Here is a 43,017-nt window from a genome sequence, read left to right as displayed (position 1 = left end):
AAATATAAAAAAGGAGCTTCAATTGGGGCAGTTTTTTTTAAAAATGTATCTACTAAAAAAACAATAGAACCTGAAATTAGAACTATATAAGCAATTAAAAGAACTAATCTATTAACTTTAAATTCATAATCTTTTAGAATAACTCTTTTTCCCATTAAAATTACCTTTAATAAATAAGATTTTAAATTTTATAACTAAATTTAATAATTCTTTTTACATTTTGTATAATATATCAAACCAATAAAAAAACAATAAAAAAATTTAATTATATAAATCTCTAAAATATCTATAATAATATTTTTAAAATAATTGAAAAAATTATTAAATTCAGTAAACTTATAATTCTATTTTTATTTAATTTTTCTTTTTTATCGACTTTTTTATTATAATAACTTTATTTTTTTTTATAATCATATTAAATTAATTCAACATTCCATAATAAAACATTCCATAATAATATTTAAAAGGAGTTTTAATATGAGCAAAGAAATTATTTACTCAAAAAATGCCCCTGAAGCAATTGGTCCATATTCTCAAGCTGTTGTTGTTGGTAAACTAATATTTATTTCAGGCCAATTACCAATAAACCCGCAAACAAAAGAATTAATAAAAAATAATATAAAAGAAGCTACTGAACAGATTTTAATTAATATTTCAAATATTTTAAAGGAGAAAAATCTAACTCTGAACAATATTATAAAAACAACTATTTTTTTAAAAGACCTTTCAACTTTTCAAGCGGTAAACGAAGTATATTCAAAATACTTCAAAAATGATTTCCCTGCAAGAAGCACTATAGAAGTATCTAAGCTACCAAAAGAAGCAGACATAGAAATAGAAGCTATTGCCTTTATTGATTAATTTAAAAAAATTAGCAACTATTTTTTATTTATTGAAATTATATTAATTAATCAATTTAAAATTCATTACAAAATTATAATTAAAATTAATTAAAAGAGGATAAAAATGAAATTATCAATTATAAAAGAAAAATTAAATCTAATCCATGTTAACCCTGATGTAGATATTAAAAATTTTGATGTATCATGGGGTTACTGCTCTGATTTACTATCTGATGTTATTGCAAATATAGAATCAAACTATCTATGGATAACAATCCAGAAGCATCCAAATATAATTGCTGTAGCTACTTTAAAAGATATTGCAGGAATTATACTATCAAATAATACTGATCCAGATCCTGAAACTATAATAAAAGCTTCAGAAAATGATATACCAATTTTTAAGACTACAAAATCCTCATTTGAAATATCTGGAGAGATTTATAAATTAATAACTGAAAACAAAAATTAAAAATTTTATAATTTATTTATTATTTTTATGCTTATACAATTTGAGGAAAGATTAAAAAAATTTATTTTATTCATACTTATTCTATTTGTTATTATTTTTATTAGATATTTTTATATTTTTTCAAAATATAAATTTCTAAAAAATGAAAATTTATATATCACATCAATTACAAAAAGAGGACTTATATTTGATAGAGATGGAGTCTTAATTGCAGGCAATTATAAGTATAAATCTGTTTTTATTGATCCTTCAAATGTTAATCTAGAAAAAGATAAACAAATAATTAGTGATCTAGAAGATATATTATCAATTAATAAAAATAATTTAATAGAAGAAATAAAAACAAAAAGTAAAAATAGATTTTTATGGATAAAAAGATTTCTTACTGAAGATGAATATAATAATTTAAAAGAAAAAAAATTAAAGAAAGTTTACTTTAAAGATGAATATAAAAGAGTTTATCCTCAAGGAGAATTATTTTCAAATGTAATAGGTTTTTGCAATATTTATCTTCAGGGTATGGAAGGTATTGAGTATTTTGCTAATAACATATTATACAATTCTGAAAATAAAATTTATAGTACAATAGATTCAAATATACAATTCTTTTTATACTCAATACTAAAAAAAAGATTTGAAGAAGAACAACCTCAATGGTGTGGAGTTATAGTTCAAGATGCTTTAAATGGAGAGATATTAGGAGCAGTTAAATTTCCAACTTATGATCCTGAACTTTACTATCTATTTAATATGGAGCAAATTAAAAACAATTTATTCATTGATTCATATGAACCTGGTTCTGCCTTTAAAGTTTTTACCTTTTCATGTCTTTTTGAATATGGGTTAATTAACTTAAATTTTAAAGATTATTGTACTGGTTATTATAAATTAACTGAAAATATTAAAATACAAGATTTAACAGAGCATGGCAATATAGATCTTATAAAAACTTTTAAATACTCATGCAATTATGGAACTATTAAATTAGCTGAAAACTTAAATAAAGAAACCTTTTTTAAATTTTTACAAACTCTAAATTTTGGTTCAATTACTGGTATAGAGTTTCCTGGTGAAACAAAAGGAATTTTAAAAACTCCCAAAAACTGGACCAAAATGACTAAAGCAATAATAAATATTGGTCAGGAAATAGGTGTTTCTGCAATTCAAATGATATCAGCTTTTTCCTCTATAATAAATGGAGGAAACTATTTTTCTCCTAAATTAATAAAAAAAATAGAATACTCTGGTGGAGGAATTAAAGAAGAAAAACCTATAGTTCTACATAAAACTGTTTCTGAAAATACTTCTGAATTTATTAAAAAGTTACTAATTGAAGGAATCTCTAAAGACTCGACAGGAAGAGAAGCTTTTATAAATCTTGAAGGGGTCCAAATAGGTGGAAAAACTGGAACAGCTCAAATACCTGATCCTAAAGGAGGATATTTTAAAGATAAAAACTTAGCTTCATTTTTAGGTTTTTTCAACTATAAAAATAGATTGTATTCTATTTATATTATATTCTACGATCCCAAAAAAAATATCTATGGAGGATCTGTTGCTGCACCAGTATTTAAAGAGATAGTTATTAAGCTAAAAAATTATATTGATATTAAAGAAAATAGAGTAGAAATAAAAAAAGATATTCAAAGCATTATAGAAGAATTTTCAAATTACAAAAAGGTTGAAGATATTTATTTAAACTCAAATGGCAAGCTTCCTTCATTTGTTAATCTTACATTAAAAGAAGCCATTTATCTTGCAAATCTATTAAAAATTAAAGTTAAAGTTTTTGGTTCAGGCTTTGTATATTATCAAAGCATTGAACCAGGGGAAGATCTTAAAAATATTAAATACCTTATTTTAAAATTAAAAGAGGAAAATTATTAGAATAAATGAATTATCTTTCAAATAAAAAAATTAACTTAAATATTATTTTTCTTACACTTATAAATAAAAAATATAAAAAAGAAAACTTTGATGATTTACAACTAAACATTAATAAAATATATTTTAATAGGGAAATTGAAATAAAAACTAAGCAATCATTCATAGAAATAATTAATTCAAATTCATATTTAAATATAGTTTTAATTGGCAAATTTGAAACTATTCTAAAACTTAGTTATTTTTTTAATAATTTAAGTAATAAAAACAAAAAATATATTTTTATTATATTAGAAAAATATCACGAAAAGGGACTTATTAAAGAAAAATTAGAAAAAAATAATAGCAATTTTAATTTATTAGAATTATCTATAAATAATAGAGATGATTATAATAAATTAAACACTTTTAACTTTGAAGATATAATTTTATTGTTTTCATCAGATTTGGAAGAAATTTTAAATTTTATAGAATCCATAAAATTTCCATCTTGCAATATTTTCATTACTCCAGAACTTTTTCAAATTCTTGATAAAATTAAACCTTTTTATGATGAAATTATTTCTTTAATAAACAAAAAAAAGATAAATATTGAAACTGCTAAAAAATTTGGTAAAAGATGGATAATTAATATATTAAAAAATCATAAATATTATTTAACCTACCCAAATGTAGCTATATTAAAAAATATTGGGGATAAAATTCCATGCTTAATTATTGGTGCTGGAAATTCCTTATATAAAAATATCGAATTAATAAAAAAATTAAAAGACAAATTTATCATAATATCTGTAGATACTGCATTTAGAGTATTAGTAAAATACAAAATTTATCCAGATTTCGTTGTATCTTTCGATGCTCAAAGCATAAATAATTCTTACATTTTATCTATTCAAAATAAAATATCCAAAGATAAATTGCCAATTTGTATTGTTCCACCAACTATTAATCCAATTTTTTTAAAAAAATACAAAGGTGTAATAATTTTTACCTCTATTTTTTTTCATCCAATACCTATATTTGATAAATTTAAAAATAAAAAATGTATAGAACTTTCTTCTGGTGGTACAGTAACTTCAGCAGCCTATGACCTTGCAAAACTGTTTAACTCACCAATTAAATATTTAATAGGACTTGATTTAGCATATACAGATAATTTGTTACATTCAAAAAATTGTCTTTATGAAGATATTTTTTATTATTTTGATAATTATAAAAAAACTTATATCGATATAATATCAAAAATTATGTTAAAAAATTCACCTTTTAAATTTAAAAATTTGAAAGGGGAAATAGTAAGAACAGATGTAAAATTTGAAATGTTTTCATATTGGTTTTCAAATTATATTGATAATAAAACATATTTTCTTACAAATGATGTTTTGTTTAATGAAAAATTTATCTATAAAAATCCAGAAAATATTATTAAATATAAATTTGATAGATTTTCCCTCCAAAGAAAAAGACATATTAAAAATTTAATAAAAAAAATAAAAATAGAATATGAAAATATTAAAAAAGATAAGAGTACAAAAGTTCAACTTTTTGATAAAGAAGCATATAGTAATTATATAAAAAAATTAAAGGAAGAACTAAATCAACTAAAAACTTTAATTGAAAATATAATATATCTTTATCAAAAAATATTTGAATATAAAAAAAATGATTTAAGTATTGATTCTATTTTATTACAACTAAATTTTTTAGAAGATAAAATCTCAAATTATCAAGAAGGATTTAAAATTATAAATTTAACTATTCAAAAAGAAATACTTGATATTGAATTTTGTAAATTTTTTGATAGTGAAAAATTTTTATATAATTCACTAAATTTTTATAAAAATATTTATAAAAGTCTTGATAAAATTCTTTACATTTTAGAAAATTAATTTAAATAGATTTCAAGCAATTTTATAGATTAATTTTTATTAATTTTTAAATAAAATTAAAAACAATTTTTCATTAAAAATATAATAATATAATAAATTAAAGGAATAGAAATGAATTATTTAGAAATACTTGACAAAGATAAAAACCAAAGAGTAACAAGAAAAATTCTTATCGCAAATGAATTATTAAAAAAACATTCTACCCCATTTTTAATTATTCAGCAAAAAGAAATTTTAAAGTCTATAAATTTATTTAAAGATTATCTTCCTAAAATAAAACCATTTTATGCAGTTAAATCAAACGCTGACAAGTACATTATAGAACTATTAAAAAAATATAATTTTAATTTTGATGTTGCATCTGCTGGAGAAATAGAACTTCTTGATAGATTGAAAATTCCAGGTAACAGAATGATCCTTGCAAATCCAATTAAAAATAAAAAAAGCCTTTATTCTGCATGCAAAAATAAAGTTTGGGCTTTTACATTTGATAATATTCATGAACTAGTTAAATTAAAAAATTACTTAACTGAATTCAAACTAAAACATATACCAAATGCTATAGTTAGAATATTTACTAAATCTGAAGGTGTCCAAACAGATCTTTCTCAAAAATTTGGTGCCCCAGTTGAAGATGCTATTGAATTAATTTATTTTGCTAGAGAGCTCGGTTTTAATCCTATTGGTGTAGCTTTTCATGTTGGAACACAAAGCTTCTCTTCAAAAAATTATGAAAAATCGATTCAAGATTGTTTATATATTTTTGAAAACGTATACAAAAGATATAATATTGAATTAGAAGTAATAGATATTGGAGGAGGATTTCCTATTGATACTATAGGTGGGTCTGGCACTGATAATCTCGCAACTTTTTTTGAAGAACTTTCAGAAATTTATGAAAAATATGAGCTGTACAAATATAAGGTCATAGCAGAACCTGGAAGAATTATTTCAGGTCCATGTGGGACACTTGTAACAAAAATTATTGGCAAGTCAAAAAGATTTGGAAAAAATTTTCTTTTTCTGGATGATGGCGTATATGGTTGTTACTCTGGAGTAATTTATGATCATGCTAAATTTAATTTTATACCTTTGGACAAAAAATTTTTAGATATATCATACAAAGATAGACTCATACCTTATACATTAGCTGGTCCTACATGTGATTCAATTGACATTATTGATGAAAATATATTTTTGCCTGATAATCTTGAAATTGGAGATTATATTTTATCTACAGATATTGGAGCATATAGTATTATGTCTGCTACAGCTTTCAATGGATTTAAACCAGCTAAAGTTCTTTATTTAAATAATAACGATAAACTCGAAAATGAACATATTGATATTGATTTTGATATATATTCATTAAATATTGTTTCAGAAAATTATAATGAATCTGAAGAAAATAATTGATAAAAATAATTTTATAATTTAAAAACTCTATTATTTTAGTTGTTATTAATTTTTTAAATAAAAAAATTTTACCATTGATTTGAGATATTTTTTTAATATAATATAATATTTATTGAAATTGGTAAACTTATAAAAATTATAGTAAATAAAAACTTTATCTAATATCATTTTTTATTATTTTATTCCTAATTTTTAAAACAAATATTAATAAAAAATTACAAATATTTTTTTATTTCAGAAACAATATCAATATTTAATATTTTTGCTCTCTTAATAACCATAGGCAATAGTACATCAAAAAATTCCCTTCTTTTTATATTTAAAACCTTTTCATAAGCACCTTCTTTAACAAAAATACCAATTCCTCTTTTATTTTCTAATATTTCCATATCTATTAACTTGCTTACACTTTTCATTACTGTATTTGGGTTTACTTCTGCCAAAAGTGCAAGATCTCGAATAGAAGGGATTTTATCATTCTCTTTCCATTGCCCAGATAATATATTTTCAAGTATATTTTCATAAATTTTGCTATATATAGGAATCTTATCCATCAAGTTCATCTATTCATTACCTCCCAGTAATTTGCTTTTTTTTATAAGAATAATAAGACAAGATATAAAAAACAAAGGGGATTAAATAAAATATTATTCTTATTAAGAAGGTCCATAATTTATATTTTTTTTCACTATATAAAATATCTATCAAATCGTTTAAGTTTAGCTGAAAATTAAAAACATCAATTATATTCAATTTAATTAATATGTCTACTAATAAAAAAATAGAAATATTTAAAAAAAGTAAACATAAAAATAAAACAAGAACAGTATTAAAAAAAGAATTTTTTTCCCAAATTGTAGAAAAGAAAAAGAAAATAGAACTAATCCAAAAATATCCAAAAAAAGAGTTTGTGAAAATTTTAACAAAATAATTTAAGTTATATAACTTCATTTTTAATGAAAAAATAATAGTGAACCCATATAAAATAAAATATGAAAAAATAAAAAATAGATAATTAATTATAAAATAAATGATAACTGAAAAAATGAATTTTGAAAAAACTTTCTGAAAAACTGAACCTGGTAAGGTTAAATAAAAAATAGTCCACTTTTTCTCATATATTCTGGTAAATGAATTTGAAACTATAACGATAAGTCCAACAAATAAAGCTATATAATAGAAAGGTTCTATGTTTATAATATTTTTATAATTAAATTTTTTAAATATTAAATTTAATATCAAATTAATCATTATAATACCATAAATAATAAATAAAATTAAAAAAATATCTTTCAAATTCAAATAAAATTCCATTCTAACAAATTTAATTATTCTTGTTAAATTATCTTTAAATGAATTTAATCTATTATCTTTAATTTTATAAATTTTTTCCATATAATGCTCCTTTCCTTTATAATTAATTAAAAGAATTAATATTTATATCACCTGATATACTATTTATTATCACTTTCTTATCTTTGATATTTTCATTTAGTATAATTTCTCCTTTTTTCTGACTATAATTTTTATCATTTATATTAATTTCACCCGAAAGAGTATTAGCTTTTAAATAGAAATCATTAAAAGAAGAACCTTTAATATTTAATTTAATATCTCCTGAAACAGTTTCAAGATATATTTGATCAAAATTATTATTAACATCTAATTCAATATTGCCTGAAATAGTTTTAATCTGAAATTTTTGTATATTTGAAACTAGAAGATCAGCATAAAAATTTCCAGAAACACTATTTACAAATAAATAATTCATATTTGAATTTTCTATTTCAAAATCTCCTGAAACTAGATTTACATTTAATTTATCAAATTCAGATTTTTCTATTGAAATATTTCCAGAAATCCCTTTAATTTCACATTTTGTCATAATATTTACTTCTTTAAAATCAATATCTCCAGAAACTATATCAATAATAAATTTCTCTAACTTTAAATTTAAAGGAACAAATACTGTAATATCTCCAGTTATTATAATATTTATATTTTTAAATATATCAGGTCCATAAAATTTATTCTTAGGGCTAAAATTGATAACAAAGCTATCCTTTTCTATTTTTATATCTTTGTTATATTCATCTATATATTTTTTCAGATCTTCTTCAGATTTAGAATGATAAGTAAGCCTTGTTTCAACTCTTATAGTTGAAGTATCACTTTTTTTAAATTTTAAGTTAATATTTATTAATTCTATATCTATATTTTTTAACTCTTCTAAATTATTAAACTCCGAAAATTTCTCTTCAAAATATTTATATTTTAATTTTTTTTCTATAAGTTCTTCTGTTATATTATTTATATAATTATTAAATTTAAAATTTGCACTTTTAAAATCTTTATCTACATTTTTTCTTTTTATTGTCAATAAATATGAACATAAAATTAAAATAAAAATAAATATTAAGCCAATAATTAATAAATACTTAATTTCTTTTTTCATTTTATCTCCTTCTTCTCTTATATATTGAATATTTATTAAAAACTTAATTTATCTTTGCAAGTCAATACAAAATTAAAAAGTATCTCTAAATCAATATCCTGAATATTTACATTTTCAGGTAATCCAATCATTTTTCTTTTATCCACTATACAAATTTTTCCTGAAATTACCTCTTCTTCATATAATATATAGTCTCTATTTGGATAATCCTTAGGAAGAAATAGTACCCCATAATTTTCATTAATGTATTCCATTTCTTTTTTAAAAATTATTTTTCCATTATCTATTATTATAACTTCATCAAGAAGTCTATTAAAATCTTTAACCTGATGAGAAGATATTATAAATATTCTATCTTCTTGTAAGGAATCAAGTATAATTTTTCTAAACTGACTTTTTGAAGGAATATCAAGACCTATTGTAGGTTCATCTAAAAGATAAATCTTATTTTCAGTTGAAAGAGCAAAAATTAAATAAAATTTTTTCAACATTCCATAAGATAACTTTGATATTTGATAATCTTCAGGTATCTCCATAAATTTTAATAAATTATAAAGTTTATCTTTATTAAACCTTTCATAAAATGCAGAAAAAACATTAATAAATTCATTAATCTTCATTTCAGGGATAAATATTTCCTCTGGATAAAAAAATATTTCATTATAAATTTTAAATGATCTAGAAATAGTATTAAATCCATCTATTTCAATATTTCCTGATTCAGGTAAAAGAACTCCAGATATTAATTTAAACAATGTTGTTTTACCAGAACCATTTTTCCCAAGCAATCCATATATTTTCCCACTTTCTAAATTCATTTCTAAGGAATCGAAAACTTTATGTTTAGGATAAGAAAATGACAAATTTTTTATTGTTATCATGAATCCTCCTTATAAGCATACTAATTAAAAATATTTAAAATTTGTTCTTTTAATCAAAAATCAAATTAATATTAAAATAAATATATACATATATATGTATATATATACATATATAAGTAATACACTCTTTATTTTTGTCAACTAAAAAATTGATCTTTATTAAATGGAATTATATCAAATTTAAAAAAATTTTTAAATTAATAAAAGTTGTATTTTTCTAATTTTAATTCTATATATTTATTGTATTTATAAAAATAAAAATATAAAAAATTTTTTATTAACTTTTAAAAATGTTATTAATAATAAAAACTCAATTATTATTAAGGAGTAAATGATTTATGATAAAATTTAAGAAATTGGTATTTATTATATTTATTTTTATTTTATTATTTTATTTTAATAATAAAATTTTTTCTCAAACTAATCAACTAAACAATTTAAAACCTATTGCTAAAATTTCTTATTTTTCAGGTAAAGCAAAAATATTTAAGCAAAATGAACAAAAAGAATATGAAATTAATTTAGATTTATTAATAAGTTCAGATGATATAGTCACTACAGAAAAAGAGTCTAAAGTAGAAATAGTTCTTCTTGATAAAAACACTACTATTACAATATTTGAAAACTCAAAGTTATCACTTTCTCAAATCTTAAATAACAATAATGAAAATACGACATTCTTAAGTATATTTTACGGCAAAATTAAACTCTTTGTTTCTAAATTAACTGGTAAAGAAGAATTTGTAGTAAATACTCCAACTGGAATAGCTTCAGTTAGAGGGACTGAGTTTGAAGTTGCCTCCTCAGATTTAGGAGATTCTATAATCAAAGTTTATGAAGGAAAAGTCCAAGTATATGATGATGATGAAAAAAATTCAATTTTTGTTGAACAAAATGAAACAACAATTATTGAATTTAATAAAAAACCTCAAAAAATTTCCCAGCAAAATATCAAAGAAGAACATAAATCCATAGATAACTTTATTAATTTAAGAAACAGATATAGCTCAGAAATTGCCAAAATAAGAATAAAAGAAATATTTAAAATCCTAAACATTCTAAATAAAAATACCAAATTTCTGGAATCTAAAGTAAACGAAATTTACAATAATGCTTGGTTCCAAAAAATATTTCAATTAATTAAAGAAAAAAAAGAATTGAATCCACAAGAAAAAGGTTACTGGTCAGCTTTTAGAAATATGTTATCTTCAATAAATTATATTACATATAAAAATATTTACAAAATAAAAATTCTTGTGGAATTGATAAAAAACCTTTTGCCCAAAGCGAATTTAACTCAATCTGAAATTAACAATTATTATAAACAACTGAATGAAACTATTCAAAACATTGAGAATTTGTTTATTAAATTAATTATATTAAACAAAATATTAAATTAAAATGCTTGAAACACAAAATTAAAAGTTTATAAATTTATGAAGGATAATTTGAATTAGAAAGGCAAACCTTCTTGGATTGTTCTATACTAAAATTAATTAGCTCTTCTATTTTGTTTTTTATATTTTGTCTATTTATACAATTATTTTCTATTTTATTATAATTATGATTATTAAAAAAATTTTCATAAAAAGAATAATTTTCCAAAATATTATTTAATACAGAACCATTAAAAGTATCTCCAGCACCAACTGTACTAACAGGTTTTATAGGAGGAACTTCAAAACTAAAAATATCTTTCCCAAAAATAACCTTTATATCATAAGGGCCATCAGTTAAAATAATTAATTTATTAATAAAATCTACTTTTGCTTCTTTAATATAAAAATCAAATATCTTTTGGATTAAATAATTTTTAAATTCTTTCCTGATCAAATCAACCCTATTATTTTCTAAATAATTTTTAAATTTTGAATAAAAGTCTTTATTAAAAATTATCCTCAATAAATATTCTTTAAAGATATCTTTATTTTTATTAAAAAGCTTTTTAATTTTTTCTATTAATTTCCATTCTTTTTTAAATATTAAAAAAAATAATTTTTTAACAAAAATTTTATTATTATTTCTATAAAAGATAAAATATCTAAAAATGTTTAGTAAATCTTCAAATGAAAATCTAATAATATCCGAACTATTAAGTAAATCTAAAATCTGATTTAACTTAACCTTGTTTTGTTTTAAATGATGTAATCTAATATTTGGATCATAAAAAAGTTTAAAACCGATTTCTTTTCTCTTTTTAATTAAATATTTAATTATTTTTTTATTTCTATTATCTCCTGCAAAAAAAGAGGATAAAAAAACAAAATCATCTTTTTTAAAACTTATTTTTTTTATTGGATCATACAAATATGGTTTTTTATAATAACTCTTATAAAAATTATACTTAGCTTCTCTATTTTCATCAAACTTTACAATAGATATAGTTGTCTTAATCTCTTCACTTCTAAAAATATTTTCAATAATTAAGCCTTTATTATTTAAAAAATTTAAAACTAGATCCCCAACAAAATCATTACCGATTTCTGAGAAAAATAAAGGATCTCTACCAAAATATTTTAAAGTTAACAATGTATTAAGAGCTGATCCACCAACCACAGGTAAAATACAATCATCTTTTATTAATAGAAGGTCTAAAACTATCTCACCAAAAATATATATTTTAATATTTTTTTTCTGAAACATATTCTAAAGACTCTTTGACAGCATTAATTGTATACTCAATATCTTCATAAGTATGCCTTGCAATAACATAACCATGGTGATATGGTTGCATAAAAACATGTCTTCTTATAAGTTGAGTAAAAAAATCAGTTCTTTTTAATTTATATAATCCTTTTTCATCCTTATTAAAAGTAATATATGGCATAGGAGGTATTCCAGATAAATGTGCTTGAGTTTCGGGAATTGAATCAATAACTTTTTTTAATCCATCAAGTAATTTTTTCCCTTTTTCCCAAACAGTTTCTATTATTTTATCTCTCTGTATTATTTCAATAGTTTTTAATGCTGCAATATAAGAAAGACTATTTGGAAAAAAGGTTGATGAAACAAAAACTTCTTTCTCTGCCTTATCCATAATCTCTTTCTTACCACAAGTAACAGAAATAGCATATCCATTTGCCATAGCTTTTCCAAAAACAGACAAATCCGGGATAACACCATAATATTGTTGAGCTCCACCTATTGACACTCTAAAACCACTTCTAATTTCATCAAAAATCAATACTATTCCATTTTCTTCAGTTATTTTTCTTAATTTTTGAAGGAAATTATCTTTTGGCTCTTCTACTGGTTTTGCAAGAGGATGACCTACTGGAGTTATTATTATTGCTGCAAGGTCATTTTTATTTTCATTAACAATTTTTTCAACCATATTAAAATCATTATATTCAAATTCAAGTACATCCTCATAGAGCTTTTGTGGAATTCCACCTTTTACTTCAACACACCAATCATGCCAACCATGATAACCACACCTTGCTATCTTTATTTTACCAGTATAGGCCCTTGCTAGTCTAATAGCAAGAGTTGTTGCATCAGAGCCTGTTTTTACAAATATACATTTTTGAGCAGATGGAATTAAAGATATTAGCTTTTCTGCCAAATCATTTTGAACTTTTTGAGTTAATGAAAAACAAAAACCTTTATCTCTTATTTGTTTTATTACTGCTTCATCTATTTCCTCTTCTCTATAACCTATTATAATTGGCCCATATGCTGCTAAATAATCTATATACTCATTTCCATCTATATCATAGACCCTTCCACCTTTTCCATGATCAAAATAAATTGGATACTCACCTTCTACAAAATTATAAGGTCTCCTTATCCCTAAAACTCCACCAGGAACCAATTTTTTTCCTCTTTCAAATTCTTCAAAACTCTTTTTTAAATTTAACTTTGGAGCTTCCTTCATATATCTTCCCCTTTTATTATAAGTTTTTAATTTAATTTTTATTTAGAAAAACTGATCCTATTTTTCTTATTTAATACATATAAAATAGCATTTAAATTCTATAACTTTTCTTTTGTGGTAAAAACTACATCCATAATAAAACCTTCTTCTGAAAAATATTTTCTAACTTTACCTTCTATATATATTATTACACCTTTAACATTTTCGAATTGCATAATAGTATTTACAACTTGATAAACTTGAGCTTCAACTCCTTTATATCCTAATTTATTATTTAAAAAATTCTTGTTAAAATCAACATAGCAGATACCATTCTTTATCCAAGCACTTTTTATTTGTGTTCCTTCTGGAATTAAATTTTTGTACTGAGAACTTTTATATGAAATTAGAGTTTTAATAAGTTCAAATATTGGAGAGTCAATAAATTTGATTTTGACTTTAATTTTTCTAAAAATTATATTCCCACTTTCATCAACATCAACAAGATAAATAAAATATTCTTTTTCTATATATTTAATTTCAATATTTTTTTGTTCTTCAAGTTTCTTATTCTCAACTACACTTTCTTGAGCTTTAGTCTTATCTACAGTAGAAATATTTTTCTCTTCTACTTGATTATTATTTATTGTAGTTTCTATTTTGTTTTCTGCTGAATTATTTTTTGATTCTATAATTATATTTTCATCCTTTAAATCAGAACTTGATATTTTGTTATTATCTTTTAATAATATTTCTGTTTTATCTTTATTAAAGTTATCTTTTTTAAATAAAAGAAAAAGTCTTTCTAAAAAATTTAGGTTTTTGTCTTTTTCATTTAAACTTTCACTCTTATCTTTTTTGGATTCAATATTTTCTTTTTTTTCTTCTTTTTTATTTTCAATATTATTTTTTGCAATTTTTATAACATCATATTCAACAAGAAAATTAAAAAATAGATATCCTGTAAATATAACAAAAGATAATAATATTAAAGGTAATAATAAATCTCTAATAAAAGAAAATTTTCTTTCTTTTGGCATAATATTTATCCTGAATCTATTATATTAAAATATAATTTTAATTCAATAATTTTAATTAACTATTTTATACTTGACAATATAGTTAAACAAAATAATATTTTATTTATGAAAGGATAAATTTATGAAATCATTCATATTTTTTAATAAAGAAAAATTTTTTAAATTATTAATCATTATCACAATATTTGTACAATTTTTAACCATTTTTCAATCATGTTCAAATAAACTTTTTATTCAAATTAAGGATAAAAAAATATCTATTGAAATTGCTTTAACTCCTGAAGAAAGACAAAAAGGATTATCAGGACGAGATAATTTACCAGAATACAACGGAATGCTTTTTGTTTTTGAAAATGATCAAGTAGTTTCTTTTTGGATGAAAGATACTAAAATTCCTCTTTCGATTGCATTTATAACAAAAGATGGCGTTATTGTTGGAATATACGATATGGAACCATTTTCATTAAATACTGTATCTTCAATTTACCCAGTTAGATACGCTTTAGAAGTAAATAAAGGACTCTTTAACAAATTAGGAATATCTGCGGGAGATACAATTAAATTACCTCCTTTTGAAGAAATTATTAAAATGCATAAAAAGCAAAAAAATAAAAAATGAATATCCTTTAAATAACTAACTACTTATTTTTAGTAATTTTTAATATGAGTATTCTTCAAAAAGTATATAAAAATTTTGACATTAATAAATTTTCTATTGAATTAAAGAATGAATATGTTAAGGATAAAATAAATTTAATTTTTTTTAATGATATTTATTTTGATACATTTTTTGAATTCGATCAAAAATATTCAAATAAAAACTTCATATTAATAAATAATAAATACTTAATAAATGATGGCAATATTTCAAATAACTCTGTTTTTCATTTCATTTTACCAGAAAATGTTAAATATGTAATATACCCAACTGAAAACTACCATTTTTTTTTAAATAACTTAAATATAGAAGAACCAAAAATTAAATATTTACTTGTTATAACTAATTGTTTATCTCCTGAATCATTATATGATTTTTCATTCAATTTTTATAATATTCTCTCATCAAAAATAAAATACAATATAATACATTTTGAGAAAAAACATACCTCATTATTATATAACCAAAATAAAATTGAAAATTTTTTTCTCATTTTATTTTTTGAAAAAGATTTAAATTTTGAAATCTATAATGAGTTCTGGGAAAAAAAAGATACATATTTTACTATTACAGATGTAAACAAAAACCTTATAAATTCTATAAATATGATCTCCCCTTTTGAATATTTCTTTAAAATTACAAATTTAAAAACAACAGAAGAATTAAAAGACTTTCTAAAATTAAATATTTTTAAATTTAATATTTATAAAAAGTCTAATATTTTTACTAAATTTTTTATAGAAAATATCAATTTTGAAGAAAAATTATTTTCAAATATTGCCCCTTCTAAATTTCAATCATTTTTTTTATATAAATTATCAAAAACAAATTTAATAAATACTCTTGTCAAGTTAACTAAAGAAAAATTAAGCAACTCAATGTTATTAATAGATCAAAGTCTTATACAAAACATAAACATAAGAAATAAGTTTTTAAACTTTATTCCAATAAAAACATTTTTTTTTATCGATAAAATAGGGCCTTCTTTACCTTCTAATGGATTAATAATTAAAGGATATTATTGAATATGAGTACAACATTATTAAATAACAATAAAAATATCTCTATTTTTCATTCAAATATAATTTTAGAAATATTATCAGAACTTAACAATCTTCTATTTGAAGATATTATTTGTCAAAAATTTTTATTAAAATTATCTATTCATTTTTTTATTGATAAAGCTGCAATATATTTAAAAGATTATAATGAACCATCTTTTTATTTAGTTTCAAAAATGGGTATAATTAACACAAAATATCAATATTCAATAAAAGAAAAAGAAATTATTACAATGAATAATTTAAAAATCCCTCTTATCTTCAACAAAATACAAAAAAATCAAACAATATTTGAGTTTTTTAATGAATCAAAAAAAGCCTTAATTTTACCTTTAATTTTCGTTGATGAAATGATCGGTTTTGTTTTAATTACAAGAAATCTTGATATAGATTTTTTAAATGAAGAAATTAATCTTATTATAGCTTGTGTAGATGAGCTATCAAAATCTTTAAATAGTATTATTTTTATAAGAAAGAACCAAATATCCCAAGCTAAATTGACAGAATCACATGAACAATTAAAATCATTTGAAACCTTAAAAAACTCTTTTATTTATAATATCACACATGAATTTAGAACCCCTTTAGTAACAATCAAAGGATATCTTGATCTTTTAAATGAAGAAGACCTTGGCGAACTAAATCAACAACAGAAAAAAGCTCTCCAAATAATAATTAAAAACAGTAATAATCTTTCATATATGATTGATAACCTTTTGTTATTTATACAAATATCTGATAAAATAAAAAATTTTAATAGAGAAAAAATAAATATTTGTGAATTTGTTAAATCTATTATTAAAGAATATGAGAATATAAATACACCAATAATTTTAAGTACTCAATCAAATGAAATATTTATCAAAATAAATCCAGAATTTATTAGAATAGCTATAAAACAACTTATTGATAATGCTATTAAATTCAACAAAGACAATAAACCAATAATGATATCTATAGAGAAAGATGAAAATTACGCTTATATTTTTATTATTGATAAAGGTATTGGGATGGATGAGGAGACAATTAATAATATATTTAAACTTTTTTATCAGCATTCTAAAGATCTTTCAAGAAAATATGGAGGACTTGGATTTGGTCTATCATTAACAAAAAAAATATTAGAACTGCATAATTTTAAGTTAATAATAGAATCCAAACTAAATGAAGGGACAAAAATTGGATTTAAAGCAAATATTTCAAAAGATTGAAAATTTCATTTATCCTAAAATTGAATCTAATAATTTAAATTATAAATTCAATAAAGAAGAACTAGACTATATATTTTCAATTTTATATCCATATATTATATTTTATTCTAAAAATTTTAGAAACGATGATGACTTTGCAAATGACTTTGCTTTATATTTTTATGAAAAAATTGATTATATTATTAATAATTATGATATAAAAAAAAGCAGTATTTCTACATATCTAATACTTGTTATTAAATCAAAACTTTATGAATTTTTAAAATCAACTAAAAAGAAAATTGAAGAAATTTCTTTAAACGAAATCTATTCAAATTGTAAAAGTATTAACAGCAAAAATTGTATAAATGAAATTGAAGAAAATACTCCTATTTATATTGATTCAAATAGTAGTTATTATTTAAATGATGATCAAGCTTTTTATAAGAAGATTATAAACAATATTATTGATTCATTAAATGGTATTGATAAAGCTATTTTTTGCCTATATTATTATGAAATATTAGATGAAAAATTAATAGTTGAAGTTTCAAATATATTAAATATTGAAATTTCAGTTTTGATAAACTTAATAAATGAATTTAGAAATACTAATAATAAGAAATATGAAACTTTTGAAATTTTAAAACATAAAATATATAAAATAGATAGTAGTGAGAAAAAAGAAAAAATTTTTGAAAAAATATCCACCTATAATATTACCGGAGATATTTCAATTATTGCAAAACTAACAAATTTATCGGAAAATGCTTTAAGAATAAGATTAACAAGAATAAAAGAAAAATTTTTAAAAAAATGAAATTTTTTATTAAAAACTTTAGTATATATTATAAATATTTTAAATTATAAAATTAATGAATTATAAGTTTACATTATATAAAATAAAAAATAGAAGAGGAAAAATGAAATTTAATCATTTAGATATTGAAGACTTTTATAATATTATTACAAACAATATTGATTCAGATTTAAATTTATACAATAATCATCTTAAAAATTGTAAATATTGTCAGGAAGCTTTAGTTACTTTAAATGATCTCAATTTTATGGAAAAACTAGCCATTTCAAAAAACGAATATATTGTAAGTCTTTCTTTATATAACCTAATTTCGAAAATTGTTTTCATTAATTTTAACAGAAAAATAAACTATCAGACAAAAGAAGTTCAGTTTAGAGGGTCAAATGAGAGAAAATTTGTAGAATTTACAATTGAAGAAGAAAAATATATCATATTTTGTAAATATTTTCCAGAAAATGATGAAAAAAGTATCAAAATAAATTTAAAAAGTAAAATTAATCATTTAAAAATATCCTTTATTGATAAAAATAATAAAAAAGAAAAAATTCTATACTTTGAAAAAAATCCATTAAATAATGATCTTTCCTTTTTAATAAAAGAAAAATACTTAATATTAGAAATAGATGAAAAAATCACAAAATTTGTATAATGAAAAAATTAAAAAATAATTATAAATTAATTAATTATTTTATAAAATATAATTATAAATAAAACACCCTATAATTATTATTTTAATGTAAAAAAAATATTTTAGTTAAAAATTTTTTCTCTATTTAAAATGTTTGTTACTTTATTTTCATCATAAAATGACAAAAATTTGAATAGCTCATACCCATCTTTATATTTATTTTCAAGTATGAACATATAATTTATTAATGGATCATTTATAATATTTAATTCTTTAGAAAATTCATAAAAAAAATTATAAGAAAGATTGTCCTCTATTAAAAAAGAACTAAATATTGATTCTTTCAATCCTTTATTTATTAATTTCCTAATAATATTGTCCTTTGATGAAATAGTTATAAGGCACGATAAAAAAAGAATAAAAAATGGTGAGGATTTAAGTGATTCTACAACTTCTAGACTAATAGGTTTTTCATTTAAAATAATTGTATTAAAGTTCTCTTTAAGATATCCATGTGCAGAAATAAATGTTATGAAATCATTTCTAAAATTATTAATAAGCAATTCTTCACTATCAACAAGAATAATTCTATCATAATTACCTTTAAATGCTATCTCTCTTTCTTTTTCAGAATTTTTTGTTTCAGGTTTAAAATAAAAATATGAAATATTTTTGTTAAAAGTATTGGATAAATTATCAAAATTTAATTTTATTCTATTGCTTAAATCATATTGTATAAAAACAAAAGATATAGTATTTTTATTCTTTACACATTTTTTTATAAGTATTTCCCATGGAACAAGAGAAGAATAAAGATCAAGTTTTATTATTAGATGAGAATTTTCTATATTATCAAGATCTATACCTGTTAATTTATAAAAAATATTATTAACTTCCTCTTCAACAAAATTAATATTTTTATAATCTATAGGGTCTTTTTTAATAATATTTTGATTGAGGTCAATTTTTTTACATAAAATAAAGTTTATTTTTTCTAAAGGAAATGGATAAATTTTTAAACTTTGGCCTAAAAAGCTTTCATTATAAATTGAATAAAATCTTTCTTTATCATGAAAAATGGAGATTTTTATTGTATTTTTAGGTTTTTCTAAAAGATTTAAATAATATAATCCTTTTTCAGATTTAATTAGACTATAAACATCGCAACTAATTCTTTTTTTGAATGTAAAATTATCATTCCAAGAAAAAGGACCATAAAAAGAACTATTAAGATTTAAAATAAATTTTTTATCAACTATATCATTTATATTAAAATAACTTAAATTATTTTTCTTTAAATATTTTGATAATAATATCGATATTTCAATATTTTCTTTTAGTTCAATATTTTCAATTTCAATAATTTTAAATTTATCTAACATTAAAATATACCTTAAAAGTAACTTTTTTTAAAAAGAAAAGAAATTATTTATTCTTAAAAAATATTTTTTTAAATGAAAGAATTTCTAAAAAACAAAAATAAAATATTTAATAAATATATCATATTATAACTTTTTTAAGTTTTCATACGCATCAGGTTCTCTTAAATAAAAAGGCTCTATTTTATCTATACTATTTTTAAATATTTTGTTTAAATAAGTTAAAACAAATAAAAATACTCTCTCAAGATCAACTTCAATTTTGGATGTATAAAGATTAATATTTTTTTCTTCTTGAATCAATAATAAATTTTTATTTTTATAAAATTCATTGTAAAATTCTTCATTCTGATTAAATTCAGAATCAAAGAACAACTTTATATTTTTATTGTTATCTTTATCAATAACATCTTTTAAAATTGAGAAAATATTTTTAATCTCAAAATCAAAATAGTAAAAATCTTTTATTAAATTTATTTCTCCCTTTTCCTTAAAAATTTTTTCTAAATCTTTAGCTCTTTGTATCATTCCATAAAATTTTTTCTTTTTACCAAAAATAAGGGGTACTATTATATCATCTTCACTTATAAATCCATTATTAAAAACAAAAGATATAAATTTAATAAATATAGATGGAATTTCAATAATCTTAATATCAGAATTTACTAATAATCCTTTAATAAATGAATAAGCAATTCTAATACCTGTAAATGAGCCAGGTCCTGCACCTAAAACAACCAAATCTATATCACTTACATTATCAAGTCTACCTAAATTAAGAATATTTAAAACTATTTCGTATATATTTTCAGTATGTTTAAATCCTGCATCTATTATTATTTGATAGATTTCAAAAAGATCACTATTTTTTACTATTAATTTATATTCTTTTTCTAAATTAAATTTATTTATTTTATTAAACTCATTAAAATTTTTAACTTTGCATAAACCAGCATATAACTTTTCTGTAGAACTATCTAAAAATAAAATATTCATATAGTCCCTTAAAAATTTTATTCTTTCACTAGTTTTTCTATCTTTATCTCTCTTTCATTTTCTGATAAAACTTTTAACTTAACAATATATATATTGTTTATATTATATTCTATAAAATTTTCTAAAAATTTCATCCCCCACTCAAAAAAATTTATATTACCACTACTTTCAATATATTCCTCTATTCCAATATAATAAAGCTCATCAAAATCATCAATTCTATACAAATCAAAATGATTTATTTTTAATTTTAAAGAATTATTATTATTTGTAACAATATTTTCAAAATTTACTTTTATATCATAAGAATTAACAATGAGAAAAGTAGGAGAAATAATATCTTCCTCTATTTTAAAGTAATTTGCAATTCCTTTCATAAAAACAGTCTTCCCACTACCAAGTTCTCCATCAAGTATAACAATATCATTAGATTTTAAGATTTTAGCAAAATTAAGAGCAACCTCTTTTGTTTCATCAACATTCTTAGTTTTAATCTTATCAATAATAATATTCATAATATATCTTAAATTTTTTAATAAAATAATTTCATTTTTCTTTTGACATTTTATTAAATTAAAAAATTTTAAAAAACTATAAGGAATTATTTCAAAATTGACATTTTTCTTATTTTTGTAACTATTTATAAGGTTAATATAAAATGAAAACTTTAAAATATATTTATAAAAATTATTTAAATAAATTAAAAAACTCCAAAACTTTTTTTTATTTTTTCTTTTCTTTATTATCAGCTTTTCTTCTTAATTTATCTGTAACTTCTGACACAAATCTCATACTTTTTTTCAATATACCTTTATTTTTAATATACTACACTTATATCATTAAAAAAGATAAGTACTTATTTAATATTTCTTTAATACTTTTCTCATTAACTGGAGGAACATTTTACTTTTCATGGATGAATATATACTCCAAAATAATTTATCCTATTGCTACTTTTGTTTTATTTTTATATTACTTTATTTCATTCCATTTTGATTATATTATAAATATAAAATATTTAAATAAAATTTTTAAAAACAAATTTTTTTTCCCTGCTTTTCCATTTATCTGGTTAATTCTTCTTTTTATTCTTGATCAAACAAAAATAGGGGCATTTCTTTATACATGGGCTTATTTTTTCCCTTTATCATCCCCATATATTCAGTTTATAGGAGTATACGGTGTTACATTTATCATAATTTTATTTTCTCAGTTGATAATAAGCTTTTATTTTTCAAAAAGTAAAAAGGGAGTTTTTATTTCAATTTTTATATATATAATCTTTATTCTTTCATCAATATTTTACTCACTTTATTTAAACGATCTTATATTAGAAAAAACATTTATGAGAAAAAAAGATAATTATGCTAAAATAAAATTTGCTCTAATACAAGGTAATTTTAGGGAAAGCTGGGAACACAGAAAAAACCATGTATTATATATTCTAGATAGTTACTTAAAACTAACTGAAGAAGCTTATTTTAATGAAAAATTTGATATGGCAATATGGCCTGAATATGCAATTCCCGGCGATGTCATCAATGATGAAAGATTAAAAATTCCAATTTCTAACTTATGTAAAAAATTAAATATAAGCATTCTCCTTGGTTGCTCTCCATGGGTTTTTAACCATCCTGTCTACCAAAATTATAATGCTGCTCTATTATTTTCTAATGAAGGCAAAATTGAACATACTTATTATTCTGTAAATCCTTTACCTTTTGATTATGATGTAAAACCTGGTGAAAAATATACTGTTTTTAATTATAAAGGATTAAAATTTGCTGTTTTAATGTGTTACGAAGAGGTATTTGATAGAATATCAAAATTATTTATTAAAAATTTTAATATTGATTTTTTTGTTGTTTTAACAAATCATGCTTTGTTTGATCATTTAAAAGGAGCATATCAAACAACACTTCTTTCAAGAATCCATGCAGCAAATTATAGAAGATATATTTTAAGAGCTACAAACTCCGGCTACACAATGATAATCTCGCCATCAGGAAAAATTATATCAGAAATTCCACTGAGAAAACAAACTTATCTAATTCAGGAACTAATATTTAAAAAATAGGAATTTATTAAAAGACTATTCTCTAACTCTATAATCAAAGTTTCTATATTTTTTTAAATACTTTTTTCTGCCAACTAAAGCATAAAACAATCCAAAAATAAAGCCACCAATGTGGGCCCAATATGCAACATTGTTAAACTGACCTTCATAAATCTGAGCAACCCCTGAAAAAAATTGAATTATAAACCATACAAATAGAAAAATTATAGCAGGAACATTTATTGTATACAAGAATATAAATATTGGAACAATAGTTACTATTTTTGCTCCAGGGAAAAGAACCATATATGAAGCTATTACTGCTGAAATAGCACCTGAAGCACCAATATTTGGGATAGAAAGGTCATTTGTAAAAAAAACTTGAACTAAAGAAGCAATTATACCCCCTAAAAAATAAAAAACAAGATACCTTAAATGCCCTAAAGCATCTTCGACATTATCGCCAAAGACATATAAAAACAACATATTTCCTATCAGATGGATAAAGCCTCCATGTAAAAACATTGCAGTAATAAGAGTATAAAAGTAAGTAAGAGGATCTTGGAAAAATCTTTGGGGAATAAAAGCATATTTCATAATAAATTCATTAAGTTCTCTATCATTCATTTTTACCTGATAAACAAATATTACAATATTTGTAATTAATATAAGCCAGTTAAAAAATGAAAAACCTTTGGTTTTATTGTAATCTCTTATTGGTATCATATTTTATCCTGTAAAATTAATTTTTTTTATCTTTTTCTTTTATTAAACCTAATGTATAAGCTTCTATTAAATTTTTTAAGTCTTCAATTTGAATCTTTAATTCTTTACCTATATCAGTGTCTTTAATATAAAGCCTTCTATTTAATCTCTCAATAACAAGAGTATCTGGAATTGAGTCATAACCTTCATAAATAGCTTTTTTTAAAGATTCAAAAGGTTTATGTACACCTAAAACATATTCCCTAGAATTAAATATTAAAGTATATCCTGCAATACCAGTTTCTGATTGGTAAGCTTTTGAAAACCCTCCATCAATATTTATTAATCTTCCATTTGCTTTAACAGGTGATTCTCCTTTTTTTACTTTAACTGGCATATGACCATTTATAATGTGACCTTTTTCTTCATTCAAATCGAACATTTTTAATATTTCTTTTGCAACACCTTCATCTTCTCTAAACTCATAATAAGGATTTTTTTCTTCTTTGTGTGTATCTTTGTCATCTATAAAGTACCTTTCAAATGTCTTCATTGCATATTTTCCAAAAAGAGGAGATGCTGGGCCACACCATAAATACCACATTATATCTCCTCCATACTCTTTTTCCTCTTTGTTATTTGAAAAAAAGCCAGTTCTCACATGCTTAGATAATAGCATAATAAATTGTTTAAAATCTAATTCCTTTCCTTCAACAAAATATTTTTTAAATTTACCCTCTTTTGTCATAGGAATACACCCATGAAAAAGTAAATTACCATTATATTTTAAAATTATCTCTCCATTTGAAAGAAGAAATCGAGCATGCTTCGCAAGTCTTTCACTATTAATAAATGAAGCTATTAGCTTTTCTACAACCTTGTTTTCCTCATTTGTTAATTTATATGGGTCATTAGGATCAATAGTTGGAAAAAATTTATCATTTAACTCATAATCTTTGCCATTTATTTTAACCCTATAATTATTATAATCTATCTTATCAAGAAGCAATCTATCCTCCATTTCAAACTCAGGCCTTTTTTTAATAAGTTGACCTTCAAGTTTAAATTGAATAATAGTAATAGCTTTATGCATTTTTGTTATAAGGTCAATTTCACTTTTGCTAAATTCATCATCTTTAACTTTTGGCACAAACTTTAATGCTTTATCTTCTTTATAAAAATCTAGAGCAAAGGTGGCAAGAGGAAGAAGATCTATACCATAACCTTCTCTTAAAGTATCAAGATTACCATATCTTAATGATATACGAATTACATTTGCAATGCATGCTGGATTTCCTGATGCTGCTCCTATCCATAATATATCATGATTACCCCAAGTTATATCGACTGAGTGATAATTTATGAGTTCTTCCATTATAATATCAGCCCCAGGTCCCCTATCAAATATATCTCCAAGAACATGAACTCTACCAACAATAAATCTTTTTATCAATTCTGAAAGAGTAATAATAAATTCGTTAGCTTTATTTAATTCAATAATAGCTTCGATTATTGAATTATAATATTTCTTCTTATGTCTTTTTTCTCTATCTTCATTTAATAGTTCATCAATTATATAGCTAAAATTTTGGGGCAATGCTTTTCTAACTTTTGATCTTGTATATTTTGAAGATACATACCTACAGAATAATATTAAATTATATAGTGTTTCTTTATACCAATTTATTCTTTCTATATCACTTTTAAATTCTTTTAGCACTCTGTCCAGTTTTTCTTTAGGATAATAGATTAAGTTAGCAAACTCTTTTCTTTCTTCACTACTTAGCTTATCTTCAAAAAATGTTTCTATTTTTCTTTTTACTTCTCCAGATGCATTATTTTTAACATGAATAAAAGCTTCATATTCTCCATGAAGGTCAGAGATAAAATGTTCTGTTTCCTTAGGCAAATTTAAAATTGCATTTAAGTTAATTATCTCTGTAATTGCATTTTCAATTGTAGGAAATTGTTTTGAAAGAATTAATAGATAATTTAAATCTTTTTTAGTAAGTTTTTTTTGTACCTTGTTTTTTATTATCATATTAATCCCCAATTTCTACTTAATAATATATTAATACATTTTAGTATAAAAAATTTTTATCAAAAAAATATTTATTTTATTGCATTTACAGAATAACAAATTAATGATATTGCATTCAAGGTTCTATAAAAATGTTTCATATTTTCTGAAAAAAATTGTATTTTCCTTGGTTCAATTAATCTAACATAAGGTAGAATTGATGCTAATTTTGCTCTAGCAGTATCTAAAAATTCAATTTCACAATTTAAAGGATATATTTCGCCTTTATCATTTCTTTTGGGATAAATTATTTTTCTTTTTTTTCCTAAATCTTCACCCTTTTTATAAAGTAAACTTAAAATTTCATTTTTAGGATTCATGATTCCACAAAACCTTGAAATAGAATCTTTAGATATACAATATTCTATAGAATCAGGATATCCTGGAGCAGTTTCTATAGTCTGTTTATCTCCATAAATAAAAGAAAGAGGAACATTAAACTCAGATGCAAAATAGGAATTTATTCTTGCTTCATCAACTATTTCTTCATTTATTTTAATAGTATAAAAAGATGAAGAAGAATATGTATGGCCCATCATACCATTTTCCGAAGGGGAAGTATGATACCCAAAAAGAACTAAATCAGTAAATGTATCATCAATACCTTCTATCATATAATAAACCCTAGGCCAACCTCTTATCAACTTAACTCCATCCAATTCTTCCCATAATAAAGATGAACCAAAAGAATGTGAATCCGAAACAATAATTTCAGCATCTTTATTTTTATTCTTAATACCATTTATAAATGCTTTAAGTTGCTCTGTTGCTAATTTATTCCATTTCATATCATTATCAGTTTCTCTCCAAAAAGCAACCCCAGCTATACCTTCAAAATCAAAAGAAATATATACTTTCACTTTAATCCCCTGTAAATTTATATTAAAAATTAATATTTAACTTTTAAAATATATTAACTTTATATTTTTATTTTTCAATACATAGAAGTATTATAAATTTTTTCATTTTATTTTTTTTCTTAATTTTACCATAATAATTTTTAATTTTTTAATTTTATTTCCTAAAATTAATTGACTTTTTTTAAAAATATTTTAATTATTAGATATCTAACTATTAAATTTACTTAACTATTATTTTATGGAATATAAAGAAGATTTAAAATATTTAAATTTAATATTTGAATTATCAAAAAAAATATTTTCTTTATTATATTCAAAACTTGAAAAACTAAATCTTCATCCTGGTCAACCTCCAATTTTACTTCTTTTACTTAAAAATAATTTCTTATCATTAAATGAAATTTCAAAGAAAATTCATGTAAAAGCTTCTACTGTAACTGTTATAATTAAAAAATTAGAAAAAAATAAACTTGTAAAAAAAATATCAAAAGAAGAAGACAAAAGAGTTCTTTATGTCCAACTTACTGAGAAAGGAAAAGAAATTTCATTAAAAACATATGATATTATAAAAAATATAGAAGAAGAAATAATAAATTCCTTCACAGAGGAAGAAAGAGAAAATTTAAAATATTTATTTAACAAAATTATTTTAAGTTTAAATAACATTAAAATTTAAAAAATTTTTAATAATTAATATTTTTTAAGGAAATTTTTATGTCAACAACATTAAAACATTTCAAACCTTATACGATTAAAGCATTAATAACTATAATTTTAGTAGCTATAGCAGCCTTGCTTAATCTATACCTTCCAAATATGATGTCAAATATTGTAAATAAGGGAATAACCAAGCAAGACATTTATTATATAATTCAAATAGGGTTAAAAATGCTTTTCATATCTCTTATTAGTGTAATATTCGGTGTATTATCTCATCTTACCTCTGCAAAAATTGCTGCATCTTATGCTAAAGATCTAAGATATTTAGTTTTTAATAAAGTAACTAGCTTTTCCCTTGCTGAATTTGATTCCTTTTCCACCGCTTCTCTAATTAATAGAAATACAAATGACATTATACAAATTCAACAATTTTCCATTATGATGATGAGAATGGTAATTCGTGCGCCTATACTTTCTATAGGTGGAATAATTATGGCTTTTTCTATAAACTCTAAACTTTCAAGTATACTTTTTGTTTCCTTACCCTTACTTTTTTTTGGAATAAGTTTATTGATAATAAAAACCATGCCTCTATTCAAACAACTTCAAAATAAAATAGATAAAATAAATTTAATTGTTAGAGAAAATATATTAGGTGTAAGAGTTATAAGAGCTTTTAATAAAGAAGATTATGAAGAATCTAGATTTAATCTTGCTAACATTGACCTTACAAGAAGTGCTTTGTTAGTAAATAGAATTAACTCAATTATCTTTCCTTTAATGATGTTTATAATGAACTTTACTACAATTGCAATCATTTCTTATGGTGTTAAATTAATTGATCTTAAAAAATTAAATATAGGCGATCTTATGGCAGTTTTACAATATGTAATTCAGATACTTTTTGCTTTTGGCATGATTTCAGTTATTTTTACATTTCTACCTAGAGCGGTCGCATCCATTAATAGAATTGATGAGGTTTTAAATAAGGAAAATAGCATAAAAGATAAAGTTACTAAATTAAATAAAAATGTTACTACAATATCAAAATTAAAAAACAAAGAAATAATTTTTGATAATGTAACTTTTTATTATCCTTTAAGCAAAGAACCTGTTCTTGAAAATATAAGCCTCTCTATACCCGAAAACAAAACTACTGCTATAATCGGAAATACAGGAGCTGGAAAATCCACTTTAATATATCTACTTCTTAGATTTTACGATGTCTCAAGTGGTAAAATTACAATTGGTAATATTGATATAAGAGATTTTAACCAAAATGAATTAAGAAATCTTTTTGGTTATTCTCCACAGAAACCTATTATATTTAGTAATACTATTTTTGACAATATTAAATTTGGTAGAGAAATCAATGAAAATGATATATTAAATGCTGCTAATATTGCTATGGTAAGTGAATTTGCTGAAAAAATGCAGCATAAATTTTATTCTATAATTGCTCAAGGAGGAACAAACCTTTCAGGTGGGCAAAAACAAAGGATTTCTATTGCTAGAGCTATTGCAGAAAAAAAATTTTTCTATATTTTTGATGATTCTTTTTCAGCTTTAGACTTCAAAACAGATAGTAAAATTAGATCAGAACTTAAAAAATTTTGTGCAGACTCTACAGTTATAATTGTATCCCAAAGAGTTGCAACAATTCTTGATGCAGATCAAATTATTGTCTTAGAAGATGGTAAAATTGCAGGTATTGGGAATCATAATAGTTTATTAAAAACATGTGAAGTTTATAAAAATTTTGTTAAATCACAACTATCAGAAGAAGATATTCTGCATTTAATATAAAAGATAAAAATTTTATTATAAACAAACATTATTTTAAAAATTTTATATTAGGAGTTATAAATGTCAGAAAAAGATAAATTTCAAACTACAAGCACACCTACATTAAGAATAGGTATGCGAGGGCCTGGTTTTAGAGGCCCGGGAGCACATCTTGGAGTTCCCCCTGAAAAACCGAAAAATTTTAACAAAACACTTAATAGACTACTTTTTGAACTTAGACCATTTTATATTTCCTTATTAATTGTTCTTTTATTTACAATATTTTCCACAATCTTAGCCATTCTTGCCCCTAAAATAATGGGAAAAGCATTAACTATTCTTTTTGAAGGTATAATAGCAAGATATTTTTCTCCTAATTATAGAATAGATTACCAAAAAATTTATAAAATACTTTTCAATCTTTCTTTAATGTATATTGTTACAATTTTATTTAATTATGTTCAACAATATATTATGGCTGGAGTTTCTCAGAAACTCGTTAAAAATCTAAGATCAAAGATGATGAATAAACTTAATAAATTACCTTTAAAATATTACGATTCAAAAACTCATGGAGATATACTTAGTAGATTTATTAATGATATTGATACTATAAGCTCTACTTTACAACAAGGACTTGTTCAGGTTTTCTCTTCTATTATATCTATAATAGGAGTTATCATAATGATGCTCACAATCAACCCCCTTCTTACATTAATTACTATTTTAACTTTACCTCTAAGCATTTTCTCAACTTCTTTTATTGCAAAACAATCTCAAAAACAATTTAGAGAACAACAAAAAATATTAGGGGAAATAAATGGTCATATAGAGGAATCATTCTCTGGTCATATTATAATAAAAAGTTATAATAGAGAAAAAGATTCAATAGATAAATTTTCAAGTATTAATGAAAAATTATATAATGTTGGATGGAAAGCACAGTTTTTTTCAGGAATTATTATGCCGATTATGAATTTTATTTCTAATATCGGATATGTAATCATTGCTGTTGTTGGTGGTATATTTGTAACAAAAAAAATAATTACTATTGGTGATATCCAAGCTTTTATTCAATATTCAAACCAATTTACACAACCAATAATTGCAATTTCAAATATAATTAATTTAATTCAATCAACTATTGCAGCATCAGAAAGAATTTTTGAATTACTTGATGAAGATGAAATAGAAAAAGAAAATGAAAATAGTATTGAATTAATAGAAATTAAAGGTAAAGTTAAATTTAATTCTGTTTACTTTTCATATTTACCTGAAAAAAGATTAATAGAAGATTTTTCTTTAAATATTAATGAAGGGGAAATGATAGCTATTGTAGGACCAACTGGTGCAGGGAAAACTACTCTAGTTAACCTTATTATGAGATTTTATGAAATAAACAATGGCCAAATATTAATAGATGATATTAATATAAAAACAATTAAAAGAAAAAATTTAAGATCATTTATAGGAATGGTTCTTCAAGATACATGGTTATTTAATAGTACAATAAAAGAGAATATAGCTTATGGTAAAGATGGAGCTAAAGATGAAGAGATTATAGAGGCTTCTAAAAAAGCTTATGCCCACCATTTCATTTCTTTGCTACCTGATGGTTACAATACAGTAATTAATGAAGAATCAACTAATATTTCAGTAGGAGAAAAACAATTAATCACAATTGCAAGAGCCTTTTTAAAAAATCCTGATATATTAATATTAGATGAGGCTACTAGCAATGTTGATACATTAACTGAAATTCATGTTCAAAAGGCAATGAAAGAACTCATGAAAGGAAGAACTTGTTTTGTAATAGCTCATAGACTCTCTACAATTAAAAATGCTGATAAAATAATTGTAATGAATGAAGGAAAAATAATAGAAACAGGTACCCATGAAGAATTATTAAATAAAAAAGGATTTTATTATCAACTTTACCAAAGTCAATTTTTAGGAATGCAAATATAAAAAAATCGGGCTGACTGGATTTGAACCAGCGACCCCTACTACCCCAAAGTAGTGCGCTAGCCAACTGCGCTACAGCCCGATTAATAAATTTAGTAATTCAAATATTCAACTAGATTTTAAAAAAAACTTTACAAATGTCAATATGTATGATTTAATATTTTTATGAATATCAATAAAAATATTATATTAATTAACAATTTTTCCTATGAAGAATTTCTAAAAATAAAAGAATATTTATTAAGCATATTTGAACATGATTTTATATTAGATTTTTTCCCCGATGATCAAAATATTACTTTATCTCAATCTATAAAGGAATCCATAGAAGAAGCTTCATTCTTTCCTATGGAGCAAAGATTAGATTATTTTCTTAAAACTTCAGATTTTAATAAAGAATCTTTTATTTTTATTTACTTAAAAAATTCGAAAAATCTTTTAAATATAATTAAAAATTTTCCATTTAAAAATGAAAAAAAAATTATATTTTTTACCCTTACAGATAAGAATGGCACATTAAAAATTAAAGATCTTTTTAACCATCTAATAGATGAATACAGAAAAGCTAATAATAATAATTAAAAAATTACTTATTAAATATTTGAGAAAAAATCATCCCAAAAAACATCAAAAAAACTCCCAATATTTCTCTATAATTTAGTACTTCTTTTAAAATTAAAAAACCACCTATAACTGCAAAAACGCTCTCCATACTTAATATTATAGCAGCATGTGATGGATGAGCTTTTTTTTGTCCAAAAACTTGCAAAGTATATGCAATACCAACAGATAAAATACCACCATAAAGGATAGGAATAATTGCATCATATATTTTTAATATGTTAATTTTTTCAAAAAAAATAGAAATTAACAATGAACATAATGAGCAGATATAAAATTGAAATAGTGATATTTTAAGTGGGTTCTCATTTTTTACAAGATAATCTATATATAAAACATGAATAGCCCAAAAAAAAGCTCCTATTAATACTAGAAAATCACCTTTAGAAATAGTAAAATTCTCTTTAATAGATAAAAAATATAAACCAACAACAGAAATAATTGCTGCAATAAATTTAAATAAGCTTGTTTTTCTTTTAATAATAATGCCAAATATTGGTACCAAAACAACATACAAACCTGTAATAAAACCAGCTTTCCCAGCATCAGTAAAAACAATTCCAACTTGTTGAAAAGAAGAAGCTATAAATAAAATAAGTCCAAGTAGAAAAAGTTTTAAATTTATTTTCTTATTTTTATTATATACTATTTTATTGAAAATTTGAGGATTTTTTATCTTATCATAAAAATATAAAGGTAATAAAGAAGAAGCCCCTAAAAAAAACCTTATACCATTATATAAAAATGGGCCTATATTTTCCATTGCTTTTCTTTGAGCAACAAATGCAAATCCCCATATAAAAGATGCAGAAAGTAATAATAAATCAGATTTTATAAAATTAGAAATATCTTTTCTTCTCATAAATTATATCCAAAATCAATTTATAATAATTTAATTTTTTTTAAAGTAATTTATATTTTTGTTAACTTTTTTTAACTAAATTTTATTGAATTTATTTAATAATTATTTAAAATTTAATTGATGAAATTTATTAACTTTTTTTATGAAATACTTGAAACATTTCTTGAAGTAAAAAATTGTTCTTTTTCATATATATATGATCATAATACTAATCAAAGATATATAGGAATTATTTTAAATAATATTACAAATGATGATTTTAATGAACTATTTGATCTTTATTTAGAAAATAAATATAATTCTTTACCTTTTATAAAATCACCTAATAATATTCAAAAAATTTATTACATTGATGATTTTTATATAAATACCCATTCAGTTTTAATTTTATTTGATTACTTTGAATTTAGACCTTTATCAAAAATTAATCTTGATAATAACGAAAAAATAGAAGTTCTAAAAAAATTAGTATTTATAGTTAATTGGGCTAATAAAGTTAATATTTCTATAGGCAATATCTCTTTAGATTATATAATTCTTGATAATAACAATTACCCTTACTTTATTCTAATAAAAGGTAATTCTAACCTTTCGAAAGATTTATACTTTTTATCCAATATTGCTTCGAATCAACTTAAGATTTATAATTATGAACCTGTTATTAAAGACCAACTTATAATTGATGAAGAAAAATTTAACTATATTTTACATTATTATTCAAATAATTTTAAAATATCAATAGATTTTTTTGAACCATTAATTAAAGATATTAAAAATGAGTTTAATAATTTTATATATAAAAATGATAATTATAATTTATATTCTTTTATAAACTTTGAAGTAAAAAATAATTTTCGATTTAGTAACAACCCACATATTATAAACTTGGCAGGTTTCCCATCATATCTTTCGATATTAATTTCTAACTTAATTGAAGATTTATCAATAAAACACAATATTATATTTTTAAATTTAAATGGAACTCCAGATAAATTTTCTTTACTTTATGATTTTATAGAAAAGACATCAAAAAATTTATATACCAAATCCTTTATAGATTATAATAATATTATAATAAACAAATTATATCATAAACATGATGATATTATAAAATTCCAAATTAAAAAAATTATAAATGAATTAATAGAATTAATTGAAACTATCACAAAATCCTATAACATCATAATTTTTATTAATAACTTTGATTACATGGATAAATTTAGTTTAGAATTTTTAATGACTCTTTATAAACTTGAAAATTCCAATATTGCTTTTTTTATAAATACTCTAAAGTATAATGAATTAAAATTTTTTAAAATAATAACTTATAAACATTTTATAAATCTCGATGAAAATAAAAATTTATTTGAATATTTTGTTAATTTTCTAATAAAATTTTCTTTTATTGCAAACGAGGAAAAAGAAAATTTAGCAAACTTAAATCTTGATAAATTAATTTTTATTTTACAAAATAATTTTACAGACTTTTTAATATTAAAAAATAATAATATATTTTTTAACCAAAAAAAAATATCAAATCTTTTATTAAATAAAGAAATTGGATTAATATTTAAACTAATTCAAAATATTGATTTAAAAATATTTTCTCTTTATTTTTATTATTTTGATAAACCATCTAAAATTGAATATTTTAAAAATATCGAAGGACATAATCTCATACCAATAATTAATTTTCTAATAAAGAATAAAATATTAATTAATATTGATGAAGGAAGATTTTTACCAGCAGATATTAGAATTACAAGAATGCTTGTCCTTGAATATATTTCTCAAAAACACAATAAAAAGAAAATATTAGAAAATGTATGCAAAATTTACCTTCAAAACTTTGATAACTTAAACAATAATGAAATTTATGCACTTATCTTGTATTTAATTGAAATTAAAAACTACGAATTTGCAGCTGAAATATTTTACCAAAAAGTTCTATACAAATATTTTGTTTCAAACCATTTTATAAATGAGAAAGAGTATTTTGAATTATTAAAAAAAGTTAAAAATAGGACATTAAATTTTAAAAAATTAAAAGATAATTTATCTTCTATTATTTTTCAAATTTCTTATTATTTAATATATTATAAAAATAACAGCAATAAAATCACTGAAAAACTAGATCTTCTACTCAATAAGAAAGATAAATTAAAAAATAATTATATAATTCTATTTTCTAAATTATTTATATTTTTAACATATGGGAAAATTAATGAATCTAAAGATATAGTTGAAACTATTGAAAAATATCAAGATCTATTTAACAATACCGATTTAAAAATTTATTATTCACTTATAAGCTCATACTATTTTTTAAATTTTAAAACTACTCAAACAATTGAAATATCAAAGAAGTTTATAAGATTTCTTTACTCTTTTAATGAAATTGACAAAGAAAATGAGTTATATCTTAACTCCATTTATAAAATATCCTACTCTTTACTTTATCAACAAAATCATAAAAAATCAAAGGCTTATTCAAATTATCTTTATAAAATAGCAATAAAGTATGATAATAAATATTTTATTTTTAGAGCATTAAGCAACCTTGGAACATTTTATTATAGAAGTAAAAAATACTATGAAGCATCTATCTATCTTTTAAAAGCATATGAAATTTCTCTTAAATTATTTGATAACACTCTCTATTTTGTAGCATTAAACAATAAGAACTTACTTGAAATTGATATAAAACAAAAGATTAATGTTTCATATAAAGCACTCAAGATATCTAAAAGCCTTCATAATATTAACTATTTTGCACTTGCTCTTTGTAATTATACAATAAACTGTTATAATGGATTAAAATTTAATAAAATTAATGCCATATTAAAAAAATATTTTAATTCTCTTTTTAATGAAAATCTATATTATAATAATAATTATTTAAGGAGAATATTACAATTTTCTATTATTATCTCAAATTTTTTAATTGTAAATAAGGAAGAAAATTATATAATAACAATATTTTATAATCTTTTAAACATATATGAAAATATTAAAAAAGATCATACAATAATTGAAGAAATACTAGATTTATATTATTTTTCTTTATCTTTTTATAAATATATTATTTTTGATTTATTAAAAATTGATTTAAAAAAGATTAATTTTAATTTAAATTATTTAAATGATATAGAAGACTTTGCTTCTTTTTTAAAAAAATCTATAAAATCACAACAAAAATTAATAAATATCGATCTTATATACGAAATTATTTTTGATTTTGGTTATAATATATTAGGAAGAGAATATATTATTGAATCTTTGCTAGACACAATAAATAATAATAATAATAATTTAAATTTTATTCCTCCTAATATTATCCTTTATTTAAAATTATCTAAAACAAATAAATCTGAAGAAATTGTTTATAGATATTTGAATAAGTATTTTAAATTAAAAGAACTTGATTACTGGTTTTCTTCAAGTAACTATATTAAAATATTTCTTTTTTATAAATATGTAAAGTGTTTAAAGTCATTAAATAACAAATATCTAAATTATTACCTAAAAAAATTGACTTTATATAAAAAACATTTAGAAAAAGTTTATTTAGATTCCTCATTATTTCCACATTATAATAAATTATTAAGTAAAATTGAATCTTTTATAAAAGATAACAGTTTTATAAATATAAAGTATAGACAAGTTAATTTTTTTAATAATTATAGTTTTTATATATTAAATTTTAATAAAAATAAATCATTTAATAATATTTTAGTACAGCTATTAGATGATTTGAATTTTGATAGGATAATTTTTTTTCAAAATAACGGAAACAATGATTTTAAAATTGAATTTGAATACTATAATAAAAATATTTTTTTTCTTAATAATGAACCCATTAATATGATTTGGAAAAATGATTTATCTATCTTATCAAAACCTCAAAATTTTATATTTAAAAATTCTGAAATTTTTCAAATTATTATAATTCCAATTTATAATAATAAATACTACAGAAGACATTTATACAACAATAACTTTTCCGATATAAATCTACTTACTGGTTTTATATATCTTGATAAAAAAATTAACATTAAAACCAATATAGACATTAATCATTTATATTTACTTTCATTACTTATTTCTAATTATTATATTTCTATTAAAAATGAAAATTTCTATATGAAAGATAGGTTAACTGAATTATATTTAAAAGATGTTTTTATAAATAAAACTCTCGAATATTTTGAAAAAAGCGAAATTAGTAAAAACCACTGCCTTTTAATGGTTGACATTGATGATTTTAAAAAAATTAATGATACTTTTGGACATCAAAAAGGTGATTTTGTACTAAAATGCATTGCCAATACAATAACAAAATCACTTAGAAGCTATGATTTTGTTGGAAGATACGGAGGAGAAGAATTTATAATTTTCTTACCTAACACTGATATTAAAAATGGTTTTTTTATTTCTGAAAGAATAAGAAAAAACATTGAACTTCTTAAAATTCAAGGAATTCCTTACAGTATGACAGTTAGTATTGGTATTTCTAGTTATCCAGAAGATGGTTTCATATTAGAAGAGCTCATAAACAAAGCAGATAAAGCCTTATATTTCGCAAAAAGCTTGGGGAAAAACAGATCAATTGTTTACCAAGAATAAATTTCCAATTTTTCATTAAAAATTCAGAAAAATAATTTATCTAAAAAACATAATATATTAATATAATAAAAAATTAACCTATAAACACTATTTATATTATAATGCATCATTATAATACATAATAGATAAATTTTTTATACACTAATAAAAACTATAAATATAATAATTTAATAAAAGATTTTTTTTAGATAAATTTTTTTTAAGTAATAATATTTTATACTATTGTGAATAAATAAATTCAGGCAAACTTTTATATCTTCTGCATGCATGAAAATGTTCATTACCAATATCGATAAGTGATGGTTCTTCCAACTCCCAGCATTCTCTCTCCGCAAAAATACATCTTGTATGGAATCTACACCCAGATGGTATATTAGCTGCAGAAGGTATTTCCCCTTTAATTTTTATATCCTTTAATGTTTTTACTTTTCCAGGTAGTGGTTCACATACTGCATTTATTAAAGTTCTTGTATAAGGATGAATAGGGTTATCTATTACTTCATCTATATTCCCCATTTCAACAATCTTTCCAAGATACATTACTGCAACTCTATCAGCAAAATACCTTGCAGTAGATAAATCATGAGTAATATAAATATAAGTTAAATTCATCTCTTTCTGTAAGCTTCTCATCATCGCAAGAATTTCTGCTCTTGTAGAGAGATCTATCATAGATACTGGTTCATCAGCTACAATAATTTGTGGTTTTAAAGCAATTCCTCTTGCAATTGCTACTCTCTGTCGTTGTCCTCCTGATAACATATGAGGAAATCTATCAAGATATTCTTCTGGTGGAAATATTTTTACACTTTTTAACAATTCTTTTGAAATGTCTAACCTATATTTTAAATCACCAATTTTATGTATAACTAAAGGCTCAGCTAAAACTTTTTTAATTCTAAATCTTGGATTCATTGATGCATAAGGATCTTGAAAAATCATTTGACACATTCTTCTATATTCTTTCAATTCTTTTCCCTTTATATGAGCAATATTTCTACCATTAAATATTATTTGACCATCTGTAGGTTCGATTAATCTCATAATAAGTTTTCCAGTTGTAGTTTTCCCAGATCCAGATTCTCCAATAATAGCAAATGTTTCTCCTTTTCTTACTTCAAAACTTATTCCATCTACAGCTTTAACAAATTTTTTTTCCTTTAAAATTATAGATTGAAATCCATGTTGTAATGGAAACCATTTTTTAAGATTAACAACTTTTAATATTATATTATCATTTGATTTATTTCCATTCATAAATTTTCTCCTAATATTTTTATAAAAACACATGAATATTTAAGTTCTTACCCAACAAGCAATAAAATGATCCTTTTCTATCTCTTTAATAGGAGGTTCAAAATCTTTACATTTATCTAATCTAACATGACATCTTTCATAAAATCTACAACCTTGAGGTGGATTTAAGAGATCTGGTGGAGTTCCAGGAATAAAAGAAAGTTCATCAACTTTTTTATGAAGTAATGGAGTAGCTTTTAAAAGTTTTTCTGTATAAGGATGGATAAAATCCTCTTTCCTTGCATATATTTGTTCATTTAAACCTATTTCCATTATCTTGCCACCATACATAACACACAATCTATCAGATATCTCTGCTTCTGTTGCAAGATCATGAGTTATAAATATAGAAGCAATATTTATCTTTTGTTTTAATTCTTTTATAAGATTTAATATTTGTGCTTGAACAACAACATCAAGGCCAGTAGTAGGTTCATCTAGTATGACAATATGTGGTTCTAAAAACAAAGCCATAGCAATTACAACTCTCTGTTTCATACCACCTGAAAGTTCATGCGGATATCTATCATAAATATCATCAGAAAGACCCACTAAATTTAAATATTTTATAATTTTATTTTTAGCTTCTTTTTTATCAACATTACCATAGTGCTGTATCATTGTCTCCATCATCAATTTCCCAACAGTATAAACTGGAGTTAAACAGTTCATAGCTCCTTGAAATACCATAGAAATCTTTTTCCACCTAATTTTTTTTCTAAGTTCAAATTCTGAGTATTTAGTTATATCTTCATTTTCTATTAATATTTTACCCCCTGCTATTTTCCCTGGAGTTGTTGGCATACCAAGTAAAGCAAAACCAGTAGTAGTTTTACCACATCCTGATTCACCAACAAGGCCAAGAGTTTCTCCTTTCGATAAACTAAATGAAATATCATCAACAGCTTTAACTATTCCTGCAGATGTATAATAATAAACTTTTAAATTTTCTACACTTAAAACTTTTTCCATATCTTTCCCTTTTTTAATAATTTTATGTAAATAATATCAAGATAAATTTCTATCTTGTTCTTAGCTTTGGATGTAATATCTTGTCCATTGCCCAACCAACAAATACAAAACTACTTGCAAGTAAAGACATTATTAATCCTGGTGGAATAATCCACCACCATAAACCATTTATAAAAGCAGAACCTGTTTGAGCATCATGTAATATTGAACCCCATGTCACAATAGTCGGATCACCTAATCCTAACAAACTTAAACCAGCTTCAGAAAGTATAGCCCCTGGAACAGCAAAAGCCATATTTGCAAAAGTTAAAGGTAAAATCAAAGGCATTATATGTTTAAAAATAATTCTCCAATGGTTTGCCCCAAGTGATTTAGAAGCTTCTATAAATACTTCTTCTTTTATTTGCAAAGATATAGCCATTATGGTTCTAACTGATCCAGTCCAACTAAAAATACATAATAATATAATTAAAACCCATATGTTAATTTTAAATACAGCTGAGATTCCTATTAAAATTGGTAGCATAGGAATATTTATAAAAAATTCATATATTCTATTCATTATATTTCCTATTGTTCCACCAAAATAAGCACTTGTAACTCCCCAAAATAAGCCAATAAAAACAGAAACAATTGCAGTTAATAATCCAATTGTTAAAGCCCATTTTATTCCAGCAATTATACCAGAAAAAATATCTCTTTTTGCATTATCTGTTCCAAGAAGTCCTGAAACTTTACCAGTGATAACTATTCGTACATTTTCTAATTTAGTATCCTCTTTTAAAATACATTTTATAATCATATTATAATTTCCTTTAAGCATTTCAGGTTTAACAGTTATATTTTCTTTTTTTTGCCCAAACAAAACATCCATAGTTTTTAGTTGAAAAATGTCAACATATTGAAGATTAGTCTCACTTTCAAAGCTTTTAACAAATTCAAAAATAGTATTTTTAATTTCATTTTCAAGTGGAATTCTTACATGTTCATTCTCAAAAATTCCAGTTCTTTTGTACAAACTTAAAATTTCTCCATCAGGCCTTTTACATAAAATTTCAATACTAGCTAATCCTTCTATATCCATATGAACAATTATATTTTCAGGAGAAAAATCATATTTAAAATTATAATTAAAACTATATTCTTTAAATAGAATTCCATTTTCTTCACTTTCAGATAATTTATAATCATTTATAAATTCTGTTTTTGGTCTTTTCATTTTATGAAAAAAATTATACCAAATTGGTGGAACACCTACAGGATTATCCTCCCAATATTTAATATCTCTCCATCTTTTATTTGTTTCTTTATATGGTAAAATTAAAGGTTCAAAAATCATTAATATTATAAATAATAAGATTATTATTATACCTACTATTCCTACTCTAACCTTTATAAACTCAAGAACAAATTCTTTAAATTCAGAAAATATTTCTTTTATTTTCATGCTTTTCCTCCAACTTTAATCCTTGGATCTAATAATCCATAAATAACATCAAGTATAACAAGCCCTATCATAAACAGAAATATATTAATAGATACATTCCCCATTACAACTGCTAAATCGTTTTGCTGTAAAGCAATCCAATATAAATTTCCCATTCCAGGCCAACTAAATATACCTTCAAATATAATAGCTCCTCCAAGAGATCCAAATAATCCAAGTAAAACCATTGTAACTATAGGTGGTGCAGCAGATCTTAAAGTGTGGCTATATAAAATTTTTCTCTCAGATAACCCCCTTGCTCTTGCAGACATTATAAAATCTTCATTCATTGTTCCAAGCACAATTTGTCTTATGTAATAAGCTGATCCCCAAATTTGGGCAATTACAAGAGTTAAAATTGGTAAAGTCATATGCCATAAGAGATCCAAAAAACCTAAGATCCCTAAAGGTCTTGGATTTGAATACATTCCTCCAGAAGGAAAAGCTTTTATAGTATAAGCAAAAAAGAATATTATAACCATTCCAAGCCACCATAAAGGTAATCCATGGTTTGCTAATGCAATAAAACTAACAGTTCTATCAAGCACACCCCCTGGTTTCCTAGCCATTTTTAGTCCCATAACTATTCCAATTATTGTAGTTATTATAAAATCTGTTGTAAAAATCAAGATAGTATTAGGTAAAGCTTCTGCAATTATTTTCCAAACAGATCTATCACCACTTGAAGACCTCATAAACATAGAGTTACCAAAATCAAATGAAAATGCTTTCCATGCTCTATAAAAAACTCTAAATAAAAAAGGTTTATCAAGCCAATTTCTTTTATATAACTCCTTTAATCTTTTATCTTTCCATTCTTTCATCTGATCAGCATTCATATTTGCTTTTTTTGATATATTAATTGCTTCCTGTTTTATTTGTTCATCAATATTTTGTCTTACAACTCTTTCAGCTTGCTCATTAAAAATATATGAAACTACAATTAATATGATAGCATACATAATAACAGCATTGAAAAATCTTTTTATTAAAAACTTCCTATACATATTAAATCCTCTTATTATTTATTAATAACTATTTATCATAATTAATATAAAAAATCAAGAAAATCTAATTACTATATTTTATAATTTTTTTCTAAATAAATAATTTTTTATAAGTGTATTTAAAAAAATTTTGGGGTAATCCTTTTAAGGATTACCCCAAATTCAATAAAATATAAATCAATTAATTTAATTAAAAATTATTAGAAGAAAATTAAGAATGTAGTTTCTACAGCTGGAGCTTCATTTCCATAAACAGCTTCAATAACAAGTACATAAGAACCTGCAGCTAAAGCTTTAGTATCAGCTGCTGGTATAGTAACTGTAAATACACCTTTTCCAGTCATTGTTGCTGTATAAACTTTTTCTTTTCCATCTGGTAATACTAATGTTGCTTTAACTGTTCCTTTATCTGCATCAACAGCTACATCTTTTGGATAATCAAGAACTGATACATTAATAGTTACAACAGTATCTTTATTTTTATCTAATGTCTGTGGAAGAGTTATTTTATTAATTCTCATTCTCTTTCCAACAAGAAGTTTCTTCCAATAATATGGATCATATGGATA

At 22.1% G+C, this 43,017-nt stretch carries 36 protein-coding genes and 1 tRNA gene; 17 read left to right on the top strand and 20 right to left on the bottom strand.

What is annotated here, in order from left to right:
* The first annotated feature begins 477 nt into the window (after positions 1-477).
* The 5 genes from N3A58_06105 (at position 478) to N3A58_06085 (ending at position 6,503) form a co-directional block, all read left to right on the top strand.
* Positions 478-861 carry a RidA family protein gene (locus N3A58_06105; protein ID MCX8058969.1) on the top strand — a complete coding sequence of 128 codons (384 nt, stop codon included), beginning with the start codon at positions 478-480 and terminating at the stop codon, positions 859-861.
* Positions 862-966: 105 nt separating this feature from the next.
* Positions 967-1,314 carry a DRTGG domain-containing protein gene (locus tag N3A58_06100; protein ID MCX8058968.1) on the top strand — a complete coding sequence of 116 codons (348 nt, stop codon included), beginning with the start codon at positions 967-969 and terminating at the stop codon, positions 1,312-1,314.
* 27 nt (positions 1,315-1,341) lie between these two features.
* The gene (locus tag N3A58_06095; protein MCX8058967.1) at positions 1,342-3,201 is read left to right on the top strand and encodes a transpeptidase family protein; all 1,860 of its coding nucleotides are present in this window, start codon (positions 1,342-1,344) and stop codon (positions 3,199-3,201) included.
* Positions 3,202-3,206: 5 nt separating this feature from the next.
* The gene (locus N3A58_06090; protein ID MCX8058966.1) at positions 3,207-5,087 is read left to right on the top strand and encodes a DUF115 domain-containing protein; all 1,881 of its coding nucleotides are present in this window, start codon (positions 3,207-3,209) and stop codon (positions 5,085-5,087) included.
* Positions 5,088-5,198: 111 nt separating this feature from the next.
* A complete protein-coding gene (locus N3A58_06085) occupies positions 5,199-6,503 on the top strand; it encodes a type III PLP-dependent enzyme (protein MCX8058965.1) in 1,305 nt (434 codons plus the stop codon).
* 215 nt (positions 6,504-6,718) lie between these two features.
* Here N3A58_06085 and N3A58_06080 read toward each other — a convergent pair whose 3' ends face one another.
* Genes N3A58_06080 through N3A58_06065 form a run of 4 tightly spaced genes read right to left on the bottom strand, consistent with a single transcriptional unit; the run spans position 6,719 to position 9,839 of the window.
* Complete coding sequence (locus N3A58_06080; protein MCX8058964.1) at positions 6,719-7,066, bottom strand: GntR family transcriptional regulator; 348 nt, start codon at positions 7,064-7,066, stop codon at positions 6,719-6,721.
* A gap of 7 nt (positions 7,067-7,073) precedes the next feature.
* Complete coding sequence (locus tag N3A58_06075) at positions 7,074-7,898, bottom strand: hypothetical protein (GenBank protein MCX8058963.1); 825 nt, start codon at positions 7,896-7,898, stop codon at positions 7,074-7,076.
* Positions 7,899-7,920: 22 nt separating this feature from the next.
* Positions 7,921-8,958 (bottom strand): DUF4097 domain-containing protein, encoded by a 1,038-nt coding sequence (locus N3A58_06070; GenBank protein MCX8058962.1) that lies wholly within the window; start codon positions 8,956-8,958, stop codon positions 7,921-7,923.
* 35 nt (positions 8,959-8,993) lie between these two features.
* On the bottom strand, positions 8,994-9,839 hold the full coding sequence (locus tag N3A58_06065; GenBank protein MCX8058961.1) for an ABC transporter ATP-binding protein: 846 nt from the start codon (positions 9,837-9,839) through the stop codon (positions 8,994-8,996).
* A gap of 338 nt (positions 9,840-10,177) precedes the next feature.
* On the opposite strand from N3A58_06065, the gene N3A58_06060 reads away from it, so the two are divergent.
* Positions 10,178-11,239: a FecR family protein gene (locus N3A58_06060; protein MCX8058960.1), complete on the top strand. Its 1,062-nt coding sequence runs from the start codon at positions 10,178-10,180 to the stop codon at positions 11,237-11,239.
* Between the two features lie 34 nt (positions 11,240-11,273).
* Here the strand turns inward: N3A58_06060 and N3A58_06055 are convergent, their stop codons facing one another.
* From N3A58_06055 to N3A58_06045, 3 genes are all read right to left on the bottom strand, one after another.
* The gene (locus N3A58_06055) at positions 11,274-12,482 is read right to left on the bottom strand and encodes a PfkB family carbohydrate kinase (GenBank protein MCX8058959.1); all 1,209 of its coding nucleotides are present in this window, start codon (positions 12,480-12,482) and stop codon (positions 11,274-11,276) included.
* Positions 12,460-13,716 (bottom strand): aminotransferase class III-fold pyridoxal phosphate-dependent enzyme, encoded by a 1,257-nt coding sequence (locus N3A58_06050; protein ID MCX8058958.1) that lies wholly within the window; start codon positions 13,714-13,716, stop codon positions 12,460-12,462. The genes N3A58_06055 and N3A58_06050 overlap by 23 nt, the downstream gene beginning before the upstream one ends.
* A 98-nt stretch (positions 13,717-13,814) precedes the next feature.
* Positions 13,815-14,735 carry a GerMN domain-containing protein gene (locus N3A58_06045; GenBank protein MCX8058957.1) on the bottom strand — a complete coding sequence of 307 codons (921 nt, stop codon included), beginning with the start codon at positions 14,733-14,735 and terminating at the stop codon, positions 13,815-13,817.
* A gap of 121 nt (positions 14,736-14,856) precedes the next feature.
* Between N3A58_06045 and N3A58_06040 the strand changes: the two genes are divergently transcribed.
* The 5 genes from N3A58_06040 (at position 14,857) to N3A58_06020 (ending at position 19,113) form a co-directional block, all read left to right on the top strand.
* Positions 14,857-15,354: a DUF192 domain-containing protein gene (locus N3A58_06040; protein ID MCX8058956.1), complete on the top strand. Its 498-nt coding sequence runs from the start codon at positions 14,857-14,859 to the stop codon at positions 15,352-15,354.
* A gap of 44 nt (positions 15,355-15,398) precedes the next feature.
* On the top strand, positions 15,399-16,418 hold the full coding sequence (locus N3A58_06035; protein MCX8058955.1) for a hypothetical protein: 1,020 nt from the start codon (positions 15,399-15,401) through the stop codon (positions 16,416-16,418).
* A 2-nt stretch (positions 16,419-16,420) separates the two neighbouring features.
* Positions 16,421-17,665 carry a HAMP domain-containing histidine kinase gene (locus tag N3A58_06030; protein MCX8058954.1) on the top strand — a complete coding sequence of 415 codons (1,245 nt, stop codon included), beginning with the start codon at positions 16,421-16,423 and terminating at the stop codon, positions 17,663-17,665.
* The gene (locus N3A58_06025) at positions 17,634-18,464 is read left to right on the top strand and encodes a hypothetical protein (GenBank protein MCX8058953.1); all 831 of its coding nucleotides are present in this window, start codon (positions 17,634-17,636) and stop codon (positions 18,462-18,464) included. Before N3A58_06030 ends, N3A58_06025 begins: the two co-directional genes overlap by 32 nt.
* Before the next feature lie 103 nt (positions 18,465-18,567).
* Positions 18,568-19,113 carry a hypothetical protein gene (locus N3A58_06020; protein ID MCX8058952.1) on the top strand — a complete coding sequence of 182 codons (546 nt, stop codon included), beginning with the start codon at positions 18,568-18,570 and terminating at the stop codon, positions 19,111-19,113.
* Between the two features lie 101 nt (positions 19,114-19,214).
* Here the strand turns inward: N3A58_06020 and N3A58_06015 are convergent, their stop codons facing one another.
* The 3 genes from N3A58_06015 to tsaE all read right to left on the bottom strand — a co-directional run bounded on the left by N3A58_06015 (position 19,215) and on the right by tsaE (position 21,982).
* Positions 19,215-20,474, bottom strand: a complete 1,260-nt coding sequence (locus N3A58_06015; GenBank protein ID MCX8058951.1) for a hypothetical protein — start codon at positions 20,472-20,474, stop codon at positions 19,215-19,217.
* A gap of 123 nt (positions 20,475-20,597) precedes the next feature.
* On the bottom strand, positions 20,598-21,467 hold the full coding sequence (locus N3A58_06010) for a hypothetical protein (protein MCX8058950.1): 870 nt from the start codon (positions 21,465-21,467) through the stop codon (positions 20,598-20,600).
* 17 nt (positions 21,468-21,484) lie between these two features.
* The gene (gene tsaE / locus N3A58_06005) at positions 21,485-21,982 is read right to left on the bottom strand and encodes a tRNA (adenosine(37)-N6)-threonylcarbamoyltransferase complex ATPase subunit type 1 TsaE (GenBank protein ID MCX8058949.1); all 498 of its coding nucleotides are present in this window, start codon (positions 21,980-21,982) and stop codon (positions 21,485-21,487) included.
* Between the two features lie 143 nt (positions 21,983-22,125).
* Between tsaE and N3A58_06000 the strand changes: the two genes are divergently transcribed.
* Positions 22,126-23,544, top strand: a complete 1,419-nt coding sequence (locus N3A58_06000) for a hypothetical protein (protein ID MCX8058948.1) — start codon at positions 22,126-22,128, stop codon at positions 23,542-23,544.
* A 15-nt stretch (positions 23,545-23,559) separates the two neighbouring features.
* Here N3A58_06000 and N3A58_05995 read toward each other — a convergent pair whose 3' ends face one another.
* From N3A58_05995 to N3A58_05985, 3 genes are all read right to left on the bottom strand, one after another.
* Entirely contained in the window at positions 23,560-24,249 is a 690-nt protein-coding gene (locus N3A58_05995; protein ID MCX8058947.1) for a rhomboid family intramembrane serine protease, read from the bottom strand.
* A 16-nt stretch (positions 24,250-24,265) separates the two neighbouring features.
* Complete coding sequence (locus N3A58_05990; GenBank protein MCX8058946.1) at positions 24,266-26,269, bottom strand: fructose-1,6-bisphosphatase; 2,004 nt, start codon at positions 26,267-26,269, stop codon at positions 24,266-24,268.
* Positions 26,270-26,340: 71 nt separating this feature from the next.
* The gene (locus N3A58_05985; GenBank protein ID MCX8058945.1) at positions 26,341-27,168 is read right to left on the bottom strand and encodes a M55 family metallopeptidase; all 828 of its coding nucleotides are present in this window, start codon (positions 27,166-27,168) and stop codon (positions 26,341-26,343) included.
* 238 nt (positions 27,169-27,406) lie between these two features.
* Here N3A58_05985 and N3A58_05980 point away from each other — a divergent pair, with 238 nt between their 5' ends.
* The 3 genes from N3A58_05980 to N3A58_05970 are packed head-to-tail and all read left to right on the top strand — an operon-like array spanning position 27,407 to position 31,581.
* Entirely contained in the window at positions 27,407-27,844 is a 438-nt protein-coding gene (locus N3A58_05980) for a MarR family transcriptional regulator (protein ID MCX8058944.1), read from the top strand.
* A 38-nt stretch (positions 27,845-27,882) separates the two neighbouring features.
* Positions 27,883-29,634 (top strand): ABC transporter ATP-binding protein/permease, encoded by a 1,752-nt coding sequence (locus N3A58_05975; protein ID MCX8058943.1) that lies wholly within the window; start codon positions 27,883-27,885, stop codon positions 29,632-29,634.
* Between the two features lie 60 nt (positions 29,635-29,694).
* Positions 29,695-31,581, top strand: coding sequence for an ABC transporter ATP-binding protein/permease (locus N3A58_05970; protein ID MCX8058942.1), 1,887 nt, complete (start codon positions 29,695-29,697; stop codon positions 31,579-31,581).
* Between the two features lie 5 nt (positions 31,582-31,586).
* Here the strand turns inward: N3A58_05970 and N3A58_05965 are convergent.
* Positions 31,587-31,660: transfer RNA gene (locus tag N3A58_05965), tRNA-Pro, on the bottom strand.
* Between the two features lie 83 nt (positions 31,661-31,743).
* Here N3A58_05965 and N3A58_05960 point away from each other — a divergent pair.
* Entirely contained in the window at positions 31,744-32,160 is a 417-nt protein-coding gene (locus N3A58_05960) for a hypothetical protein (protein MCX8058941.1), read from the top strand.
* Between the two features lie 4 nt (positions 32,161-32,164).
* Here the strand turns inward: N3A58_05960 and N3A58_05955 are convergent, their stop codons facing one another.
* Positions 32,165-33,061: a DMT family transporter gene (locus tag N3A58_05955; protein ID MCX8058940.1), complete on the bottom strand. Its 897-nt coding sequence runs from the start codon at positions 33,059-33,061 to the stop codon at positions 32,165-32,167.
* Between the two features lie 120 nt (positions 33,062-33,181).
* Between N3A58_05955 and N3A58_05950 the strand changes: the two genes are divergently transcribed.
* Positions 33,182-37,687 (top strand): GGDEF domain-containing protein, encoded by a 4,506-nt coding sequence (locus tag N3A58_05950; protein ID MCX8058939.1) that lies wholly within the window; start codon positions 33,182-33,184, stop codon positions 37,685-37,687.
* A 219-nt stretch (positions 37,688-37,906) separates the two neighbouring features.
* On the opposite strand, the gene N3A58_05945 is transcribed toward N3A58_05950, so the two are convergent.
* The 5 genes from N3A58_05945 to N3A58_05925 form a co-directional block, all read right to left on the bottom strand.
* On the bottom strand, positions 37,907-38,944 hold the full coding sequence (locus N3A58_05945) for an ABC transporter ATP-binding protein (protein ID MCX8058938.1): 1,038 nt from the start codon (positions 38,942-38,944) through the stop codon (positions 37,907-37,909).
* A 39-nt stretch (positions 38,945-38,983) separates the two neighbouring features.
* Positions 38,984-39,955, bottom strand: a complete 972-nt coding sequence (locus N3A58_05940; protein MCX8058937.1) for an ABC transporter ATP-binding protein — start codon at positions 39,953-39,955, stop codon at positions 38,984-38,986.
* 49 nt (positions 39,956-40,004) lie between these two features.
* Positions 40,005-41,402, bottom strand: coding sequence for an ABC transporter permease (locus tag N3A58_05935; protein MCX8058936.1), 1,398 nt, complete (start codon positions 41,400-41,402; stop codon positions 40,005-40,007).
* Positions 41,399-42,448: an ABC transporter permease gene (locus N3A58_05930; GenBank protein ID MCX8058935.1), complete on the bottom strand. Its 1,050-nt coding sequence runs from the start codon at positions 42,446-42,448 to the stop codon at positions 41,399-41,401. Before N3A58_05930 ends, N3A58_05935 begins: the two co-directional genes overlap by 4 nt.
* 200 nt (positions 42,449-42,648) lie before the next feature.
* Positions 42,649-43,017: ABC transporter substrate-binding protein (locus tag N3A58_05925; GenBank protein ID MCX8058934.1), on the bottom strand; the 369-nt coding region annotated here is incomplete at its 5' end.

The sequence above is a fragment of the Spirochaetota bacterium genome, from assembly GCA_026415295.1.
Taxonomy (GTDB): Bacteria; Spirochaetota; JAAYUW01; order JAAYUW01; family JAOAHJ01; genus JAOAHJ01.
Note: the sequence above shows the minus strand (reverse complement) of the source record. Positions and strands in the feature narration are given on the sequence as shown.

What these genes read in the sequence shown, in the direction of transcription:
- N3A58_06105 (MCX8058969.1), top strand. Translation starts at nt 478, where the DNA reads ATGAGCAAAGAAATTATTTACTCAAAAAATGCCCCTGAAGCAATTGGT.
- N3A58_06035 (MCX8058955.1), top strand. Translation starts at nt 15,399, where the DNA reads ATGAGTATTCTTCAAAAAGTATATAAAAATTTTGACATTAATAAATTT.
- N3A58_06010 (MCX8058950.1), bottom strand. Translation starts at nt 21,467, where the DNA reads ATGAATATTTTATTTTTAGATAGTTCTACAGAAAAGTTATATGCTGGT.
- N3A58_06090 (MCX8058966.1), top strand. Translation starts at nt 3,207, where the DNA reads ATGAATTATCTTTCAAATAAAAAAATTAACTTAAATATTATTTTTCTT.
- N3A58_06100 (MCX8058968.1), top strand. Translation starts at nt 967, where the DNA reads ATGAAATTATCAATTATAAAAGAAAAATTAAATCTAATCCATGTTAAC.
- N3A58_06020 (MCX8058952.1), top strand. Translation starts at nt 18,568, where the DNA reads ATGAAATTTAATCATTTAGATATTGAAGACTTTTATAATATTATTACA.
- N3A58_06070 (MCX8058962.1), bottom strand. Translation starts at nt 8,958, where the DNA reads ATGAAAAAAGAAATTAAGTATTTATTAATTATTGGCTTAATATTTATT.
- N3A58_06045 (MCX8058957.1), bottom strand. Translation starts at nt 14,735, where the DNA reads ATGCCAAAAGAAAGAAAATTTTCTTTTATTAGAGATTTATTATTACCT.
- N3A58_05955 (MCX8058940.1), bottom strand. Translation starts at nt 33,061, where the DNA reads ATGAGAAGAAAAGATATTTCTAATTTTATAAAATCTGATTTATTATTA.
- N3A58_05960 (MCX8058941.1), top strand. Translation starts at nt 31,744, where the DNA reads ATGAATATCAATAAAAATATTATATTAATTAACAATTTTTCCTATGAA.
- N3A58_05980 (MCX8058944.1), top strand. Translation starts at nt 27,407, where the DNA reads ATGGAATATAAAGAAGATTTAAAATATTTAAATTTAATATTTGAATTA.
- N3A58_06075 (MCX8058963.1), bottom strand. Translation starts at nt 7,898, where the DNA reads ATGGAAAAAATTTATAAAATTAAAGATAATAGATTAAATTCATTTAAA.
- N3A58_05990 (MCX8058946.1), bottom strand. Translation starts at nt 26,269, where the DNA reads ATGATAATAAAAAACAAGGTACAAAAAAAACTTACTAAAAAAGATTTA.
- N3A58_05940 (MCX8058937.1), bottom strand. Translation starts at nt 39,955, where the DNA reads ATGGAAAAAGTTTTAAGTGTAGAAAATTTAAAAGTTTATTATTATACA.
- N3A58_06055 (MCX8058959.1), bottom strand. Translation starts at nt 12,482, where the DNA reads ATGTTTCAGAAAAAAAATATTAAAATATATATTTTTGGTGAGATAGTT.
- N3A58_06095 (MCX8058967.1), top strand. Translation starts at nt 1,342, where the DNA reads ATGCTTATACAATTTGAGGAAAGATTAAAAAAATTTATTTTATTCATA.
- N3A58_06065 (MCX8058961.1), bottom strand. Translation starts at nt 9,839, where the DNA reads ATGATAACAATAAAAAATTTGTCATTTTCTTATCCTAAACATAAAGTT.
- N3A58_05930 (MCX8058935.1), bottom strand. Translation starts at nt 42,448, where the DNA reads ATGTATAGGAAGTTTTTAATAAAAAGATTTTTCAATGCTGTTATTATG.
- N3A58_06080 (MCX8058964.1), bottom strand. Translation starts at nt 7,066, where the DNA reads ATGAACTTGATGGATAAGATTCCTATATATAGCAAAATTTATGAAAAT.
- N3A58_05995 (MCX8058947.1), bottom strand. Translation starts at nt 24,249, where the DNA reads ATGATACCAATAAGAGATTACAATAAAACCAAAGGTTTTTCATTTTTT.
- N3A58_06040 (MCX8058956.1), top strand. Translation starts at nt 14,857, where the DNA reads ATGAAATCATTCATATTTTTTAATAAAGAAAAATTTTTTAAATTATTA.
- N3A58_06000 (MCX8058948.1), top strand. Translation starts at nt 22,126, where the DNA reads ATGAAAACTTTAAAATATATTTATAAAAATTATTTAAATAAATTAAAA.
- N3A58_05935 (MCX8058936.1), bottom strand. Translation starts at nt 41,402, where the DNA reads ATGAAAATAAAAGAAATATTTTCTGAATTTAAAGAATTTGTTCTTGAG.
- N3A58_05950 (MCX8058939.1), top strand. Translation starts at nt 33,182, where the DNA reads ATGAAATTTATTAACTTTTTTTATGAAATACTTGAAACATTTCTTGAA.
- N3A58_06030 (MCX8058954.1), top strand. Translation starts at nt 16,421, where the DNA reads ATGAGTACAACATTATTAAATAACAATAAAAATATCTCTATTTTTCAT.
- N3A58_05975 (MCX8058943.1), top strand. Translation starts at nt 27,883, where the DNA reads ATGTCAACAACATTAAAACATTTCAAACCTTATACGATTAAAGCATTA.
- N3A58_06050 (MCX8058958.1), bottom strand. Translation starts at nt 13,716, where the DNA reads ATGAAGGAAGCTCCAAAGTTAAATTTAAAAAAGAGTTTTGAAGAATTT.
- N3A58_05970 (MCX8058942.1), top strand. Translation starts at nt 29,695, where the DNA reads ATGTCAGAAAAAGATAAATTTCAAACTACAAGCACACCTACATTAAGA.
- N3A58_06015 (MCX8058951.1), bottom strand. Translation starts at nt 20,474, where the DNA reads ATGTTAGATAAATTTAAAATTATTGAAATTGAAAATATTGAACTAAAA.
- tsaE (MCX8058949.1), bottom strand. Translation starts at nt 21,982, where the DNA reads ATGAATATTATTATTGATAAGATTAAAACTAAGAATGTTGATGAAACA.
- N3A58_06060 (MCX8058960.1), top strand. Translation starts at nt 10,178, where the DNA reads ATGATAAAATTTAAGAAATTGGTATTTATTATATTTATTTTTATTTTA.
- N3A58_06085 (MCX8058965.1), top strand. Translation starts at nt 5,199, where the DNA reads ATGAATTATTTAGAAATACTTGACAAAGATAAAAACCAAAGAGTAACA.
- N3A58_05945 (MCX8058938.1), bottom strand. Translation starts at nt 38,944, where the DNA reads ATGAATGGAAATAAATCAAATGATAATATAATATTAAAAGTTGTTAAT.